Source organism: Blautia sp. JLR.GB0024 (assembly GCF_037000545.1).
GTDB lineage: Bacteria > Bacillota > Clostridia > Lachnospirales > Lachnospiraceae > Blautia > Blautia celeris.
This window is the reverse complement of the sequence record NZ_JBANBF010000023.1, coordinates 1-47,726: the sequence shown is the minus strand read 5'-3', so window position 1 is coordinate 47,726 and position 47,726 is coordinate 1. Positions and strand designations below refer to the sequence as shown.

The 47,726-nt window shown below is 47.8% G+C and carries 48 protein-coding genes and 1 tRNA gene; 35 read left to right on the top strand and 14 right to left on the bottom strand.

Annotation, left to right across the window (positions count from 1 at the left end):
• From V8Q34_RS25725 to V8Q34_RS25695, 7 genes are all read left to right on the top strand, one after another.
• Positions 1-652 (top strand): Rpn family recombination-promoting nuclease/putative transposase (locus V8Q34_RS25725; RefSeq protein ID WP_335836572.1); only part of this gene is annotated, 652 nt, incomplete at its 5' end.
• A gap of 417 nt (positions 653-1,069) precedes the next feature.
• Complete coding sequence (locus V8Q34_RS25720; RefSeq protein ID WP_033140236.1) at positions 1,070-1,453, top strand: VOC family protein; 384 nt, start codon at positions 1,070-1,072, stop codon at positions 1,451-1,453.
• A gap of 12 nt (positions 1,454-1,465) precedes the next feature.
• Positions 1,466-2,542 carry a Gfo/Idh/MocA family protein gene (locus tag V8Q34_RS25715; protein WP_335836571.1) on the top strand — a complete coding sequence of 359 codons (1,077 nt, stop codon included), beginning with the start codon at positions 1,466-1,468 and terminating at the stop codon, positions 2,540-2,542.
• 70 nt (positions 2,543-2,612) lie between these two features.
• The gene (gene rsmH / locus V8Q34_RS25710) at positions 2,613-3,662 is read left to right on the top strand and encodes a 16S rRNA (cytosine(1402)-N(4))-methyltransferase RsmH (RefSeq protein ID WP_033140234.1); all 1,050 of its coding nucleotides are present in this window, start codon (positions 2,613-2,615) and stop codon (positions 3,660-3,662) included.
• Positions 3,663-3,819: 157 nt separating this feature from the next.
• On the top strand, positions 3,820-4,671 hold the full coding sequence (locus tag V8Q34_RS25705; protein ID WP_335836570.1) for a metallophosphoesterase: 852 nt from the start codon (positions 3,820-3,822) through the stop codon (positions 4,669-4,671).
• Positions 4,672-4,691: 20 nt separating this feature from the next.
• Positions 4,692-5,342, top strand: a complete 651-nt coding sequence (locus tag V8Q34_RS25700) for a response regulator transcription factor (protein ID WP_227210229.1) — start codon at positions 4,692-4,694, stop codon at positions 5,340-5,342.
• Positions 5,335-6,714, top strand: a complete 1,380-nt coding sequence (locus V8Q34_RS25695; protein ID WP_227210230.1) for a sensor histidine kinase — start codon at positions 5,335-5,337, stop codon at positions 6,712-6,714. The genes V8Q34_RS25700 and V8Q34_RS25695 overlap by 8 nt, the downstream gene beginning before the upstream one ends.
• Before the next feature lie 87 nt (positions 6,715-6,801).
• Here the strand turns inward: V8Q34_RS25695 and V8Q34_RS25690 are convergent, their stop codons facing one another.
• The 4 genes from V8Q34_RS25690 to V8Q34_RS25675 all read right to left on the bottom strand — a co-directional run bounded on the left by V8Q34_RS25690 (position 6,802) and on the right by V8Q34_RS25675 (position 11,789).
• Positions 6,802-7,419 carry a sugar O-acetyltransferase gene (locus V8Q34_RS25690; protein WP_033140230.1) on the bottom strand — a complete coding sequence of 206 codons (618 nt, stop codon included), beginning with the start codon at positions 7,417-7,419 and terminating at the stop codon, positions 6,802-6,804.
• Positions 7,420-7,425: 6 nt separating this feature from the next.
• Complete coding sequence (gene malQ, locus V8Q34_RS25685) at positions 7,426-8,913, bottom strand: 4-alpha-glucanotransferase (protein ID WP_033140229.1); 1,488 nt, start codon at positions 8,911-8,913, stop codon at positions 7,426-7,428.
• Between the two features lie 149 nt (positions 8,914-9,062).
• Positions 9,063-10,736, bottom strand: coding sequence for an alpha-glucosidase (locus V8Q34_RS25680; RefSeq protein WP_227210231.1), 1,674 nt, complete (start codon positions 10,734-10,736; stop codon positions 9,063-9,065).
• A gap of 123 nt (positions 10,737-10,859) precedes the next feature.
• Entirely contained in the window at positions 10,860-11,789 is a 930-nt protein-coding gene (locus tag V8Q34_RS25675; RefSeq protein ID WP_148393395.1) for a helix-turn-helix domain-containing protein, read from the bottom strand.
• Positions 11,790-12,440: 651 nt separating this feature from the next.
• On the opposite strand from V8Q34_RS25675, the gene V8Q34_RS25670 reads away from it, so the two are divergent.
• The 3 genes from V8Q34_RS25670 to V8Q34_RS25660 all read left to right on the top strand — a co-directional run bounded on the left by V8Q34_RS25670 (position 12,441) and on the right by V8Q34_RS25660 (position 16,019).
• Complete coding sequence (locus tag V8Q34_RS25670) at positions 12,441-12,977, top strand: MerR family transcriptional regulator (RefSeq protein ID WP_335836569.1); 537 nt, start codon at positions 12,441-12,443, stop codon at positions 12,975-12,977.
• Complete coding sequence (locus V8Q34_RS25665) at positions 12,866-13,096, top strand: TipAS antibiotic-recognition domain-containing protein (protein ID WP_335836573.1); 231 nt, start codon at positions 12,866-12,868, stop codon at positions 13,094-13,096. Before V8Q34_RS25670 ends, V8Q34_RS25665 begins: the two co-directional genes overlap by 112 nt.
• A 160-nt stretch (positions 13,097-13,256) precedes the next feature.
• Entirely contained in the window at positions 13,257-16,019 is a 2,763-nt protein-coding gene (locus V8Q34_RS25660; RefSeq protein WP_335836568.1) for a glycoside hydrolase family 3 protein, read from the top strand.
• A 215-nt stretch (positions 16,020-16,234) separates the two neighbouring features.
• Here V8Q34_RS25660 and V8Q34_RS25655 read toward each other — a convergent pair.
• A tRNA-Met gene (locus V8Q34_RS25655) sits at positions 16,235-16,308 on the bottom strand.
• 224 nt (positions 16,309-16,532) lie between these two features.
• Here V8Q34_RS25655 and V8Q34_RS25650 point away from each other — a divergent pair.
• The 14 genes from V8Q34_RS25650 (at position 16,533) to V8Q34_RS25585 (ending at position 28,600) form a co-directional block, all read left to right on the top strand.
• The gene (locus V8Q34_RS25650) at positions 16,533-17,756 is read left to right on the top strand and encodes a hypothetical protein (RefSeq protein ID WP_335836567.1); all 1,224 of its coding nucleotides are present in this window, start codon (positions 16,533-16,535) and stop codon (positions 17,754-17,756) included.
• A gap of 12 nt (positions 17,757-17,768) precedes the next feature.
• A complete protein-coding gene (gene srtB, locus V8Q34_RS25645) occupies positions 17,769-18,575 on the top strand; it encodes a class B sortase (RefSeq protein WP_335836566.1) in 807 nt (268 codons plus the stop codon).
• Positions 18,575-19,300, top strand: a complete 726-nt coding sequence (locus tag V8Q34_RS25640) for an NAD-dependent protein deacylase (RefSeq protein ID WP_033140222.1) — start codon at positions 18,575-18,577, stop codon at positions 19,298-19,300. The genes srtB and V8Q34_RS25640 overlap by 1 nt, the downstream gene beginning before the upstream one ends.
• Before the next feature lie 32 nt (positions 19,301-19,332).
• On the top strand, positions 19,333-19,521 hold the full coding sequence (locus tag V8Q34_RS25635; protein WP_033140221.1) for a DUF951 domain-containing protein: 189 nt from the start codon (positions 19,333-19,335) through the stop codon (positions 19,519-19,521).
• Positions 19,522-19,623: 102 nt separating this feature from the next.
• On the top strand, positions 19,624-19,911 hold the full coding sequence (rpsF, locus tag V8Q34_RS25630) for a 30S ribosomal protein S6 (RefSeq protein WP_033140220.1): 288 nt from the start codon (positions 19,624-19,626) through the stop codon (positions 19,909-19,911).
• Between the two features lie 100 nt (positions 19,912-20,011).
• A complete protein-coding gene (locus V8Q34_RS25625) occupies positions 20,012-20,476 on the top strand; it encodes a single-stranded DNA-binding protein (protein WP_033140219.1) in 465 nt (154 codons plus the stop codon).
• A gap of 34 nt (positions 20,477-20,510) precedes the next feature.
• Complete coding sequence (gene rpsR / locus V8Q34_RS25620; RefSeq protein WP_033140218.1) at positions 20,511-20,774, top strand: 30S ribosomal protein S18; 264 nt, start codon at positions 20,511-20,513, stop codon at positions 20,772-20,774.
• 178 nt (positions 20,775-20,952) lie between these two features.
• On the top strand, positions 20,953-21,654 hold the full coding sequence (locus V8Q34_RS25615) for a response regulator transcription factor (RefSeq protein WP_335836565.1): 702 nt from the start codon (positions 20,953-20,955) through the stop codon (positions 21,652-21,654).
• Positions 21,641-23,263 (top strand): sensor histidine kinase, encoded by a 1,623-nt coding sequence (locus V8Q34_RS25610; RefSeq protein ID WP_103731754.1) that lies wholly within the window; start codon positions 21,641-21,643, stop codon positions 23,261-23,263. The genes V8Q34_RS25615 and V8Q34_RS25610 overlap by 14 nt, the downstream gene beginning before the upstream one ends.
• Positions 23,264-23,438: 175 nt before the next feature.
• Positions 23,439-25,484 (top strand): DHH family phosphoesterase, encoded by a 2,046-nt coding sequence (locus tag V8Q34_RS25605; RefSeq protein ID WP_033140215.1) that lies wholly within the window; start codon positions 23,439-23,441, stop codon positions 25,482-25,484.
• On the top strand, positions 25,481-25,927 hold the full coding sequence (rplI, locus tag V8Q34_RS25600) for a 50S ribosomal protein L9 (protein WP_033140214.1): 447 nt from the start codon (positions 25,481-25,483) through the stop codon (positions 25,925-25,927). The genes V8Q34_RS25605 and rplI overlap by 4 nt, the downstream gene beginning before the upstream one ends.
• A 30-nt stretch (positions 25,928-25,957) precedes the next feature.
• Positions 25,958-27,286 carry a replicative DNA helicase gene (dnaB, locus tag V8Q34_RS25595; RefSeq protein ID WP_033140213.1) on the top strand — a complete coding sequence of 443 codons (1,329 nt, stop codon included), beginning with the start codon at positions 25,958-25,960 and terminating at the stop codon, positions 27,284-27,286.
• A 461-nt stretch (positions 27,287-27,747) separates the two neighbouring features.
• Positions 27,748-28,389, top strand: a complete 642-nt coding sequence (locus V8Q34_RS25590; protein ID WP_227210236.1) for a DUF3796 domain-containing protein — start codon at positions 27,748-27,750, stop codon at positions 28,387-28,389.
• A 1-nt stretch (position 28,390) separates the two neighbouring features.
• Positions 28,391-28,600 (top strand): helix-turn-helix transcriptional regulator, encoded by a 210-nt coding sequence (locus V8Q34_RS25585; RefSeq protein ID WP_103731755.1) that lies wholly within the window; start codon positions 28,391-28,393, stop codon positions 28,598-28,600.
• Positions 28,601-28,939: 339 nt separating this feature from the next.
• On the opposite strand, the gene V8Q34_RS25580 is transcribed toward V8Q34_RS25585, so the two are convergent.
• Positions 28,940-29,764 (bottom strand): choloylglycine hydrolase, encoded by an 825-nt coding sequence (locus tag V8Q34_RS25580; RefSeq protein WP_227246926.1) that lies wholly within the window; start codon positions 29,762-29,764, stop codon positions 28,940-28,942.
• Between the two features lie 262 nt (positions 29,765-30,026).
• Here V8Q34_RS25580 and V8Q34_RS25575 point away from each other — a divergent pair, with 262 nt between their 5' ends.
• Together V8Q34_RS25575 and V8Q34_RS25570 are read left to right on the top strand one after the other, a co-directional pair.
• Positions 30,027-30,347, top strand: a complete 321-nt coding sequence (locus V8Q34_RS25575) for a hypothetical protein (RefSeq protein ID WP_227246924.1) — start codon at positions 30,027-30,029, stop codon at positions 30,345-30,347.
• 24 nt (positions 30,348-30,371) lie between these two features.
• A complete protein-coding gene (locus tag V8Q34_RS25570; RefSeq protein WP_018598522.1) occupies positions 30,372-30,563 on the top strand; it encodes a helix-turn-helix transcriptional regulator in 192 nt (63 codons plus the stop codon).
• 21 nt (positions 30,564-30,584) lie between these two features.
• Here V8Q34_RS25570 and V8Q34_RS25565 read toward each other — a convergent pair whose 3' ends face one another.
• Genes V8Q34_RS25565 through V8Q34_RS25535 form a run of 7 tightly spaced genes read right to left on the bottom strand, consistent with a single transcriptional unit; the run spans position 30,585 to position 35,511 of the window.
• Complete coding sequence (locus V8Q34_RS25565; protein ID WP_033140208.1) at positions 30,585-31,640, bottom strand: type IV pilus twitching motility protein PilT; 1,056 nt, start codon at positions 31,638-31,640, stop codon at positions 30,585-30,587.
• A gap of 56 nt (positions 31,641-31,696) precedes the next feature.
• Positions 31,697-32,182 (bottom strand): hypothetical protein, encoded by a 486-nt coding sequence (locus V8Q34_RS25560; protein WP_148393388.1) that lies wholly within the window; start codon positions 32,180-32,182, stop codon positions 31,697-31,699.
• A 15-nt stretch (positions 32,183-32,197) separates the two neighbouring features.
• Positions 32,198-32,641 carry a hypothetical protein gene (locus V8Q34_RS25555; protein WP_148393387.1) on the bottom strand — a complete coding sequence of 148 codons (444 nt, stop codon included), beginning with the start codon at positions 32,639-32,641 and terminating at the stop codon, positions 32,198-32,200.
• Positions 32,642-32,662: 21 nt separating this feature from the next.
• Positions 32,663-33,145 (bottom strand): DUF4860 domain-containing protein, encoded by a 483-nt coding sequence (locus V8Q34_RS25550; protein ID WP_148393386.1) that lies wholly within the window; start codon positions 33,143-33,145, stop codon positions 32,663-32,665.
• Positions 33,142-33,483 carry a hypothetical protein gene (locus tag V8Q34_RS25545; RefSeq protein WP_052099169.1) on the bottom strand — a complete coding sequence of 114 codons (342 nt, stop codon included), beginning with the start codon at positions 33,481-33,483 and terminating at the stop codon, positions 33,142-33,144. The genes V8Q34_RS25550 and V8Q34_RS25545 overlap by 4 nt, the downstream gene beginning before the upstream one ends.
• A gap of 13 nt (positions 33,484-33,496) precedes the next feature.
• Entirely contained in the window at positions 33,497-34,534 is a 1,038-nt protein-coding gene (locus V8Q34_RS25540) for a type II secretion system F family protein (protein ID WP_148393385.1), read from the bottom strand.
• A gap of 11 nt (positions 34,535-34,545) precedes the next feature.
• Entirely contained in the window at positions 34,546-35,511 is a 966-nt protein-coding gene (locus tag V8Q34_RS25535) for a transglutaminase-like domain-containing protein (protein ID WP_033140204.1), read from the bottom strand.
• A 196-nt stretch (positions 35,512-35,707) separates the two neighbouring features.
• On the opposite strand from V8Q34_RS25535, the gene V8Q34_RS25530 reads away from it, so the two are divergent.
• The 6 genes from V8Q34_RS25530 to holA all read left to right on the top strand — a co-directional run bounded on the left by V8Q34_RS25530 (position 35,708) and on the right by holA (position 42,828).
• Positions 35,708-36,385, top strand: a complete 678-nt coding sequence (locus tag V8Q34_RS25530) for a ComEA family DNA-binding protein (protein WP_148393384.1) — start codon at positions 35,708-35,710, stop codon at positions 36,383-36,385.
• Between the two features lie 48 nt (positions 36,386-36,433).
• Positions 36,434-37,123, top strand: coding sequence for a response regulator transcription factor (locus tag V8Q34_RS25525; RefSeq protein ID WP_033140202.1), 690 nt, complete (start codon positions 36,434-36,436; stop codon positions 37,121-37,123).
• A 21-nt stretch (positions 37,124-37,144) separates the two neighbouring features.
• Positions 37,145-38,578 carry a sensor histidine kinase gene (locus V8Q34_RS25520; protein WP_033140201.1) on the top strand — a complete coding sequence of 478 codons (1,434 nt, stop codon included), beginning with the start codon at positions 37,145-37,147 and terminating at the stop codon, positions 38,576-38,578.
• A gap of 15 nt (positions 38,579-38,593) precedes the next feature.
• Positions 38,594-39,535, top strand: a complete 942-nt coding sequence (locus V8Q34_RS25515; RefSeq protein ID WP_181014499.1) for a GerMN domain-containing protein — start codon at positions 38,594-38,596, stop codon at positions 39,533-39,535.
• Positions 39,528-41,744, top strand: a complete 2,217-nt coding sequence (locus tag V8Q34_RS25510) for a DNA internalization-related competence protein ComEC/Rec2 (protein ID WP_148393383.1) — start codon at positions 39,528-39,530, stop codon at positions 41,742-41,744. Before V8Q34_RS25515 ends, V8Q34_RS25510 begins: the two co-directional genes overlap by 8 nt.
• A gap of 103 nt (positions 41,745-41,847) precedes the next feature.
• The gene (gene holA, locus V8Q34_RS25505) at positions 41,848-42,828 is read left to right on the top strand and encodes a DNA polymerase III subunit delta (protein WP_227210240.1); all 981 of its coding nucleotides are present in this window, start codon (positions 41,848-41,850) and stop codon (positions 42,826-42,828) included.
• Between the two features lie 130 nt (positions 42,829-42,958).
• Here the strand turns inward: holA and rpsT are convergent, their stop codons facing one another.
• Positions 42,959-43,219, bottom strand: coding sequence for a 30S ribosomal protein S20 (gene rpsT / locus V8Q34_RS25500; protein ID WP_018598507.1), 261 nt, complete (start codon positions 43,217-43,219; stop codon positions 42,959-42,961).
• A 225-nt stretch (positions 43,220-43,444) separates the two neighbouring features.
• On the opposite strand from rpsT, the gene gpr reads away from it, so the two are divergent.
• From gpr to lepA, 3 genes are all read left to right on the top strand, one after another.
• On the top strand, positions 43,445-44,350 hold the full coding sequence (gpr, locus tag V8Q34_RS25495) for a GPR endopeptidase (protein ID WP_033140199.1): 906 nt from the start codon (positions 43,445-43,447) through the stop codon (positions 44,348-44,350).
• A 90-nt stretch (positions 44,351-44,440) separates the two neighbouring features.
• Entirely contained in the window at positions 44,441-45,742 is a 1,302-nt protein-coding gene (locus tag V8Q34_RS25490; protein WP_207727925.1) for a stage II sporulation protein P, read from the top strand.
• Between the two features lie 157 nt (positions 45,743-45,899).
• The gene (gene lepA, locus V8Q34_RS25485) at positions 45,900-47,714 is read left to right on the top strand and encodes a translation elongation factor 4 (protein WP_033140197.1); all 1,815 of its coding nucleotides are present in this window, start codon (positions 45,900-45,902) and stop codon (positions 47,712-47,714) included.
• The last annotated feature ends 12 nt before the right edge of the window (positions 47,715-47,726 follow it).

Here is a 47,726-nt window from a genome sequence, read left to right as displayed (position 1 = left end):
TGAAATGCAGGTAGCAAAAAAATCCCATCTGGGAAAAAGAGCCCGATATTATCACAGCCAAATGGATATGGAACTGCTGCTGACGGGAGAAGACTACAGGGAACTTCCTGCGGCCTATGTGATTTTTATCTGCGATTTTGATCCATTCGGGCAGAAAAAGTACCGCTATACTTTCCAAAACATCTGCACGGAGACAGGCTTATCCATTGCAGACGGAAGCACTACTATTTTTTTGAGCACATGCGGAAACAATACGGCAGAGGTGCCTGAAAAACTTGTTAAATTTCTTGAATTTGTCAGAGCCGGCGAGGCAGACAGTACCCGGGACTACCAGGACAGCTTTATCAGAAAGATTCAGAAGTCCATGGAGGATATCAGAAGCAGCCGGGAAATGGAGGAGAAGTTTATGCTGCTGGAAGAGTTATTGAAGGATGAACGTGCAGAAGGCAGAGTGGAGGGCAGAGCAGAAGGCAAAGCGCTGGGCAAAGCGGAATCTATCCTGCTTTTGCTGCAGGATTCAGGTATGATACCGGATGAACTCAGAAGTAAAATCCTGGAGGAACAGGATACGGATATCCTTTCAAAATATCTGAAGCTGGCGGCACGCGCGGAGTCAGTTGCAGAGTTTATGAAAGAAATGGATAAAATCTAAACGGCGTTTTAAAATTATCATATAAGGATGCTGCGGCCATTTGCCTGCAGCATCCCTGTCTTACAATTCTATGCCATATCCGGCATATGACAAACCCTATCATCAATTATATTTGTAACCATCCGGCCGTCAGAAGCATTCGCGGCATTTGCCTATGAAAAAACGCTTTGCCACGGGGCAGATATCTGCTTCCGTTATTCTTATGTACGGTCAGTACACAAAATGCGCAGGACCCGACCGGACAGTTACATATATTTTTATATGACGGGCAGAGGAATTCTGATAGCCAGTTTCCCCGAATTATGATAGTATAAAACTACACGATTGCCCCACAGCAGAATGCCGGGCATGATCGGTTGTGCCAGAAAATAGTATAAGAAAACAGTACAGGCATCACATAAGAAAAGGAGAATGCATATGATGAAAAATTATGTTACAGGACTGCAGCATATTGGAATTCCCACAAATGATATAAAGAAAAGTCTTGAGTTTTATGAAAAACTGGGATTTGAAAATATTTATCAGGTAAAAAACGGGGCAGAGACTGTGGCCTTCCTGAGATATGAAAATTTAACACTGGAAATATATGAAAATGGTGCCGCGTCGGAGCGTGACGGCAGTGTGGATCATTTTGCGCTTGACACAAAACATGTGGAAGAGCTGTATGAGAAAATGAAACAGGAGGGATATACCATGCTGACCCCGGGAATCAACAGTCTTCCTTTTTGGGAAAAAGGAATCAAATTTTTTATCATTGAAGGGCCGAACAGAGAAAGAATCGAGTTCTGTGAGATTCTGTAGGAGGAGATGGGTATGAAAAGAGCAGTATTTGGTATTGTGGGCGCCGGATGGAGGGCTGAATTTTTCCTGAGGGCGGCAAAAGAGCTTCCGGAATTTTTTCATGTGAGCATTGTGGTGGAGCGGAATCCGGAAAAAGCAAAACGGCTGGAGCGTCAATGGGGCGTTAAGGTTCTGCCTGACCTGGATGCGCTTGCCAAGTGCAGGGAAGAGGTGGAATTTGTGGTCATGTGCCTCTCCCCGGATGTGATGCCGGCGATGCTTAATAAGGCTTCTGATCTGGGCTTTTATGTGCTCAGCGAGACATTTGCGCTGAACTGCGCAGATGCCATTGAGGAGTATTATCACGGGATTAAGGATCCATCCAGAGTGCAGTTCGCAGAGCAGTATTGGCTGCGGCCCGCCCATATGGCGAGGATGGCTGTCATTGAGTCGGGAAGGATCGGCCGTGTGACACAGGCACAGATTTCCGTGGGCCATGGATATCACGGTGTCAGCCTGCTCAGAAAATATCTGGATGTGGGATTTGAAAACTGTGTGATTCGGGCATGGGAATTTACCAATCCCATTGTGGAAGGCCCGGGACGCGCCGGATATCCCGAGAAAGAGCAGATCATACAGGACAGACAGCAGTTTGCAGTGCTTGATTTTGGCAGCAAATGGGGCGTGTTTGATTTTACGGAAGAACAGTATTTTTCAAAAATCCGGGGCAGCAGAGTGCTGATCCGAGGTGACAGAGGGGAAATAGAAAACAATACCGTCCGCTGTCTGAAAGATTACAAAACACCGGTGGAATACAATATGACAAGAAGCGGTTCCGGTATAGACGAGGGACTTGGCGCTCCGGTCATAGAGGGAATCCAGGCAGCCGGAGAATGGCTGTACCTTAATCCATTCGGAAGGCCGAGACTCAGTGACGAGGAAATTGCCATAGCAGATACTGTCTGGAAAATGCATCAGTATGTATGCGGTGGTGAGAGTTTCTATTCCCTGGAGGAAGCCTGTCAGGACCAGTATCTTGACTGTATGATAAAAAGCGCAGTCAAGTCAGGGGAGAGCGTAAAGACCCGGAGCCATAGCTGGACAAAATAAGGAAAAGACAGGTTCAGCAGCCGGGAGAACGGAACCGTTCCCCATTTTGTATATAAAAGGAGCAGCAGCAATGGAAAAGAAAGAACAGCAGCACAAGCGCCGTGTCCGCTATAAAGGCACCCATCCAAGAAATTATAAAGAAAAATATAAAGAACTGCAGCCGGAGAAATACGCGGATACCATCCAAAAGGTCATTGAAAAAGGCAGTACACCTGCCGGAATGCACATTTCCATTATGGTAAAGGAAATCCTGGATTTTCTGCAGATACAGCCGGGGCAGACAGGTCTGGATGCAACCCTCGGGTACGGCGGACACACGTCGGAAATGCTGAAATGCCTGCAGGCAGAAGGCCATATTTATGCCCTGGATGTGGACCCCATTGAGATGGAAAAGACGAGAGAGCGGCTGCAGAAAAAAGGATACGGCCCTGAGATACTTACCATCATACAGAAAAATTTCGCTGATATTGACCAGGTGGCAGAACAGGCCGGAAAGTTTGATTTTGTTCTGGCGGATTTGGGTGTTTCCTCCATGCAGATAGACAATCCGGACAGAGGATTTTCCTACAAAACGGACGGGCCTCTGGATCTGAGGCTGAACCCCCAAAAGGGTGTCTCCGCTGCGCAGCGCCTTAAGGAAGTGACCCAGGAAGAACTGGAGGGAATGCTGGTAGAAAATTCAGACGAGCCTTTTGCAGAGGAGATCGCCAGGGCTGTTATGCAGGAATTAAAAAAAGGAAATGAGGTGTCCACCACCACACAGCTTCGCAGAATCATCGAGAAAGCACTCTGCCGTGTACCGGAAAAGGAGCGGGAGGAGGCTGTGAAAAAATCCTGCCAGAGAACCTTCCAGGCACTCAGGATTGATGTGAACAGCGAGTTTGAGGTGCTGGAAGCCTTTCTGGAGAAGCTGCCCGATGTTCTGGCAGAGGGCGGCCGCGCGGCTATTCTGACCTTTCATTCAGGGGAGGACAGGCTTGTGAAAAAATCCTTCAAGCAGCTTTGCAAAGCAGGTGTATACAGGGAAGTATCCACAGAAGTGATCCGGCCGTCCGCAGAGGAATGCAGAAGAAATCCACGTGCAAGGTCTACAAAAATGCGCTGGGCCGTCAAAGCATAACAAGAAGCTTAAAGACCACGGCATGGAGATTCATAAGCAATTATGGCCTCCATGCCGTTTTTTGTAACATGGCTGTCACAACTCTTTTTTATCCTTTAACAGGATGGATGAAGAAAACAATTTGATTCCATACTGAGAAAGGGAGTAAAAATGAATTATGAAAATATTAAAGAAACTGATTTTCGCCGTTTGTCTGTTATTTCTTCTGGCCGCAGGCTGTATCTTCTATGCATTTCGGATCGAACCGTTCCGGATCAGCGTCAATACCTTTGCCATGGGGGCAGAAGAAAGCAGTGCAGAACCTGTAAAGATCGTTCAGATCTCAGATATTCATATAAAGGAGGACTTCACATACAAAAATCTGGAGAAAATAGTGGAGAGATGCAATCGCCTGTCACCGGATTTTGTTGTCTTTACAGGAGATTTATATGATAATTATGCAAAATACAGCGATGACAGCCGCATTATCTCCGAATTGAAAAAGCTGCATGCGGAATATGGAAAGATCGCCATATGGGGAAACAGGGACTACGGCGGCGGTGCGGTGCGAAAATATCAGGAGATCATGGAACTTTCGGGGTTTACATTACTTAAAAATGAGAGTATGTTCATTACAACGAAGAACGGGAAAAAAATACAGTTTACAGGTCTGGATGATGCTCTTCTGGGGCAGCCGTCCATGCCGGATATGACCGGAACGGACGCGGCGGATTTTAAGATCCTCCTGACCCATGAGCCGGACAGCGTCCTGACGTTTCCGGACAGCGGTCATCCACTGATCTTAAGCGGGCACAGCCATGGAGGGCAGGTCAGGATTCCGTTTCTTCCCTTTGTAAACGAAAGGGCCGTGGCAGCGACCTCCCTCTCCTCCAAATACAGCGGAGGGATGTACCGGGTGGGAGAGGAGGGGAAACAGAAGCTGTATGTAAATACCGGACTTGGGACTACCCATATTTCCGCCCGCTTTGGTGTGGTTCCGGAAATCACAGTGTTTGAAATTTATATCTGAATATTGGGGAGAGAAAACATATGAAGGTTTTGATCGCAGAAGATGATGAAAATATGAGCCGTATTTTAAAGCTGTATCTGGAGAGAGAGGGGTACACCGTGCAGACTGTTTTTAACGGGGAGGACGCGCTTGATTATTTTGAAACGGATGGGGCGGACCTGATGATCTTAGACTGGATGATGCCCGGAAGAGACGGACTTTCTGTGTGCAGGGAGATCCGCCGTATGAAAATTCCGGTGAAGATCATCATGCTCACCGCAAAGTCAGCAGCAGCCAGTGAATTACAGGGCCTTGTCACAGGGGCAGACGATTATATCAGGAAACCTTTTGATATGGAGATCCTGCTGGTGCGCATAAAAAAACTGTGCAATATGGAATCCATCCTGCGCTGCGGAGCGGTTTCCCTGAATCCCCAGACTCATGAGGTGCGGATGGACCAAAAGAAGGTGAATCTGACGAAAAAGGAATACGATCTGCTTCATTATTTTCTCGTGAATAAGAACATGATCCTGTCCAGGGAACAGATTCTGGACAGCGTCTGGGGGATGGATTACGCAGGGGATGTGCGGACCGTGGATACGCATATCCGGCGTCTGAGAAAAAAAATCGGTGATTCCTGCATCAAAACCAGTTTTGGCTCAGGCTATAGGATGGAGGAAGCTTATGAATAAGCTATCACAAAAATTCATGGCAGGCATTCTTGTCATACTGTCCGTTTCCACCTGTGCATCAGCCCTGTTAAACGCCGGTTTTGTGGATAAATATTATCTGCACCAGAAAAAAAAGAGTCTCTCTGAGATCTGCGGCAGGCTCATGGAAGCAGTGGATGACGGCGTACCCTATGAAGAGGCAATTCGGGAAATTGAGGCGGAAAATAAAGTGATAGCCGTATCCGCAGACAGCCGCAGCTCGGACAATGACATGATCAATTATGAAATAAGAGATGCTTTTCAGGTAAAAGGTGTTGGGTTTCAGAAGTTCTGGCTGTGGGAAGAAGATTACAAAGAGGTGATGCGTGGGAAGAACAGAATCCGCCTCTACAGCCAGGAAAAATTAAATTACAGTCTGCTTGTGGAATACGCTGCCGGGGACTCCAGACTGTTTTCAGTTGCCATGATCCTTCCGGATATAAAAGATGCGGTCCGGATCATGAACGCATGTACGGTATCCATTAGTTTCCTTACCATTTTACTGTCTCTTCTGTTTATTTTTATTCTGGTGAGAAGGGTGACCGCGCCGCTGAAACAATTCGATGCCTTTGCTGCCTCCATGGGAAGAAACGAATTTCATCCGCTGGAGATCCAGACGAATGATGAACTGGAGAGGGCAGCCGCCAATCTCAATGCCATGGGAAACCAGATCACGGCCTACCAGAAATCCCTGCAGAATAAAAATGAACAGATGGAACAGCTTCTGGACAATGTCGCCCACGATCTGAAAACGCCGGTTTCCCTGATCAGGCTCTATGCAGACGGGATAAAAGACGGTCTGGATGACGGCACCTTTCTGGACACGATCATGCAGCAGAGCAGTCAGATGGACCGGATGATAAACAGGCTGCTGTTTTTGACCCGCATTGAGAAAAAAGAGCCATCCCTTGAACCATATGATCTCAGTGACATGCTGCAGGATATCCTGGAATCCTGCACGCCGCTTTCGAAAGAGCAGAATCTGGAATTTGTCCCGGATATCCAAGCGCAGACTGTGGTGACAACAAACGGAGAGTGGATGGAATCTGTTTTTTCCAACCTGATCACAAACGCCGTAAAATACGCTTCCGGTCATAAGATATGGATCACCCTGCAGAAAAACGCCGAACAGGTGGTTTTCATCATAAAAAATGAGTGCCGGAAGGAACACCTGAATCTGGAGAAAATATGGGATCCATACTATGTGGGAGAGCAGTCACGCAATAAACATCTTTCCGGGACAGGACTGGGCCTTACGATGGTGAAGAAAATGGTGCAGAAGCTAAACTGCGAGATAACCTGTACCTTAGAAGACGAAATGCTCTCTTTTATCCTGAAGATACCCCTGGATTGATCCAAAGAGACATCGGATCTTCCGGAACGATAAAACCCGTACCAAAAGACTGCCGTAATGCAGCCTTATGATACGGGCTTTTTATGCTTATTCTGTAATCTCTCCGCCGGTCTCAAAGAGGCGGTCTTTGAAATAATATTTCTTATCCTCATCCGTGATCTCTTTGATGACCCTGGCCGGATTTCCCACGGCCACGCTGTTGTCCGGGATATCCTTTGTGACAACACTGCCGGAGCCGATCACCACATTGTTTCCAATATGCACGCCCGGATTGATCACCACATTGCCGCCTACCCATACATTGTCACCGATGGATATTCCGATACCATATTCCCAGCCGGAATTTCTGGTTTCCGGGTGCAGGGGATGGCCGGCAGTGTAGATGGAGACATTGGGGGCAAACATAACATTTTTTCCGATGGTCACTTTAGCGACATCTAAAATCACACAGTTGGCATTGGCGAAGAAGTTTTCACCCACTTCCGTGTTGCTGCCGTAATCAAAATAGATGGGCTGTTCCATCCAGACATTCTCTCCGGTCTTTCCCAGCAGTTCCTTTAAGATGGCAACTCTTTTTTCTCCCTGGGAAGGGCGGCACTGGTTAAAGTCATAGCAAAGCTCTTTTGCTTTTGCACGCTCTTCGGTAAGCACGGTATCTGCCGGGTAGTAGAGCATTTCTTTCAGCATGCGTTCTTTTTGCGTCATAATCTGTTACCTTTCATAAATTCTTGTGATTTTCCGTATCCGGTTCTGTAAATCCTGCGAAAATTCACCGGGCAGGAGCCGCCACTTCCAGTTTTCACCCAGAGTGGACGGGGTGTTCATGCGGCAGTCATTGCCAAGGCCCAGGTAATCCTGCATGGGGATGATGCACAGGCGTGCGCAGCTTCCCATGACCCGGCAGATGACCTCCCAGTACAGACTTCTGTCTGCAGTAGTGTAGTCGTGCAGGTAATCACGCAGCATTTCCTTTTCCTTCGCTGAAATATCCTGGTACCAACCATTTAATGTGGCATTGTCATGGGTGCCTGTATAGACCACGGAATTCTCAGGATAATTGTGGGGCAGGTAGTCACTGGCACATCCCGTATCCCTGGTGTCAAAGGCAAATTCAAACACTTTCATGCCGGGAAATCCGCTTTCCCAGACCATATGGCGCACAGAATCGGTCACATATCCCAGATCTTCGGCAATGACATCTCTCCAGCCAAGGACTTCCTTCATTTTGTTGAAAATCTCCATGCCGGGGCCTTTTTCCCAGTGCCCGTTCCAGGCGGTGGTGTCTCCGTAGGGAATGGAAAAATATTCGTCAAATCCCCGGAAATGGTCGATTCTCACCACGTCATAGAGCCGGAAGGTGTAGGAGAGACGTTCCATCCACCAGGCAAATCCGGTGTTTCTATGGTAATCCCAGCGGTAAAGAGGATTGCCCCAGAGCTGGCCGTCTGCGGCGAATCCATCGGGCGGACAGCCGGCTACAGCCACGGGCACATTATCTTCGTCAAGCTGGAACAGCTCCGGATGTGCCCAGGTATCAGCACTATCGTAGGCAACATAGATGGGGATATCCCCGATGATCCGGATGCCCTTTTGGTTTGCATAGGATTTCAGCTTCTGCCACTGGCAGGTGAACTGAAACTGCATATATTTGTAAAATTCGATATCAAAATACAGTTTTTCCCTGTAGTAGTCCAGGGCATATCCATAGCGTTTTCTGATATCCTCCGGCCATTGGTCCCAGCATTCATCCCCGAAGAAATTCTTCACTGCCATGAAGAGCGCATAGTCCTCAAGCCACCAGGAATTATCGGAACAAAAAGTCAGAAAATCCTGATTCTGTGATACATTGCTCCGCTCGTATGCTGTGCGGAGCAGTTTAAAACGCGCTTTGTATATCTTTCCGTAGTCCACAGACCTGGGATCGCTGCCGAAGTCAGCATCGTCGCATTCTTCCTGCGAGAGTACACCCTCGCTGATCAGAACCTCCAGGTCAATAAAGTAAGGATTGCCTGCATAGGTGGAGAATGACTGGTAAGGTGAATCTCCGTAGCTAGTGGGACCCAGAGGCAGAATCTGCCAGTATTTCTGCCCGGCAGATGCGAGCTGGTCCGCAAATGTATAGGCTTCTTTTGAAAAACAGCCGATTCCGTAGCCTGACGGAAGGCTGGATATGGGAAGTAAAATTCCGCTTTCTCTCATAGGTAAAACCCCCTGATCGTATTCAGAGCCGGCGGATGTACCGCTTGGGCTTATGGGGTTATTTTATCATAGATGCAGCGGAAATGGAAACCTATTTGTAACGAATCAGCAGGTCTGCCCGTAACTGTGAGGGTACCCAACCGTTACAGTTATTTCTCCAGTTCCAGCACCAATACCTGGTAGCTGTGTAAGGTTATGGAATGATCTGTAAGGTTCATATCAGGATAGTTGTTGATCAGGACCTTTTTGCAGGCAGCAGGCAGTTCTATGGTCTGCTCCTCCTTCTGGTAATTGCCGATCACAAGCAGGTCCTTGTCACCTCTGCGGAAATAGGACATAAGGTTGTGGCGCTCCTCGAGATAGGGAACCAGCTCCCCGTACACTACGGTTTCCTGATATTCCGGATCTTTTCTCAGGGCGATCAGTGCCTTATAGAAAGCGTACACGGAATTTTCATCATGGATCTGGGATTCCACATTGATCTCTGTGTAGTTGGGATTGAGGATAAGCCATGGTTTACCTGTAGTGAAGCCGGCGTTCTCCCGACTGTTCCACTGCATGGGAGATCTGGCGTTGTCACGGTTGTAGGTTGCCATGATCTTCAGCGCCTCTTCCTCAGAATATCCGGCCTCCCGTGCTACGTGGTACTGGTCAAGAGCGCTGATATCGTCAACCTCCTCCAGTGGGATCACACCCAGGTTTTCCATGCCGATCTCCTGTCCCTGATAGATGAAAGGAAGGCCTTTCAGCATGAAATACAGAGCAGCCAGCATTTTTTTGCTGGTATCGCAGCAGTCACCTTCCGGAATATAGTAGCTGACACCCCGGGGCTCGTCATGGTTTTCAATGATGTTGGATAAAAATCCGATGTCACCTACGCGCTTTTGGGAGTGGAAGCAGCATTTCTTGTAGTCATCCGGTGTGATGTGTTTACAGTCATACCATCCCTTTTCACTCTTGCCGAAAGAGGTTTCAGCAAAGTCAAACATGGAGGAGAAGTAGCCGTTGTCTCCGATGAAATCAGGGATCTCCTCTTCTTTTTCATTGAAGACTTCACCTACCGTAAACGCGTCGTGGGGCTTGAAGGTGCGGTCACGCATTTCGCCCAGAAATTCACCAACCCCTGTGGCATCCTCCAGCATATTGTCAATGAGGCTCAATCCGTCTTCGCGGTCAACCGGATAATTTTTATAAGGAAGCTTTTTCTTGATATTGATGATCGCGTCAATGCGGAACCCGCCAAGGCCCTTGTCCAGCCACCAGTTGATGTTTTTGTAAACCTCTTCCCTGACGGCTTCGTTTTCCCAGTTCAGGTCCGGCTGTTTTTTGTGGAACACGTGCATGTACTGCTTGTCCGGGCGTCCGGGAAGGGGTTCCCACACAGAGCCGCCGAAGTAGCTTCTCCAGTTGCAGGGCAGTTCGCCTTCTTTTCTGTCCTCTATGTAGAAGAAGTTGCCGTATTCCCCGTCCGGGTCCGCGCAGGCCTTTTGGAACCATTCATGTTCATCGGAACAGTGGTTTACCACCAGGTCCATGAGAATGTACATACCGCGTTTTTCTGCCTCTTTCAGCAGGTGGTCCATATCCTCCATGGTGCCGAAGGAGGGGTCGATTTTATAGTAATCCGAGATATCATAACCCTGGTCTGCAAAAGGAGATGCATAGATGGGGGAAATCCAGATGATGTCCACACCCAAATCCTTTAAATAGTCCAGCTTGCTGATGATGCCCGGCAGATCACCGATGCCGTCTCCGTTGGAATCATAAAAACTTTTTGGATAAATCTGATATGCCACTTTGCCGTGCCACCATTTTCTTTGCATGTTCAATATACCTCCGTATGATCGATCTGATTTTTGGCGGCTTTCTTCTGCCGCCTGACGAGGATTATTATACTGACATTTGACACGGTTTGTCTTACGAATATTTGATTAAAAACTACGAAATTATGACTTTTCGCTGCGGAAAGTTTTTCTGTACTGCAGAGGCGTGGAGCCGGTCTTCTTACGGAACTCCCGAAGAAAATTCCCAAGATTGTTGAAACCGCAGTCCAGACAGATGTCCATGACCGGCAGCTCCGTGTCCTGGAGCAGGGTGATGGCGCGGCCGATGCGGTATTCATTGATATAGGTGACAGGCGTCCTGCCGATGGCCTTTTTAAAAAAGCGGCAGAAATACTGATCGTTCATGCCTGCCTGCCGGGCCAGGTCGTGGATATAGAATTTTTCCTGATAATGCTCATGGATGTATGCCAGGGAATTTTTGATGATTTCCACTCTGTAATCATCGGTTTTCTCCTGTGTGGTCAGCAGTCCCTCACCTGCCAGAATACCCAGTATTTTCAGGAGGCCGGCCCGGATAAAGAGCTGGGAGGGCAGGTCTTCCGTCACCGTCTGCCCTTCCTTGGAGAGGTAGGAACCACTCTGGTAAAATACGTTTACAATATCCAGATATTCTTTTTTGACTGCAGAAAAGGCGGGGTCCTTAGGACTCAGACACAGGGGGAAAAAGAGTTTTTTCTTTAACAGGGGCTGGAGGATACGGCTCTGGGCGATATCATAATTGTCAAAACTTAAAATGCGAGGGTGAAAGAGCACGGCAGATTCCAGGCAGGCGGACTTTGGATGGATGGAATGCAGATCCCCGGCATTGATGAAATAAAAACACTCCTCCTGTATGTGATAAGTCTCCATATTGACATCCAGTTCGAAGTCGCCCTTCATAAAATACAGGATTTCTACCTCGTCATGCCAGTGATGTTTTACCCCTTCCCAGTCTGTGACCTCGAAGATTTCATAGAGGCCGCAGGGGAAAGAGGCTGTGCCGTGGTCTTTCTGCTCCTTCAGATCCATATCAGAGTTGTCTGGTAATTTCATATGCTCCCCGCCTTTCCAGGGGCGTGTTTGTAACTATTTTAACGATTTGCGCCCCGTACTAAATCATTCTGATAAAAAGCATAGCACAGAATATTGGGAGCAACAAGGAAAATATGTGGGTATATGGCTGAACCGGACGTCATGGGGGCATGGGTATCTCTCACGCAGACACCCGCAATGCTCAGTCAAGCTAACCGTTAACTGCAACTAAGAGCACTCGGGAGAGCCCTCGTGTCTAAGTTTCCGTAAACGGTGGATCTTGCCATCGCTAAAAGCGCGGGAATGTCTGCATGAGAGATACCCATGCCCCCATGACTGTGCGTTGGAAGCGAGAATTTTAAAATATTATGTTTTTGAAATCTTCCGTTATCCAATATACAGTCACCCGGGCCCTGGCATCTCTTACGCAAACATTTGCCCGCGTATTTAGGGAGGACGAGATCCACCGTTTACGGAAACTTAGGCGCGAGGGCTTTCCCGAGCGTCTTAGTTGCAGTTAACGGTTAGCTCGGCCGAGCGTTGCGGGTGTTTGCGTAAGAGATGCCAGGGGCCGGGTGACGTCCGGTTAGGAAAAAACTTAAATATCCTCTTGACTCTGACGGAGCGTCATAGTGTAATCTGTAAATCAGGAAAGACAGGAGGAAGAAATATATGAGGACTGTAAAACAGGTTTCTGAAATGACAGGTATCAGCGTGCGCGCGCTTCATTATTATGATCAGATTGGTCTGTTAAGACCCACGGTATGTAATGAGGCGGGATACAGGTTTTATGACGATAAAGCCCTGGAGATTCTGCGGCAGATTCTATTCTTTCGGGAGTTTGATATGCCTCTGAAAGAAATAAAGGCCATTCTGGACAGTCCTGATTATGACCGGGAGCAGGTTTTGAGAAGCCAGAAAAGACTTCTGGAACTGAAAATGAAGCGCCTGGAACGCCTGATTTCCAACATGAATGACATTTTGAAAGGAGAAGACAAGATGGATTTTGATGTGTTCAGCAAAGCGGAAATTGAAGAGTTGCCGGTGCTGAGGTTGTGCAGGCATACCAGAACCGGCTTAATGATATCTGCAGCAGACTGGCAGCAAAAAGAGAGATGCCGCAGGATTCTTTTGAGGTCAAATCCCCTATCGGCGAGTATGAATTTGTTTCAAAACAGCTTTACCAGATATCCGACGCAGAGAAAATAATGCTGGAGCTGGCAGATCTTTACCGGGAAAACCAGGCAGCAAAAGAGGCATTTGACGGACAGTACGGGGAAGGTATGGCACAGTATTTTGCAGGGGCCATACGGGAATATTTTGAGTGATCGGAAGACAGCAGGCTGTCGGACGGAGTCCTTTCCGTCCGGCAGGCCTGTTTTTTCAGGTCAAAATCAGCCTAATATGTGTCAAAAACGTCATATTGTCTTTTACTCCGCGCGAAGGTAAAATGAAGAAAGAATAAATCACGCGGATAGGAGAAACAAAGTGGAAAATAAATATGTGATCAACTGGGAAAAATACGCCTCCCTTGCCCGTCAGGCAGCAGCAGAGGGAGCGGTATTGCTTAAAAATGACCATCAGGCCCTGCCCTTAAAAAAGGAGACGATTTCCGTATTCGGCAGGATCCAGTTCCATTATTATAAGAGCGGAACCGGTTCAGGAGGCCTTGTAAATGCAAAATATGTAGTGGGTATAACCGATGCCCTGCTGGAGGAAGAAAATCTGTCCGTCAATGAGGAACTGGCAGAGGTTTACCGTTCCTGGATCGCAGAGCATCCTTTTGACCAGGGAAGCGGCTGGGCGCAGGAGCCCTGGTGCCAGGAGGAAATGCCTCTGGAAGAAAAACTGGTGGAGGAGGCAGCGGCTAAATCCGACGCGGCAGTCATTGTGATCGGCCGTACTGCAGGGGAGGACAGGGACGCTTCGGCAGAGAAGGGAAGCTATCTTCTGACGGATTTGGAAGAGGATATGCTTTCTAAGGTGTGCCGTGCCTTTGAGAGAGTCATTGTTGTCCTGAATGTAGGAAATATCATTGACATGAAGTGGGTGGATAAATACAGACCATCCGCTGTTCTTTACACCTGGCAGGGAGGCCAGGAAGGCGGCCACAGTGTTGCAGATGTGCTGACAGGACGGGTAAATCCCTGCGGAAAACTGGCTGATACCATCGCACATGATATCTCTGACTACCCCTCCACAGAGAATTTCGGTGGAGATACCTTTGATCTCTACACAGAGGATATCTATGTGGGGTACCGTTATTTTGAGACGTTTGCCAGGGACAAAGTGCTGTATCCCTTTGGATTTGGTCTGTCTTATACCGGCTTTGGAATCACGTGCAGCCCGGCAGAACACCGGGATGGGGAGACAATAGTCCGTGTAAAGGTCACCAACATAGGCGCCCTTCCGGGAAAAGAAGTGGTGCAGGTATATGTAAATCCTCCCCAGGGAAAATTAGGGAAACCCCTTAGAAATCTCGCTGCGTTTGCCAAGACAAAATGCCTTGTTCCGGGAGAAGAACAGGAACTTACCTTAAAGTTTTCGGATTATGATATCGCCTCCTATGACGACAGCGGCGTGACAGGACACAAGTCCTGTTATGTTCTGGAGAAGGGCAGTTATGAAGTCTATGCAGGTACAGATGTGCGAAGCGCCGAAGCTGCCGGAAGCTTTGAGATTCCGGAGACAGAGGTGATTTCTGTCTGTACGGAAGCTGCCGGCCCGGTCAGGAAATTTGAGAGAATGCGCGTCGGAAAAGGTGGTGTTTTGGCGTGGGAAGAGGTGCCTGTACGCACTCATAAAATGCAGGAACGTGTGCAGACGGAAACGCTTCCGGACATTACTTACACAGGGGATAAAGGATACACACTGGGAGAAGTTTTTGACGGGGAACTGTCCCTGGATGAATTTCTGGCACAGCTTTCAGAGGAGGATCTGTGCTGCATCGTCAGAGGGGAAGGCATGTGTTCTCCAAAGGTAACGCCCGGAACTGCAGCGGCTTTCGGCGGTGTCACGGAATCCCTGCAGAGGTACGGCATTCCCTGCGGCTGCTGTGCGGATGGCCCTTCCGGTATCCGTATGGACTGCGGAACACCTGCATTTTCCATGCCGAACGGTACTTGTCTGGCCTGCACATTTGACACAGAGCTGTCAGAGGCCTTATACGAAATGGAAGGCGCCGAGCTCAGGAAAAATCGCATTGATACGCTTCTCGGCCCCGGAATCAATATCCACAGAAATCCCTTAAATGGACGTAACTTTGAATATTTCTCAGAGGACCCGTATCTGACCGGTATGATGGCATCCGCCCAGTTAAAGGGTATGGCACGCTATGGTGTAACAGGAACCGTGAAACATTTTGCGGCCAATAACCAGGAATACCACAGAAGACTTCTGGACTCCGTCATGTCAGAGCGGGCACTGAGGGAAATCTATCTCCGGGGCTTTGAGATTGCAGTAAAAGAGGGAAAAGCCTATTCCATCATGACCACCTACGGTGCAATAAACGGTCTGTGGACAGCCAGCAATTACGACCTTCTGACCACCATCCTGAGGAAAGAATGGAATTTTGACGGTATGGTTATGACTGACTGGTGGGCTGACTTAAACGACGAGGGAGGCCCTGCCTCCACGGATAATCTGGCCGCTATGGTACGGAGTCAGAATGATGTCTATATGGTGACACAGGATTCGCTCACAAATAAAGATAACCTGATGAAGAGCCTGAAAGAGGGAACTCTGAAACGCGGCGCTCTTCTGCGGAGTGCGGGAAATATCTGCCGCATGCTCATGAAATCTCCGGTGATGGAACGGTCCCTCGGCAGAATGTCCGAGGAGGAAAAAAAGGCCGGTGAAGTTATGGCCGGAGAGGACAAGGTGGATTTTGATATTACCTATCACAAGGTGGACGGAAAGCTGGTTCTGGACGGTACAGAGATAGATACGTCAAAAGGAAAAAGCGTGGTGTACGGGATTTTACTGGATACTTTCGGATCTTATACCGTGCGCCTGAAAGTAAAGGCAGACGGCAGTGAGCTGGCGCAGATTCCTGTCTCCGTATTTGCAAACGGGCACCTGGAGGGGACGATTACCATCAACGGAACGAATGGGGAGTGGATAGAGATAGAAAAAAACATTGGTCCGTTGTTCGGCCCTCATAACTATATAAGGCTGTATTTTGCACAGGGAGGAATGAAGATTCAGACCGTGACGGTGGAACTGCAGGAAGAGATAAGCAGAGGCTTTTAATAGGAAAAGGATGACACCGCATGCAGGCTGTTCCCACGTTTGGGGCGCGTGATACAGGCGGAAATATAGAACGCGGTATGATATATACGGCATGACGTTCAGAAGAGTGTAGAACCTTTGGAAGAGAAGGTTCTGCACTCTTTTTTTGCGGTACACAACCTGTAAGTTGTACACAAAAAAAGCCGGGAGACATTTCTCCTGGCCTTTTTTCAGAGTAGCGGGAGTAGGATTTGAACCTACGACCTTCGGGTTATGAGCCCGACGAGCTTCCAGACTGCTCCATCCCGCGTTATATATTTAAGTATATTCAGTATAGTCCCTTTTTATACTAATGTCAAGAAAATAAATCGAAGGCAAAAAGCCTTACTTCCCATGTCCTTTGGACGACGTTTCCCGGGGTGTCCAAAAGCTCTGCCGCCACTTTTCAAAAAAACCATTCAGTTTCCCCCGCAACTATGGTACAATAAAACAAAAACCAACCAACACACCAACAGCAGAAAGGCAGGAGAACAGATGGCGGGAAAATGTATCCTATGCGGTGGAAAATTAAGAAACGGAATCTGCACAGAATGTGGTATGGACAACAATAAATCGGATGCCGCATACCGTTCCCAGGTGAATCGCAGCCAGTGCGAGGATGTCCCCCTAACGCATGTGCACGGGGAGGAGAGCACAGAACTTTACAGGAAGCCGGCTCTGAACCATCCCCGTCAGCAGCAGTACAGCCCTTCGGGCCAGGGCGGGAACGCAGCGAAAAAAAACCAGGGAGCCGGAAAAGCTCCGGGAAAATATACTTTGAACGGCGGAAATACCAAAAACACAGTGGATTTCAACCGTTTACGTGATATGTCAAAAAGACCGGGAAGTTCCGGCATGTATTCGCCGGGCAGAGGACGGGGCAGCAACAAAGCGGGGATCACTGTGGTTGTGGTGGCAGTCCTGGCAGGCATGATCCTGGTGTCCATTGGCTATGCCAACAAGTCAGAGACCACTGTGACAACAGAAAAGATCATTAACGACCCGGATTACCAGGAACCGTTTGATTACCAGCAGCCCTACGATTATCCGGAATACACCTTCGATCCCTACCAGTACACTACAAAAGAACTGGCGCCGGATGGGGAGAACTGGGACACAGAACTGTCTGCGGGGGCGTACATGGTGGGATATGACATCCCGGAGGGCCGGTACGTTGCAGAGGGCGGCGAAGGCATGCGTCTGGAAGTGGCTGATATGGACAGTAATGTGTGGTTCAGCGAATATTTCGGTGAGGATGAGAACCAGGTACAGCAGTTAGATGACGTGAGATTGTTTACCGGTGCCATTGTCATGGTAAACGGCGGCGGAAATATACATATCACATCCGAAAACGCACAGACAGAAGCCGTTGTGACACCTTCCGCAAATCCACTGACAGAGGAGATCACACTGACGGACACCATGGTGGCAGGGGAAGATTTCCCGGAAGGGACCTACGATATTGTCATAGCTGCGGATGATTTTGGAATCGTGACCTATGAACTTCCAAAGGAACAGGGGCAGGAGTATGGACTGAACTTCAGTTTTCTGATGGATTCCAGTCCCAGCGGAGAGTATCCGGATTATACAAGAGAATATAAAAATGCGGTACTGCCCAAAGGCACCACAGTGACAGCGGATGAGCTGACCATAAAACTGGTCCCCAGCTCCAGGATTATTTCTGAGGACTACAATGCGTTTTACGATAACTACAGTTGATAGGAGACACCCATGAGTAGGAAGAATAAAAAGAAGACAACATTCGGAGGCATACTGCGGAATATCATTCTCATTGCAGCTATCTGTGTATTCCTTTTTTCCGCGTACCAGCTTGTTAATATTTATCTGGAGTACAAAAAAGGAACCGATGAATACGACAAGATAAGGGAATATGTAAAAGAACCCGAAGCCGGGAAAGAGGACAAAAAGGACGAACCCAAAGCCAAGGAGGAGGAGAAGAAGGAGGAGCTGATAGGCCCCCAGATCGACTTTGCCGGCCTCAAAGAGATCAATCCTGACATTGTGGGATGGATTCAGATGGAAGCCCTTGATGTGAGCTATCCTATCGTGAAGGGGACGGACAATGACCATTACCTCCATTATACTTTTGAGGGACAGCAGAATGCCGCAGGCGCCATTTTTATGGAACACACCAACAACAGCAATTTTGAAGACTGCAACACCATCATTTACGGGCATAATATGAAAAACGGTTCCATGTTCGGCACCTTCAGGACACTTCACGAGCCGGAAAACCTGACCAGTCCGTATCTGTGGATCTGTCTGCCGGATAAGAGCTACCGCTACGAGATATTTACGGTGCACACAACATCCGCCACGGGCGATACCTACACGCTTTTCAGCGCCCCGGATGACCAGTTCGCGCAGTATCTGAAGAAAATGCGGGATGCCTCAGAATTTGAGGTGGGCACTGAGCCCACCAAGGACGATAAGATCGTAACACTCTCAACCTGCACCGGAAATGATGCAACCAGATTTGTGATACAGGCCAGACGCCTGCCGGAGGTATATAAATAATGGAAGGGACGAAGAAGCTTCAGCAGATTATTTCAGAGAGCAGCAATATTGTATTTTTCGGAGGGGCCGGGGTCTCCACAGAGAGCGGTATCCCTGATTTCAGAAGTGTGGACGGCCTTTATCACCAGCAGTGGGAGTATCCGCCGGAGACCATTTTAAGCCATACCTTTTTCATGAGGAAACCGGAAGAATTTTATCGTTTTTATAAAGCCAAAATGCTCTGTGATACGGCGAAGCCAAATGCCGCGCACTTAAAACTGGCAGAGCTTGAAAAAGCAGGAAAGTTAAAAGCTGTCATTACCCAGAATATTGACAATCTTCATCAGATGGCCGGCAGCAGAAACGTGCTGGAGCTGCACGGAAGTGTATACCGCAACTACTGCATGAAATGCTGCACATCCTACGATTTTGCCTATATGAAGGCAGCAAAAGGCGTGCCGAAATGTGAAAAATGCGGCGGCATCATCAAGCCGGATGTGGTTCTCTATGAGGAGAGCCTGGACAACGGGACGATCACCAGAGCCGTGCAGGCCATCGCCGAGGCAGAGGTCCTGATCATCGGGGGAACTTCCCTGGCTGTCTATCCGGCAGCGTCCCTGATCGATTATTTCACCGGGAAGCACCTGGTAGTCATCAACCGGGATGCCACGCCCAGGGACCGGATGGCAGACCTTGTGATCAATGCGCCCATCGGGCAGGTATTCTCACAGATCCACGTGGAATAAAACAGAAAAGGCAGACAGAAAGGAAACCGGACATGGGTTACAGTTATGAAGTTGGAGATATTGTAAAACTGAAGAAACAGCACCCCTGTGGCAGCCAGGAATGGGAAATCCTCCGGGTAGGTGCTGATTTTCGACTGAAATGCACAGGATGTGGTCATCAGATCATGCTGGCGAGGAGAATTGTGGAGAAAAATACCAAAGATTTGAAAAAAAAGGCTTGAATATCCAGGAATGATGTGTTAGAATAAATCCTCGTGATATATTATTTATCCTTGTTCTCTGCATATCAGAGGGCCAGAAGACCATAAGGAGGTAAAAACAGCATGAACAAATATGAATTAGCATTAGTCGTTAATGCGAAGATCGAAGATGAAGCTCGTGCAGCAGTTGTGGAAAAAGCGAAAGGCTACATTACCCGTTACAACGGAGTTATTTCCGAAGTAGAAGAGTGGGGCAAAAAAAGATTAGCTTACGAAATCCAGAAAATGCGCGAAGGATATTACTACTTCATCCAGTTTGAAGCTGATGCAGCTTGCCCTGCAGAAGTAGAACGCCACATTCGCATCATGGACAATGTATTAAGATATTTAGTTGTTAGAAAAGACGCTTAATTCTTTCTGATGGCACAAAACGCGGATCCATTTAGAATTATGAAAGTAGATTTCTGATTCCCGATACTATGTGCAAGGTAAGAAATGATGAGGTAGAGATATGAACAAAGTAATTTTAATGGGTCGTTTAACCAGAGATCCTGAGGTGAGATACTCCGCAGGAGAAAACTCTATGGCAATTGCCAGATATACAATAGCCGTTGACCGCCGTTTCAAGAGAGACGGAGAAGCTACCGCAGACTTTATCGGATGTGTGGCTTTTGGAAGACAGGCTGAATTTGCAGAAAAATACTTCCGTCAGGGTATCAAGATCGCCATCAGCGGCAGAATCCAGACAGGCAGCTATGTGAACAAAGACGGCGTAAAAGTCTACACCACAGATGTTGTGGTTGAGGACCAGGAGTTCGCCGAGAGCAAAGCAGTCAGCGACAGCCATGTGGGACAGGCTGGCGGACAGGGAATGCAGGGCATGGGAATGCCTTCACCGACACCTGGTGCAGCATCCTCTGCAGACGGATTCATGAACATTCCGGACGGAATTGACGAAGAGTTACCGTTCAACTGATAAAGGACGGAATTTGATTAGGAGGTAAAAAATCATGGCTTACGAAAAAGGTAACAGACCGGATTCTCCGATGAAGAGAAGAGGCGGACGCAGAAGAAAAAAAGTTTGCGTGTTCTGTGGAAAAGAAAATAACGAAATCAACTACAAAGATGCAAATAAATTAAAAAGATATGTCTCTGAGAGAGGAAAAATCCTTCCGAGAAGAATCACAGGAAACTGTGCAAAACATCAGAGAGCTTTAACTGTAGAGATTAAGAGAGCAAGACATCTGGCAATTATGCCTTATGTTCAGGACTAATCTGCATACAGAAGCATTGTAGATAGGGCGCCGCTGCGTTGTGCAGCGGCGCTTTTTATATTTCTGAAGAAGTCCGGCAGACGCGGAAAGCACTCTTTTGGTTTCATCACACCAAAAAACGTGTTATAATGGGCACATCGGATGCGTTCGGTTATACAAAGGAAAGTGAGGCAGGTACATGAATTACAAAATTTTAATTGCTGAGGACGAACAGGACATTGCGGAGCTTTTAAAACTATATCTTGAGAATGAAGGCTACTGCGTCTTTGGGGCCGGCAATGGAGTGGAGGCGCTGAAGATTCTGGAGAGGGAGGATATCAGTCTGGCAGTGCTTGATATTATGATGCCCCGGATGGACGGATATGAGCTCACCCGGCGTATCCGGGAGACCAGCAATATCCCCATTCTGATTCTCTCCGCCAGGGATAAGAGCAATGATAAGATCCTTGGTCTGAATCTGGGAGCTGACGATTACATGGCGAAGCCTTTTGACCCGCTTGAGATTGTGGCAAGGGTGAATTCCAACCTCCGCCGTTTTTACCAGTTAAATACAGAGAAACCGAAACGGGAGGAATCCTATATTCTGAAGGTGGGGGATCTGAGCCTGGATACACAGACGCTTGTCCTGAAGAAAAAGGGCGAGGAGGTTCTGCTCACACCAATGGAGTACAAGATTCTGGCCCTGCTTATGAAAAAGCCGGGCACTATCTATACAAAGGTGCAGATTTACGAGAGCACCAGCGGGGAGTATTTTGAGAGCGATGACAACACGATCATGGTCCATATTTCCAATCTCAGGGATAAAATAGAAGATAACCCGAAAAATCCACGCTACATAAAAACCATAAGAGGAGTGGGTTACAAGATTGAAGACAGATAAGAGAAAAACAGGAAGCTTTCTGGCTCTTCTTATACAGAATTATGTGGGATTTACGCTGACCATACTCTGCATTTTGGCATTGATTTCCACTGTCATCAACAAAGGTTTTGAAAGGCGTCTGGACCTGCCCAGCACCAGTGTCCTGGAAGAAAATGAGGGGCTTTTAGAGGCAGGCAGTTATGATAAATTTCCTTATAAAAAGGTGCTTGGCAAAAGAGGAGACTTTGCAGTTCTGGATGAGGACTGTAAGGTGGTGTATAAGAGCAGTGACGAGATGGAGACGTCCTTCACTGCTGCGGAGCTGTACTGTATACCGGAAATGACACTCTGGGAGTTCACGGAGACGACAACCTTTACGAATCAGGAGGGAAAGAAACAGATCCTGGTGAAACGGTACGGGCAAATTCCCAGTCAGGATGGCGAAATGTATGAGGAGACAGAGAGTTTCATGATCCTGGATGAAAATTATAAGGTGCTGACCAATACCATGGACTTTCCTGCAAAGCGTCTCGGGGAGAGGGAACTGCAGTATATGACAGATTCGGTCTCAAAAAAATACGGATACCAGAAACATGTGTTTACCGGGGAGGACGGCAGAAAGTACACGGCAGTCTTCAAATATAAGAAGATAGATGACCCCAGTTACCGCCAAATTGTCTCTGCCCTGGAACGGCTCTGGCTGCTGACAATCCCGCTGTATATTATCGTTGTGGCCGTTTTTGTGCTCAAACTGAACCGGAAGGTAAAGGTGCCGCTTACTTCTCTGAGCCGCACCATCACCCAGTACCAGCAGGGGGAGAAGCCCAGCAATGAGTACAGAGGGCCAAATGAGTTCGTGGAGATAGGTGATGATTTTGTCAGACTTGCCAACCGGCTCAACGAGAGTGAGGAGAGGCGTCTGAAGGCAGACAGGGATAAGCAGAAGATGCTGGCTGACATTTCCCATGATTTAAAGACTCCTATCACGGTGATCCAGGGATATGCCAGGGCTATCTGTGACGGTATGATACCTGAGGAGCGGCGGGAACAGTATCTCAGGACCATTTATCTGAAATCCTCAGCTCTCAATGAACTGATCAACACCTTTTATGAGTACAGCAAACTGGAGCATCCTGATTTCAGCCCTACACTGAAAAGGGAAAATATCTGTGAGTTTGCCAGGGAATATTTGGCAGCCAAATACAATGAGATTGCTCTGGCCGGATTCGACCTGGAGGTGGACATTCCGGAGGAGCCTCTCTTTTGTGACATTGACGCACAGCAGTTCAGGCGCGTGTTTGAAAATATCATTGCCAATGCGCTGCGGCATAATCAGGAGGGAACCATACTGCGCTTTAAGATCGCGGCTGAGGGAAACAGCATCAAGATCACCATTTCGGACAACGGAAAGGGAATCCCTCCGGAGATTGCGGATGTTATCTTTGAACCCTTCACTGTGGGGGATGAGTCCCGCAACAGCAAGCAGGGAACCGGTCTGGGGCTTGCCATTGCCAAAAAGATCGTGAAATCCCATAAGGGATATATCAGCCTTTCCAAAAAACCGGAAAAGGGAATGTCCACAGAGTTTATCATATGGATGAAAATGGGAGAAACGCTGTCTGAGACATGACGGCGTTTTTCTGCTTTTGATCCCGGCACAAGGGTTCGTCATTTTGCACGAAAATGGGAACTGCAATTTAAAGTTGTGCATCACCGTATTTGATGGTATAATATTAAAGTACATTTTCATCCGGCAACGCATAATGAAGACCGGACAAAGTAGAGAAATTGGCAGGTAAGAGGATATGAATGGGAAAATTAAGATTAAAGGTCAGTTGAAGCTGTACATGCAGTGGCCGGTAATTCTGGCAGTCCTTCTGATTCTCATGGATATTTGTGTGTTCCGCATCAACAGGCGTGCTGGTGCTATTGCAAGCGGATTTTTGGCTGTTTATTTGCTGATAGTTATTTTCTTATACCATCACAGCCGTGCCATCATCATGAATGAGCTGATTTCTTTTGCGACCCAGTACGGGCAGGTGCAGAGAAGCCTGCTGAAGGAATTTATCGTTCCTTACGCGCTGCTGGACAGCAAGGGAAAGCTGATGTGGATGAATGATGCATTTTCCGCCTTGTGTGAAAAACCGCGGAAATATAGAAAATCAATAACCACCCTGTTTCCGGAGATCACTGTGGACACGCTGCCGAAGGAGGATGCTTCTGAGGTTGTATTCCAGTTCAGTGAGAGGGATTATCGTGCGTCCATGCGCAGGATTTCCATCCAGAAGCTTTTGGAGGATTCAGGTCTGGTGGAGGCAGAGGAAGAGAATTTCCTCACAGCGCTGTATCTCTTTGACGAGACAGAGATTAACCGCTACATCCGCAGGACAGAGGACGAGAAGCTGGTTACAGGGCTTTTGTATCTGGACAATTACGACGAGGCACTCAACAGTGTGGAGGAAGTGCGCCGTTCACTTTTAGTTGCTCTGATAGAAAGAAAGCTGAACAAGTATTTCAGCGAGGTAGACTGTCTTGTGAAGAAGCTGGAAAAAGACAAGTTTATACTTGTGATGCGCCAGCGCTCTCTGGAGGAACTGAAGAAGAAACGTTTCAATATTCTGGAAGACGTAAAAACCGTCAACATCGGAAACGACATGGCAGTGACCATCAGTATCGGTATCGGTATCAATGCGCCCAGCTATGCCCAGAATTATGAGTACTCCAGAATCGCCATTGACCTTGCCCTTGGCCGCGGCGGTGACCAGGTGGTGATCAAGGACAAAGAGAGCATGACATATTTTGGCGGGAAATCCCAGCAGATGGGCAAGAATACCCGTGTGAAGGCACGTGTGAAGGCACATGCCCTGAAAGAATTTATGGTTGCCAAGGATAAAGTGGTGGTCATGGGACACAAGATTTCCGATGTGGACTCTATCGGTGCCGGTATCGGTATCTACAGGGCAGCAAAATCCCTGAATAAGAAGGCCCATATTGTTGTAAATAATCCAACCATGTCTGTGCGCCCTATCATTGAGAATTTTATGAACAATCCGGATTATGATGAGCATATGTTTGTGGACAGCGCGGAGGCAAAGGATATTGTGGACAACAATACCGTTGTGGTCGTGGTGGATACCAATAAACCAAGCTACACGGAGTGTGAGGAGCTTCTTTCTAAGACAAAGACCATTGTGGTGCTGGATCATCACCGCCAGGGTGCGGAAGTGATTTCCAATGCAGTGCTCTCTTATATAGAGCCTTTTGCTTCCTCAGCTTGTGAGATGGTGGCAGAGATCCTGCAGTATTTCTCTGATGATATCAGGATTTACAATATAGAGGCTGATGCCCTTTACTCCGGCATCATCATTGACACTAACAATTTTACAGCCAAGACGGGTGTGAGAACATTTGAAGCTGCTGCTTTTCTGCGCCGGTGTGGTGCGGATGTAACCCGCGTGCGTAAAATGTTCCGGGACGATGTGGCGTCCTACCGGGCGAAAGCTGAGGCAATCCGTCATGTGGAGACTTATCGGAATTATTTCGCCATTGCAGTCTGCCCCAGTGAGGGTCTGGACAGCCCTACCATTGTGGCGTCTCAGGCAGCCAATGAGCTTCTGAATATCAGCAGTGTGCGGGCATCCTTTGTGCTCACAGACTATAATCACACCATTTATTTCAGCGCCCGGGCCATTGATGAGGTGAATGTGCAGCTTATCATGGAACGTCTGGGAGGAGGCGGCCACATCAATATGGCCGGAGCACAGCTCAAGGATGAGACGATGGAAATCGCTGTTATCAAACTGAAAGAGACCATTGACCAGATGATTAAGGAAGGAGATATAGAGATATGAAAGTAATTTTAATGGAAGACGTAAAATCCCTGGGTAAAAAGGGTGACATTGTAAATGTAAGCGACGGATATGCCAGAAACATGCTGTTTCCAAAGAAACTTGGCCTGGAGGCCACATCCAAAAACATCAATGATTTAAAGCTCCAGAAAGCTCACGAGGATAAGGTGGCACAGGAGCTGCTTGATGCAGCCCAGGCTTTCAAGGCAGAGCTGGAGACAAAAGAAGTGACCGTATCCATCAAGGTGGGAGAAAACGGCCGTACATTTGGTTCTGTCTCCTCAAAAGAGCTGGCTGAAGCAGCAAAAGACCAGCTGGGATATGATATTGACAAAAAGAAAATGCAGCTTTCCTCCCCGATCAAAGAACTGGGGACCACAAAGGTGCCGATTCGTCTGCATCCGAAAGTGACAGCAGAGCTGAAAGTCATTGTGAAGGAAGCATAACGCTTCCGGGGGAAAGGAGCCATAGCTGTCATGGAAGAAGCACTCATAAAGAGAATCCTGCCCCACAGCATTGAGGCGGAGCAGTCGGTTATCGGTTCCATGATCATGAACAAAGATGCCATCGTGACCGCATCGGAGATTATTACAGGTGATGATTTTTATCAGCAGCAGTATGGCATTGTCTTTGAAGCCATGGTGGGGCTTTACAATGAGAACAAGCCTGTGGATCTGGTGACACTGCAGAACAGGCTGAAAGAGCTGGATGTGCCGCCTGAGATCTCCAGCATGGAGTTTGTGGGAGAGCTGGTGGCAGCAGTGCCTACCTCTGTCAATGTAAAGTATTACGCGGAGATTGTGTCTGAAAAGGCGATGCTGCGCAAACTGATCAAGACCACAGAGGAGATTGCCAACACCTGTTATCTTGGCAATGAGCGGACGCAGGATATTCTTGAGATTACGGAAAAGAAGATTTTTGACCTGGTACAGAGAAAAAGCAGTGATGAATTTGTACCGATAAAGGATGTGGTCCTGAATGCCATTGAGAAGATTGAGAAGGCATCCAGGACAAAAGGAAGTGTTACCGGTATCCCTACAGGCTTTATAGACCTGGATTACAAGATGTCCGGTTTCCAGCCGTCTGACCTGATTCTGGTAGCTGCAAGGCCGTCCATGGGTAAAACGGCATTCGTACTGAATATTGCCCAGTATATGGCGTTTAAGAGTGGTGTCACCACAGCAATTTTCAGTCTGGAGATGTCAAAGGAGCAGCTGGTAAACCGTCTGCTGTCTTTGGAGTCAAAGGTGGATTCCCAGAGTATCCGTACAGGTAATCTGGAGGATGAGGACTGGGCAAAGCTGATCGAGGGCGCCAATATCATCGGGTCATCCAATATGATCATTGACGATACGCCGGGTATCTCCATTTCAGAACTGCGGTCAAAGTGCAGGAAGTATAAGCTGGAGCAGAATCTGGGCGTTATCTTTATTGACTACCTGCAGCTTATGTCAGGAAGCGGCAGAAGCGAATCGCGCCAGCAGGAGATTTCCGATATTTCCAGGTCTCTGAAAGCACTGGCAAGGGAACTGAGCGTGCCGGTAGTGGCGCTGTCCCAGTTGAGCCGTGCCGTGGAACAGAGGCCGGATCACAGGCCCATGCTTTCTGACCTGCGAGAGTCAGGGGCAATTGAGCAGGATGCCGATGTTGTTATGTTTATTTACAGAGATGATTATTATAATAAGGACTCTGAGAATAAGAATATTGCGGAGATTATTATTGCGAAACAGAGGAATGGTCCGATTGGGACGGTGAATCTGGTTTGGCTGCCTAATTATACGAAGTTTGTGAATATGAAAAAATAGTAATTACAAGGTTCTGCAGCGGGAGTGCTGTGGGGCCTTTTTTTTGAGGGCGGACGGGAAAGCAGAAGCGTGCCGGGAGAGGCGGAGGTGGATGGGGCGTGAGCGAAGCGTTCCGCTGCCACGGAGCTAACCTGCTCCCATTTACTAAATTCATCGGCAATGGCCTCTTCATTAAGTAACTGGGGCAGGTGGATCTCCGCGGCGCTCCACTAAGACATCGCTCACGCCCCATCCACCTCCGCCCCTCCCGGCACGCTTCTGCTTTCCCTGACGTTCATAGAGCCTCAGGATTGTGGAAGAGGGAGAGGGTGGCAGCGGAAGGTTTTTAGCGTTTCGGACAACGATAACAGATAGTGTAGGTGGAGTGAGAGAAAAATTGGGGAGAGTGATTGACAGGGAATGGTAAAAGTGATATATTTATCTTATTAAGAGATAAATATATCACTTTGGAGGATGGGATTATGAAGAGAGACTGGAGAGGGATTGGGTTGATTGGGGTTATTTTGGTGGAGTTTTTAGCGGTGGGGTTTGATGTGATCTTTAATGGGAGCAGGATCGTGAAGCCGATAGATATGGAGACTTATGTGTTCAGGGGGACGGATTTGCCTTTGATAGCGGCTACGGCGGGGCTTGTCTGTTATGTGTTTTATCTGGTGATCCGGGCAGTAGTAGTGAACTTCAGGAAGGGAGAAACGGCGGCTAAGGGAGTGACCAGGAAGCTGAATCCTAAGTTTGGGTGGTTTGGATTTTTTGGATTTGTGGGATTTATGGGGATTCCGGTTTATATGGTGCAGGGGCAGGTCTGGCCGTTTTTCTTTTTTGTATTTTTCGGGTTTTTTGGATTTTTCTATGAGGCGAAGATGAGCTGTACTTTGATGGATGAAAGATTTAAGGAGGAACAGGCAAGGGCACAGCTGGTCTCTTACAGAACAGGCTTTGGGCTTCTGTGGGTGGTGGCCTGGTTTATGGGAATCACAGGAGGACATATAGATATACGTTATGTGGCTCTTATCTTTACCGTTGCCTCTTCCCTGATCATTGCGCTGGTACTTTTTTTAAACAGCTATCTTCTGTACAAATATGATACGGAGGAAGCAGAGTGATATGGGGGTAGATGGATTTACATGCAACCTGAAAAAATACCGCCAGCTAAAAGATATGACCCAGGAACAACTGGCCAATGCTGTAGGCGTCCGCCGCGAAACCATTATGCGCCTGGAAAAAGCCCAGTATAATCCTTCACTGAAACTGGCAATTGATATTTCAAGGGTTGTGGAGGCTCCTATAGAAGAAATCTTTATTTTTGATGAGTAGACAAAAATGCAGCCATCACTTTCCGAATGGCTGCATTTTTATTACGCTTTCTGTCGGTTCCGAATCTCCCTCTCTGCGAGGAAGAGCGAAAGTGGATACATCCTGTCCTGGTGCCGAATGGAAGGCCGGGAGATGAATCGGAAGAACTATTCCCTTTTCGGCGTGTGCCCGGTGAGACAGTCTGGCACGTATCCCCATGAGCACGCTCGAAATGTAAAAAAGTTTTCCAGGTCATGGAACATCCGCTGCTATTCAAAAATATCATGAAAGGCAATTTTCTGCGCTTTCCTGAACACCCTAAAAAGCCTGTCTTATCAATTGATTTTTTCTAAATGGTTTTCACTTATATAAACCAAGAAGATCATTTACAAATATTTCATCATTGGTAAATTGAATTTTATTATTGTTTAAAAATCCATCCAATGATTGGATCGTTTTTTCAACAACAGAAATTTTCCATCTTTTGCTTAAATCTTTTTTAAAACTAATATAAATTTCATTTTTTAACGGTTCATATACGATTGAACTCAGAGTATTATCCTGACTGGTTTTGCTTAAAATTTCAAAGGCTTCATTTATTCCAAAGCTGTCCATATGATCGGAAATATATTCATAAGCACAAATATATCTGTCAGCACCTATACCACATACTTTATCATAATTTACATCCTCAAAATTTCCATTCGGAAAATTAGTCATAATAATAAAATCATTATGAATGGGACTTATTATATTTCTATCCTTTCCCTCTTCCAGAATAAATGCACCACCGGTTTTATCGGCAATCATAGTATGCAGTCCTAAATCCGGAAATAATGGATTCCTGGGATACGAGATCACTCTTTTATCAGGAAGTTCAAAAAATTCAGAGGATTTTCCTGTTTTCCTTAAGGCCTCGTCAAAAATCTCAAAAGCAAACCAATCGTTTTCGTCACAACTTGCTCTAAAACCCGGACCATATTCTACTGCCTGAGTACAGACAAAAAGCCCCTCACTATTAAAACCGGCGATATCCCTGTATCTGTTATCTAATAAAGCTGAAAAGTAAAATAAGTTCTTATCATTATAACTTTTGACTTTCAATCTTAAGTCAATATCATCAGTGTCGAAATTCATACCATAAATAGCTTTTTCCTGATGATATACTGCAAAACTTGTACACATTTTGAAGCCTCCTTTTAATATAATCTGTTTAGAGTATTGAAAGAATCATCTGGATATTTTATCATTGGCTTCACCACTTTTTTACACTTCTGTTCATATGATACCACAGACATCCTGACGGTTCAATCCACAACATTTTTGTCTGTATAACCCCTGTCCCCTATATTATCAAAAATATAAAGTAAAGAACTCTTTACATTTTGGCGGAATATGTTATAATACAAATGTAAAGAACTTTTGACATTTAAAGGAGGTATAGATTATGAAAAAAATGGATGAGATGGACAGGAATATCAGGCTGCGTTCTGAAGAATTAGGGTTTAAAGCTGCGGTTTTTGTTCTGGCAGTCTGGGTATTGATTGAATGCTGCCGTAATTTTTCCGGTGATGGTATATCGAATCCGATTCCCATGCTGGTGCTGGCAGCAGTTTTATGTGTTCAGGGATTTTCAGAGATGCTGATGAAAAGAAAAATGATTTCCGGTGATGAAGAGTACAGAGAACCAAACAAACTTTTATGGAGCATAATCTCAGCCATTGCCATAATAGCCATTATAATAACCATTGGTTTCTATCTATTATAATTCCGCAGAAAAGCAGGAGTCCAAATGAAAAACAACATCAAACAACTCAGAAAACAAGCCGGCCTCCGCCAGGAAGACATGGCCAATCAACTGGGTGTCACCCGCCAGACCATCATAGCCATAGAAAACGACAAATACAACCCCACCCTGGAACTGGCCATGAAAATAGCTCGTCTTCTAAACAAAAATGTAGAGGATATCTTCTTTCTGGATTAAAGATATCCTCTGTAAAAACAATCATATCCTCTTCCCCAACATCTCCGGATTAGAAGCATGCCCCAACGCCTCATGCCTGCTGATCCTTCCCTCCTTCACCAGCCTCTGCAGACTCGCATCCATAGAAACCATATCCCCTCCAGCCGAAGAATAAATAATCCCATCAATCTGATGCACCTTATTCTCCCGAATCATATTCTTAATAGCCGGCGTAGTCTTCATGATCTCAAAGGCAGGAGTCAGCCCCTCATTTACATCAGGCACAAGCTGCTGTGACACCACAGCCCTCAGCACAGAAGACAACTGCACAGCAATCTGCCTTTGCTGGTTCGGCGGAAAGACATCAATAATGCGGTCTATGGTATTAGCCGCACCCAGCGTATGCAGAGTAGACAACACCAGATGTCCCGTCTCAGCCGCTGTCATAGCTACTGCCATCGTCTCATAATCCCTCATCTCGCCCAGAAGGATCACATCAGGACTCTGCCGAAGAGAAGCCCTGAGCGCCATAATATAACTCTCCGTATCCGTATTGATCTCACGCTGGCTCACAATACTCTTCTTATGGCTGTGCAAAAACTCCAGAGGGTCCTCCAGTGTGATAATATGCTTTTCCTGCGTTCTGTTAATGGCGTCTATGATACAGGCCAGCGTAGTGGATTTCCCGCTTCCCGCCGGACCTGTCACAAGTACAAGGCCCTTATTTGTATTTCCGAGTTCAATGATAGAATCAGGAATCCCCAGATCCGATGGATTGGGGAGCTGGAAAGTGATGACACGGATGACAGCGGCCATGGACCCCCTTTGCTTGTAAGTGCTCACCCGATAACGGGAAAGCCCTCTGACGGCAAAGGAAAAGTCATCATCCCCTGTCTCCAGAAAACGGTTGATATCCCGGTTGTCTGCAAGCTGGTAAATTTCACGTATCATGGATTCTGACTGGGCAGGCATGATCTTGTCCGTATCCATGGTGACCAGTGAGCCGTTCTTTTTGTAGGAGAGCGGCAGACCTGCAACGATAAAGAGGTCTGACGCACCGGTATTGGTGGTTTCTGTTAAAAATGTAAGTGCATCCATTGCGGTTTCCTTTCTGTATCGGTTCAGCTTGTCTGAACGGTTGCTTCTTTCCTGCGTTATGTGTCGCTTCCGTAGACCGGCAGCGTTTCCTCGGGCTGCCATGTCTCAGTATTTATAAGCTTCCAGCTTTTGATCTGATAATAACTGTCCCCTGTCTTTAAGTCTTCGGGGAGAAGAAGGGCCACATGCAGTGCCTGCTTTTCTCCTGCGGGGACCTGATATTCCATGACCCGCTCTGAAGAAAAGAGGATTCCCTCTGTGTTTTCCAGCGCGGATTTTACGTGCTGCAGATATTCTTCTGTATTTCCATAGAGCGTATACTGCTCCTCCAGACACTGGTCAATGGTCAGGAGAATGTCATTTGCCTTGTTTTCCGCTTCGTAGTAATCCCTGGTATGCTCCGCATTTTTCTGGCTCAGACGGTAATCAGAGCGGGCGCTGACCAGAGAGAGTACGGCAAAGGTTATCATGCAGAGCAGGACAAAGATCAGCAGGATTGAGGATGTGCCGACACCCAGTATGGGTTTTCTGCTTTTTTCCAATTGGCGGACTCCTTTCTATTCAGACAACCCTGCTTTGCGGGCTATCGGGATTTTTGTGGTGAGCCGGTAGAGGCTGCCACCCTCAGAATCAGTAAAATCTATCTGGGCGGTCCTGCAGCTGCCGGAAACTGTCTGTTCTATATTGAGATAGTATACAGCCTCCTTTTGGGGGCAGGATTCCCCGTCTCTGTCATAGCAGAAGAAAATAGTTCCATCCTTTTTAAGTGCCTCAGGAAGAAGTTCTTTCACTGCCTCGTAGGAGCCGTCCGTGTGGGCCAGTACCTCAGCGGCACTGGAGGCATAGCCGGAGCCAAGAGTCAGTTCTCTTGCAGACTGGCTCATAAAATGCGCTTTTACAAAGACCTGGATACACACAGCGCTGGCCAGGGAAAAGAATAATATTGCAAGTATCAGTTCAATCAAAAACAGACTGGACCGTGTATTTTGCCGTTCTCTCACTGGAATCTCCTTTCTGACAGATTACTCACTTTGTACGTGGATCAGCAGGGACAGAGAATGTTTTTTGCTGTCCGCGGCTGTAAAACGGAAGAAGCCCCGGGATGTCTCCTGGATCGTAAAATCCGTAACCTCCAGTATGGACTCCCCCTGGGATTTCTTTGGTGTATTTTCTTTTTGGGTAAAAAGTTCTTTTATATATCCCTCATCTTCATAAATATAGGTGGCGTATTCTTTATCCTCTATGGTCTCTAAAAGGATCAGGGCATCCCTGTCCTCTATTTTTCCCATGGAAACGCTGCCGGACACATCGTGCTGGCGTATTTTTTCCGCCATGTAGGAGAGGGAAGTGCGGGTCGTATAGTTGGCATCCATATCTTCCGCCGTGGACTGATACACATGGGCGCCTATGAGCACCACAGCCAGGGCCGAAGCGGTGAAGACGCAAAGAAGGCCAAGGGTGAACAGGACATCTATAAAATGGTTCTGATGCTGTCTGGGATTCATGGCGTCACCTCCCCGCCCTTTAGTGGTATGACATCAACATCTGGCATCAGATTGGAGCCTACCACTTCGTAGGTGACCAGATATTTGTCGTGGTCATAGGTTATGCCGTAATGGTCCTCCAGATAGGCAAGACTTGCCGGATAGCTGCCCTCCACGGCATAACAGTGTACGGCACTTTTGATGACAGCCTGCTTCAGGCTCCGTTCCTCCTCCTTCTGTGTGGCAGAGGACACAGAGGACATGCCGTAAAACAGAAAGCACATAAGGCACAGGAACACAAGCGCGGGCAGAAGCAGTCTGTGAAGGGGACGGCGCTTTTCAATTTGAAATCGGTTCATATGACAGCCCCCTTTATCCGATGCTGGACATGATTCCCATGAGCGGCAGCATGACAGACAAAAGGATCATGCCCACCACCACTGACAGGACTGCGACCAGGGTCGGTTCCAGTTTTGATACAATACCGGTGATCCGTTCATTTACTTCCTCATCGTACTGGACCGCGATCTGCCGCATCACATCATCCATGGCACCGGTGCGGAACCCGATATTGATCATGCGCACATAAAGCCCGGAGAAAATATTTGCCTGTGAGAGTGCTTCGGAGAAGCCTGTGCCCTCAGCGATAAGGTCCCGGGCGGTTTTTATCTTTTCCTGCATGACAGGATGGTCAGTCAGACGTGATACCATCTCAAGACTCTGGTCTGTGTCCAGACCGCTGCTCAGGGCCAGGGACATGCCGCTTGCAAAGCGAGCAGCAGCTATTTTCTCCGAAAGACCTTTCGTCAGGAAAAAACGTCCGGCAAGATTTTTCAGGGATTCCCGCCCTTTCTCTGTGCAGGAAAAGTAAAAAAACAGGACAATGATAAAAACAGCAATCACAATAAACACCAGGGCATACCGGTTCAGGACCTGTCCGAAACCCATCACGCTTCTGGAAATACCGGTGAGACCTGTTCCGAGCTGTTCAAACACCTGCTCAAATATAGGCATGACCTTTGTGATCAGTACCAGCACCACAGCCAGCATCATGACGATCATGACCAGAGGGTAAGTGACAGCGCTTTTGATATTTTTGGATATGGCATCCTCCCGCTCATAATGCGCTGCCAGAGCTGACATGACATCATCGAGGCGGCCTGCCTGCTCCCCGATCTCCACCATATCGCACAGATATTTGGGGAAAACACGGGCTTCCTCCAGAGAGGTCCAGAGGCAGCCTGTCTGCTCGATCTGTTCCAGGACTGTTTTGAGAATCTGCTGCCCTTCCTCCTGGGGGGCATCCTCCAGCATAATGGAAAGCCCCTCCGTGGAGGAGATGCCGGAGCGGAGAATGAGAGCCATCTGGCTGCAGAAGGTTGAGAGTTCCTTATTGGATAAAACTTTCATGCTGCTCCTTTCTAACGGGTATACCGTACGGTATAATTGCTTCCGTCACCAATGTATTTTAAGATCTTTTTGCTGTTTTTATTGCTGGAGGCAAAGGTGGGATCCATGCGTTTCCAGCTTTTGCCGTCAAATTCAATGATATTGTCGATCCACCCAACATCCTTGATATACACGCTGATCCACGCGTGGTATACCTTTCCGGAATATCCGATCTCCAGCTTCGCGGGGATATCCTGGGAGCGGAGCATGGCAGCCATCAGGGAGGCATAGTCAAAGCAGATGCCTTTGCAGGAAGTAAGCGTCTCGTCCAGATCCGGCAGATATCCGGTGGGGACGGTTTTGGCCTTCTCCTCATCATAGGATATGGTTTCTGTAACATAGTAATAAATGTCAGCCACAGCATCCAGATCTGAGGTGGCTGTCTTTACCTGTTCCTGCGCTGTCTTCACCGCCTTGCTTTCAGGGGTAAAATCCACATACTGGTTCGGGTACAGATAGGGAATAAAGTCGCTCTCCAGCTTTACATCAATGGTTTCACTGTAGAGCGTTGCGTATTTGTCGCCGGTTATATTTTCATATGTGCTTATGGTGTATGAGCCGTCCCCGGATGTAAGGGGCATGGTCACATAGGGACCGGAGGTTATGAAATACTTGTAATTTATGCCGTCAGGCCCGTCAATCTGTATATTGGCCTTATCTGCATCACCTGTATACTGAGCCATAATATAGCCCTGGTCTGTGTGGGAGACGTCGACGATCAGGGGCTCTGCTCCCAGTACGGCGGTTCCTGAGGCCTCGGGCATATGGACATTTGGCGTATTGGGACGTACCGTTTCTTTTTTCTCTGCTTGGGAAGTGCTGGATTTTTTTGTGGAGCCGGACGATGCGCTGGCGGAAGAACAGGAGGCCAGAATCAGTACGGGACACAGAACAGCTAAAATACCGCATAGCAGATGGAATATACGGTTGTGAGTCATACTGGACCCTCCTCGTGTCTGCTGCTTCTTACGTTCTGAATAATTGTTTTTATCATATCATTTTTTGCCTCATAAAGCAATAAGAGGGAAAACTTATAGAATTTGATATTGTAATATGTCAGTAAATTCGATAAAATAGAAATAGTTATGCATACTGGGAACCTTTTAGCCTATTGCTGAAAGGAGATATGCTGTAATGAATAAAAAGTTATGGATCGGACTGCTTCTGCTGTCCGTGCTGTCTGTTTCATCCTGCCAGAGACAGGAGGAAACCCTTTTGCTGTCGGAAGATAAGACAAAGCAGGAGGAAAGAGTACAGGAACCTGAAAAAAAGGAAGATTCGGGGAAAGAACCGGATGTTCCGGAGGAGGACGCCGCCCCGCAGCAGATCTGCGTCTTCCTGTGCGGTGCCGTAAACCAGCCGGGTGTGTATTATCTGAAGGAAGGGGCGCGGCTCTATGAAGGGATTGCGGCTGCGGGAGGATTTTCAGAGGATGCGGATGAGGACTGGTGGAATCAGGCGGCTGTTCTGTCTGATGGAAGCCGGATCCAGATCTATACCAGGGAAGAGACAGAGGTTTTTCGGGAAGCCGGACAGAACCCGGGAAGTGCCGGGGAGGATACGGCTTTGGCATCAGGAAACGGTGCGGAGTCAAAAGCGGATGAAGCAGCAGGAGAACCGGGCCGGGTAAATATCAACACAGCATCCCAGGAGGAACTGCAGACAGTTCCCGGCATTGGGGAGGTAAAGGCAAAAGCGATCCTTTCCTACCGGGAAGAACACGGGGAGTTTTCATCTGCGGAGGATATAAAGCAGGTGCCCGGCATCAAAGGCAAGACATACGAAAAAATAAAAAACTATATTTCTTACTGAGATATAGTCCTGTATAACGGGTAAACTTAAGGATGAGGAGATAATTAAATGAGTAAAAGAGTTTTGGTTGTTGATGATGAGAAATTGATCGTAAAGGGAATCCGTTTCAGCCTGGAGCAGGATAATATGGAAGTGGACTGCGCGTACGATGGGGAGGAAGCGCTGGAGAAGGCCAGGGAGAACAGCTATGATATGATCCTTCTGGATATTATGCTTCCAAAAATGACGGGACTGGAGGTCTGCCAGCAGATCCGTGAATTTTCCCAGGTACCCATCATTATGCTGACTGCAAAAGGTGAGGATATGGACAAGATTCTGGGGCTTGAATACGGTGCGGATGACTATATCACCAAGCCGTTTAATATTTTAGAGGTAAAGGCCCGCATCAAGGCAATTATGCGCCGGACCAAGAAGGATGATAAGCAGGCGGAGCGTTCCGGCTCCATCACAGTGGGAGATCTGCGTCTGGACTGCGAGAGCCGCAGAGTCTTTATAAATGATAAGGAAGTCAACCTGACAGCAAAAGAGTTTGACGTCCTGGAACTTCTGGTTAAGAACCCCAACAAGGTTTACAGCAGGGAGAATCTGCTGAATCTGGTATGGGGATATGAATATCCGGGAGATGTGCGTACCGTTGACGTACATATCCGGCGTCTGCGAGAGAAAATCGAGGAGACTCCCAGCGAGCCAAAGTATGTACATACCAAATGGGGTGTGGGATACTATTTTCAGGTATAAGGAAAAAGGGAGTCAGTGAAGTTGTTTGGAAAAAAAATAAAACATACATTTTTTAAGAGTCTGCGGTTTCGGATTCTGCTGATCCTCATAGTCATCGGCATTGTCCCCAGTATTATCGTGGAAAATGTCATTGTGAACAGTTACGAGAACCGGGCTGTGGATATCCGGACAGTCAATGTGAAGAATCAGTGTGATATTCTGGGCAACCAGCTTATGAAGGAGGATTATCTGAATCATCCGGAATCTGATGTGATCAATAACGAGCTTTCCATGCTCTCTGCCATTTACAACGGAAGAATCCTGATCATCAATGAGGACTTCCGGGTCATTAAGGATACGTTTGACATTGATGTGGGAAGATATGTGCTCTCTGAAGAGGTGATCCGGTGCTTTGAGGGGGAGAAAAATACGCCCCATTACGATAAGAAGAACTCCTATATAGAGCTGACAAGCCCTCTGACCATTCCGGGTAAGAAAAAGGTGAAGGGTGTCATGCTAATCAGCATTTCCACCAGCGAGATCGCGGACAGTATTGACATGCTGGAACAGAGGGGAAATCTTCTTCTCATTGCCATCTGTCTGCTTGTGGTGGTGCTGGGATATTTCTTGGCCGGTATATTGGTGAAGCCGTTTTCCAGGGTCACCAAGTCCATTGAGGATCTGACGGACGGGTATCTGGATGAGGAGATATCGGTGCCGGATTACACAGAGACGGAGCTTATCACCAACGCCTTTAATAAGATGCTGAGCCGAATGAAGGTTCTGGATGAATCCAGACAGGAGTTTGTATCCAATGTGTCCCATGAGCTGAAGACCCCTATGACATCCATGAAGGTTCTGGCAGATTCCCTGGTGGGTCAGGAGAATGTGCCGGTCGAGCTGTATCAGGAGTTTATGCAGGACATTGCTGTGGAGATCGACAGGGAGAATAAGATCATCACAGATCTTCTCTCTCTTGTAAAGATGGATAAAAAGGCATCCGACCTGAATATTGCGGAAATCAATATCAATCAGCTTCTGGAGAACATCCTGAAGCGGCTAAAGCCAATCGCCGAGGCAAAGCAGGTGGAACTGATCCTGGAGAGCTACCGGCCTGTGGTGGCGGAGGTGGATGAGGTGAAATTAAGTCTTGCCCTGTCCAATCTGGTGGAGAACGGTATAAAATACAATTCGGAGGACGGATGGGTGCGTGTCACGCTGAATGCGGACCACAAGTATTTTTATGTGTCAGTGGCGGATTCCGGCATTGGTATTCCGGAGGAGAGTATTGACAGGATCTTTGAGAGATTTTACCGGGTGGACAAATCCCACTCCAGAGAGATCGGCGGTACCGGTCTTGGCCTTGCCATCACCAGAAATGCCATTGTTATGCACAGAGGCGCCATAAAAGTAAAAAGTGAAGAGCATAAAGGAACCACCTTCTCTGTGAGAATTCCTTTGACCTATATCGCGTAAAAGGAGGTGGCAGCGTTGAAGAAAATAGGACTTATGGGGATTCTTCTGCTGGCAGTGTGCGCTCTTGCAGGCTGCGGGGAGCAGGAAGGACAGGAAAATACAGAGAAAGCAGAATACAGTATGTATTATCTCTCACCCACGGAGGAATCGCTGGTGGAGGATGATTATGTACCGGAAGAGCGGGTGACTGCCAGTATGGTCAGCGAGATGGCGAAAAAACTGACAGAGCCTGTGGACAGTGATGATTATATGAAACTGCTTCCCGATGATGTGAAGATTCTGGAATATGAATTTGACGGGCGCGGTGTTGTGCTGAATTTTAACGATGCCTATGCAAAGATGAAAAATACAAGAGAGATTCTTGTCCGCGCGGGAATCGTGAAATCCTTTACCCAGATTCCGGGGGTCATCAATGTGACATTTCTGATGGGCGGGGAGCCGCTTACGGATTCAAACGGCAATGTCTACGGCACGATGGACAAGGAAACCTTTGTGGAAAATGAGGGGGAGAACCCCAATTCCTATGTCTATGCAGATGTCAATCTGTATTTTGCCAACGAGGCCGGTGACAAGCTGGTGAAAGTGACAAACGGAGGCGGGTATTACAGCATTAATGTCCCGCTGGAGAAAAAAATCGTGGAGCTGCTCATAAAGGGGCCGCCCGGTGATTCGGATGCCAAGCCCACAATTTCCAAGGAGACCAAGATCTTAGGGGTGTCCATTGTGGAAGGTGTCTGTTATGTGAATCTGGACAAGACCTTTATGAACCAGAGTATGAATGTACAGCAGGAACTGCCTGTGTATTCCATTGTCAATTCCCTGATGGACGCCTGTAAAATCCACGGTGTGCAGATATCTGTGGAGGGAGAGACAAAGGTGACTTTCCGGGAGAGCATGAGCCTGGATAAGCTTTATAAGGCAGATTACAGTTTAGTGGAGGACGCGTCAGATGAGTAAACGGCCGCTTTGTGCCTTTGCCCTGCTTTTTATGGCAGTTATCTGGTGCCTGAGCCTGGCGGGAGTTCCCTTTTTCGGGAACGCTCCCCCGGTTCTGCCGGAGGGCTGCAGTCCGGACGGAGCAGTGCTGGAGGGCAGGGTTTATGAGACAAAAAACAATTCTTTTTATACCATTCTATATCTCAGACAAGTAAAAATTCTAAGTGATTCCAACCAATATTCCATGGAACAGGTAAAAGTAAATATAAAAAATGAACTGGCAAAAAGTACAGTGATGCCGGGTATGAAAGTGCGCCTTACCGGGGACCTGCAGCAGATTCCCCTGCCATCCAACCCGGGACAGTTCAATGAACGAAGCTATTATTACGCAAGAAAAGTTAAATGGTATCTGGAGGGCAGAAGTCTTGAGACTGTTGGGGCGGATGCACGGTCTTTCGACGCGCTGCGCTGTGAGGCAAAGGCTTTTCTGAAAGAGAAGATACTGCAGCTTGCGCCCGGACGCACCGGGGGGATTTTCTGTGCTATGATGCTGGGGGAAAAGCAGGAGATCGGCCGGGAGAACCAGATGCTGCTGAGGCTGGACGGAGTTCTTCATATTGCTGCCATCAGCGGAACACACCTTTCTTTTCTGGGATGGGGGCTGTACCGGATACTGCGGAAACTGCGTCTGCCGGTTCCCGGGGCGGGAGGAATCTCTGTTTTTCTCATGATACAGTACGGAATCTTCACAGGCAGCAGCGCTTCTGCCATGCGGGCAGTGATCATGTTTTCCCTGGCAGTTGGGGCAATGGCAGTGGGCAGGACATACGATCTGCTTTCCGCCCTGTCCCTCTCGGCAGTGCTGCTTCTTCTGGAAAGTCCTGGTTATCTGTATGACAGTGGATTTTTGCTGTCATTTGGAGCAATTCTGGGTTTGGCTGTGATCTATCCGGCTTTTGTGGAAAAGAAAGAAGAAAGCAGGCTGGTTTTGGGAGTTAAATCAGGTCTTGCCCTGCAGCTTGCCACCATTCCCATACAGATGTATTTTTTTTATGAACTGCCTGTTTTCGGGATTCTGGTTAACCTGCTGGTGCTGCCCACTGTGGGAATCGTGCTGGCGTCAGGGCTCTTTGGCTGTCTGTCCGGCCTGGCAGTTCCTCTTTTGGGGAGAATGCTGATGCTTCCCGGTGCCTTTCTTCTGGAAGTTTATCTTAAGATTGGTGAGTGGCTGCAGGGAATCCCCTTTGCGTCGGTGATCACGGGAAGGCCGCATATGTGGAAAATCATTGTGTATTATATTTTACTGGCTGTGTGGGTTCGGTATTGCCGGGGAAAGGAGTGGGGGAAAAAGTATAGAAAGTTGCGGTATCTTCCCGTGCTCCTGGGATGTTTCCTGCTGTTTGTAAAAATTCCGGATGAAAAACTGCGGATCACATTTCTGGATGTGGGGCAGGGAGACTGTTCTGTCGTCAGGTTTGAAGGAAAGACATATGTAATAGACGGCGGCAGCAGCAGTGTATCCGGTGTGGGAAATTACAGGATTCTGCCGTTTTTAAAGTGTATGGGAATCAGAAAGGTGGATGGGATCTTTCTGTCGCATATGGATGATGACCATATAAACGGAATCGCGGAGCTGCTGGAAGCTGTCAAAAACCGGGAGACCTCTCTGCGGATAGATAAGATTTTTTTATCAGAGTGCGGGGAGAAACAGGAGAAGCTGGCGGAAATGAAGCAGGCGGGAGAAAAAGCAGGCTGCCGTATTTTTTATCTGTACAGCGGGGACAGGATCAGAAAGGGAGAGATGGAACTGCGCTGTCTCTATCCCTACATAGATACAAAAGGGGAGAGCAACGAGAACTCCCAGGTTCTCAGATTGACCTGCGGGAAGTTCGGCGCGCTTTTCACCGGTGATACGGAAGGAAGCGGGGAGACGGCTGTCACCGGGATTCTGGAACAGGAACAGACAGCGTGCCAGTTTTTAAAGGTGGCGCACCACGGCTCCAAAAACTCCACATCCATCCGTTTTCTGGAGGCTGTGAAGCCTGTGGCAGGCATTATCTCCTGCGGGGAGGGCAATCGATACGGGCATCCGCACAGAGAGCTGATGGAACGGCTGGAGGAGGAAAAGGTGGAGGTGTTTCAGACAAAGGATTGGGGGGCAGTATTTGTTGTGACGGACGGAAAAAGAACAGAAGTGTCTTTTCAGCATAAAAAATCCATGGTAAACTAGAATGTGATTGAAAATGCCGTCGGCAAGCTGTGCGTCATAATTTGTGGGGAATTTAACTTTGATGAGGGAGATGCAGCTTGTCGGAATAAAAAGGAGCATCTAAATGAAAAGTTTACAGGAAGACATAAAAAACCAGGATTTCAAGAAGGTTTATCTCTTCTGCGGAGAGGAGGCCTATCTGAAACAGCAGTATAAACATAGAATGAAGGCAGCGCTGCTGCCGGAAGACGACAGCATGAATTTTTCCATGTTCGAGGGAAAGAAGACAGAGCCGAAGAGTGTGATCGATTTGGCGGAGACCATGCCTTTTTTCGCTGACCGAAGAGTGATCATGCTGGAGGATACAGGATTTTTTAAAAACCAATGCACAGATCTGCCGGAGTATATGGCGGAACTGCCGGATTACCTCTGCATGATCTTTGTGGAGGACGAAGTGGACAAGCGGAGCCGGATGTTCAAGGCTGTGAAGAAATACGGCAGAATCGTGGAGTTTGCAAAGCAGGATTCCCAGACCCTGATGCGCTGGGTCTTAGGCATGATGAAACGGGAAGGAAAGAAGATAACCCAGGGGGATATGGAACTGTTTCTGACAAAGACGGGAACAGATATGGGAAACATAGAAAAAGAGCTGGAAAAGCTTCTCTGCTATACCATGGGCAGGGACGTCATTACAGCCGGGGATATTGAGGCGGTATGCACCACCCAGATCACAAACCATATTTTCGACATGATCAAGGCTGTGACGGAGAAGAAGCAGAAGCGGGCACTGGATCTGTACTATGACCTGCTCTCCTTAAAAGAGCCGCCCATGAGGATCCTCTTTCTCCTTGCCCGGCAGTTTAACCTGATCATGCAGGTGAAAGAGCTTTCCCGGGAGGGATATGACCAGCCTGCCATTGCCAAGAGGACCGGGCTTCAGCCTTTTGTGGTCAGAAATTATGCAGGGTATGCCCACAGGTACAGCACAGAGGAGCTGCGCGCCGCTGTGGAGGAATGTGTGCAGACGGAGGCAAAGGTAAAGACAGGATATATGAATGATGTGATGAGTGTGGAACTTCTGCTGGTGAAATTCAGCAGCAGCTAAGCAGCCTGAACCGCTGCCGGCATCCGGCCATGAAAAGACGCTGCCATGGTCCGGATGCCGGTATTTTGCGGGATAAAAAAATCCCGGCTGATGACGGGCAGCCGGGATTTTAAATGTTCTGTCTATATGATTAGAGTGCGTTTACAGCTTTGGATAATCTGGAAACTTTTCTTGCTGCATTGTTTTTGTGGTAAACACCTTTGGATGCAGCTTTGTCGATAGTAGAGATAGCGTTCTGCAGAGCTGCTGCTGCTGCCTCTTTATCTTTTGCTGTAACTGCTGCTTCTACCTTTTTGATAGAAGTTTTCACTGCTGATTTGATAGATTTATTTCTGTCAGCTTTTGTTTTGTTTACTAAAATTCTTTTCTTTGCGGATTTAATATTTGCCAAACCGTACACCTCCAAAATTGTTTTCAATATTATTTTTTATTCGTGACAATAGGAAGACGCAGAACGCACTTTCTATCGTTTGTTATGGTTTTGTACCGGTTAGACACGGACACGCCGGTACCACATGCTTTTTTATTCTAGTTGATTTAATTGTAAATGTCAATACATAAAATCCCCCAAAATGCAAAAAATAGGAACAAATACCCCTGGAAAGGAAGGTTGGATATGGCTTTAGGAAGAATACGCACGGACCTGGCACTGGAAACAAAAGAGAAATTCGAGGAGGACAATGTGGAAATCCGAGGTGTGATCATCGAGGAGGACTACAATGAGGAGAAAGATATCCGCACCACAACCGTAAAAATTGAGACAGAGAACGGGGCAAAAGCCATGGGACGTCCTCAGGGTGTTTATATAACGCTGGAGGCTCCGAATATGTCTGTGCCGGATGAGGATTATCACAGGGAGATCTCAAAAGAGCTGGCAAAACATATCAGAAAGCTGGTTCCTATGGAAAAAGAGCTGACCGCCCTGGTGGTGGGCCTTGGAAACCGGGAGGTGACACCGGATGCTCTGGGGCCTGATGTGGTCTCCAATCTGCGCATTACCCGTCACGTGATACAGGAGTACGGAGTGCAGAGCATGGGCAGGGAATATGCCAACAGTATCAGCGGCCTGGTACCCGGTGTTATGGCCCAGACAGGCATGGAAACTCTGGAGATCATCAAGGGTGTGGTGGATGAGACGAAGCCGGATGTGGTGTTCGCCGTGGATGCCCTGGCAGCCCGCAGCACAAAACGCCTGAATCGGACGATTCAGATCACGGATACAGGCATCAATCCCGGCTCCGGTGTGGGAAACCACAGAAACGGGCTGAGTGAGGAAACTCTGGGCGTAAAGGTGATCGGCATCGGCGTGCCGACTGTGGTGGATGCAGCCACCATCGTGCAGGATTCCATGGCTCACCTGCTGGATACCCTGGAAGAGTCTGAGAAAAAAGAATTTCTGGAAGAAATGATCGCACCATCCCTCCACAGCATGTTTGTAACTCCAAAAGATGTGGATGAGACCGTGAAACGCCTGTCCTACACCATTTCCGAGGGACTGAACATGGCATTTGAGCAGGCATAAGGAAAAAGACACGTCCCTGTTTTTTCTCCGCAGACGCATAATTCATGTAAGTTGTCTCATATATAGATATGAGGTGATAGGGTGAAGAAGATGGATGATGGAAAGCTTCTGCGGATTGTGTTGTGGCTGCTCTTATGTGCTGTTGGAGCATATATTCTCATAAAAGGAATGTCTTTAGATAAAAAAACGCTGGTGAACATGTGCAGGGATGCCCAGGAGAAAGCCATAGAGGCATACCTGCCGGGAATCCTGGAGACGGAAGGGGTCAAGACCCAGACGCCTGTGGAGTGGCTCTGCAGCAAAGTGGAGGAACAGCTTCCGTTTCTGGGGACCATCCAGGCAAAGGAGATGGAAGAGACAGAGAAGGACCGGGAGACAGACAAAAAGATCATGGAGGAAAATTCCGATTTTCTTGAGGCAAAACTTCTGGAAGAAAACCAGGAGGCAGGTCCTGTGGGGTCCGGCGAGGAAAACACAGGGGGCGTGGATGCTCAGAGTGAAAACCAACAAAGCGCGGAAAATACGGAAGCTCTGCAGGATGCAGCCAAAGAGAATGCACAGACAGCAGACGCGGGTGATGGCGGGCAGGCAGAGGCTTCTGCGGCCAATGCCATAGTAAATCCCATTTCCCTTGATATGTTCCAGGATTTTGACTATGTGATCAGCAATTTTTACACCATTGACAAGACCACCAGCATCAACAGCGACCAGTTAAACGCCCCGGCCCTTGTGTCGGAGGATCTGAAAATGACAACAGGAAATGATCAGCCGCAGATACTGGTGTATCACAGCCATTCCCAGGAAGAATTCATTGATTCCAACCCGGGAGACCCCAGTACCAGCATTGTGGGGGTGGGAGAATATCTGGTTCGTCTTTTAAGAGATACATACGGCTATAATGTGCTCCATGTGACAGATACCTTTGACATTGTGGACGGAAAACTGGACAGAAATAAAGCCTACAACTACGCCCAGGATAAAATCAGCCAGGTGCTGGAGGAAAATCCCAGTGTGGAAGTGGTCATTGACCTGCACAGAGACGGTGTGCCGGACGACAAACATCTGGTTACGGACGTGAACGGGAAGCCAACGGCCAAAATTATGTTTTTCAACGGATTGAGCCGCACCAACCAGAACGGGGATATTGAATATCTGCCGAATCCCTACATTCAGGATAATCTGGCATTCTCCCTGCAGCTTGCGCTTCAGGCAAAGCAGTATTACCCGGATTGGCTGCGCACCATCTATCTGAGAGGCTACCGCTATAATCTCCATCTGCGGCCAAAAGCCCTTCTTGTGGAATGCGGTGCACAGACCAATACCGTGGAGGAAGAAATGAATGCCATGGAACCTTTGGCGGACGTGCTGAATAAAGTCTTAAAAGGGGAATGAACGGCGAAGAAATGCTTGATTCCCCCTAAACCTTCGTGCTATACTAACATGGGCTTGCTGTGAAATGCAGGAAGCCCATTTAAAGTGTAAGAATAAGAAAGTAACCATATTCGTATTTTGAGAAGAGATAGAGAAAAACAATAGGAGGAATCAAGCAGTGGCAGGAGTTGACCAGAGTAAAATCCGTAATTTTTGTATCATCGCACATATAGACCATGGAAAATCCACCCTGGCGGACCGGATTATTGAAAAGACAGGACTTTTGACAGAGAGGGAAATGCAGTCCCAGGTTCTGGATAACATGGATCTGGAGAGGGAGAGGGGCATAACCATCAAGTCCCAGGCAGTCCGCATTGTCTACCAGGCAAAAGACGGAGAGGAATATATTTTCAATCTGATCGACACGCCGGGCCACGTGGACTTCAACTATGAGGTGTCCAGAAGTCTGGCAGCCTGTGACGGCGCCATTCTGGTGGTGGATGCCGCCCAGGGCATTGAAGCCCAGACTCTTGCAAATGTCTATCTGGCGCTGGATCATGACCTGGATGTATTTCCGGTCATCAATAAAATAGATCTTCCCAGTGCGGAACCGGACAGAGTGAAAAATGAGATTGAGGATGTCATCGGTATAGAAGCCCAGGATGCGCCTCTGATCTCCGCCAAGATGGGACTGAACATTGAGGAAGTTCTGGAGAAGATCGTGGAGAAGATACCGGCACCCGCCGGAGATGCCCAGGCACCTCTGCAGGCTCTTATTTTCGATTCTGTTTACGATTCCTACAAGGGTGTCATTGTGTTCTGCAGGATCAAAGAAGGAAGCGTAAAAAAAGGTACGAAAATCCGTATGATGGCAACCGGCGCTGTGGAGGAAGTAGTGGAAGTGGGCTACTTCGGAGCGGGACAGTTTCTTCCCTGTGACGAACTGTCTGCCGGCATGGTAGGTTATATCACTGCCAGTATTAAGAATGTAAAAGATACCCGCGTGGGTGATACCATAACAGACGACGAAAACCCCTGTGCAGAGCCTCTTCCGGGTTACAAGAAAGTAAACCCCATGGTGTACTGCGGTGTATATCCCGCGGACGGCTCCAAGTACCAGGATTTGAGGGATGCCCTGGACAAGCTTCAGTTAAATGATGCCTCCCTGCAGTTTGAGCCGGAGACCTCTGTAGCGCTGGGCTTTGGTTTCCGCTGCGGTTTTCTGGGACTGCTCCATCTGGAGATCATCCAGGAGCGTCTGGAAAGGGAATATAACCTGGACCTGGTAACAACTGCCCCGGGCGTTGTTTACAAAGTGCACAAGACCAACGGTGAGATGATGGATCTGACCAACCCATCCAATCTGCCTGACCCCTCTGAGATCGAATACATGGAAGAACCTATGGTAAAAGCAGAAATCATGGTGACTACAGATTTCATCGGCCCTATTATGGATCTCTGCCAGGAGCGCCGCGGGCAGTATCAGGGCATGGAATATATGGAAACCACTCGTGCTCTTTTGAAATACCATCTGCCTCTCAATGAAATTATTTATGATTTCTTTGATGCCCTGAAATCACGTTCCAGAGGATATGCGTCCTTTGACTACGAGATGCTGGGATATGAGCGCAGTGACCTTGTCAAGCTGGATATTCTGGTGAACAAGGAGGAAGTGGATGCCCTCTCCTTTATCGTGTTTGAAGGCTCTGCCTATGAGCGCGGCAGGAAGATGTGCGAGAAGCTGAAGGAGGAGATTCCCAGACAGCTTTTTGAAATCCCCATTCAGGCAGCCATCGGCAGCAAGATCATTGCCCGTGAGACCGTGAAGGCCATGAGAAAAGACGTGCTGGCGAAATGTTACGGCGGCGATATTTCCCGAAAGAGAAAGCTTCTGGAGAAGCAGAAGGAAGGAAAGAAACGTATGCGCCAGGTAGGAAATGTAGAGATTCCGCAGAAGGCATTTATGAGCGTTCTGAAGCTGGACGATAAATAGGATTTTGTAACG

Excerpts from the sequence above, each read along its gene's own strand:
- V8Q34_RS25570 (WP_018598522.1), top strand. The coding sequence starts at position 30,372 with ATGAAAAACAACATCAAACAACTCAGAAAACAAGCCGGCCTCCGCCAG.
- V8Q34_RS25525 (WP_033140202.1), top strand. The coding sequence starts at position 36,434 with ATGAGTAAAAGAGTTTTGGTTGTTGATGATGAGAAATTGATCGTAAAG.
- V8Q34_RS25590 (WP_227210236.1), top strand. The coding sequence starts at position 27,748 with ATGAAGAGAGACTGGAGAGGGATTGGGTTGATTGGGGTTATTTTGGTG.
- V8Q34_RS25550 (WP_148393386.1), bottom strand. The coding sequence starts at position 33,145 with ATGAATCCCAGACAGCATCAGAACCATTTTATAGATGTCCTGTTCACC.
- V8Q34_RS25680 (WP_227210231.1), bottom strand. The coding sequence starts at position 10,736 with ATGCAAAGAAAATGGTGGCACGGCAAAGTGGCATATCAGATTTATCCA.
- V8Q34_RS25715 (WP_335836571.1), top strand. The coding sequence starts at position 1,466 with ATGAAAAGAGCAGTATTTGGTATTGTGGGCGCCGGATGGAGGGCTGAA.
- dnaB (WP_033140213.1), top strand. The coding sequence starts at position 25,958 with ATGGAAGAAGCACTCATAAAGAGAATCCTGCCCCACAGCATTGAGGCG.
- V8Q34_RS25585 (WP_103731755.1), top strand. The coding sequence starts at position 28,391 with ATGGGGGTAGATGGATTTACATGCAACCTGAAAAAATACCGCCAGCTA.
- V8Q34_RS25540 (WP_148393385.1), bottom strand. The coding sequence starts at position 34,534 with ATGAAAGTTTTATCCAATAAGGAACTCTCAACCTTCTGCAGCCAGATG.
- srtB (WP_335836566.1), top strand. The coding sequence starts at position 17,769 with ATGAGTAGGAAGAATAAAAAGAAGACAACATTCGGAGGCATACTGCGG.
- V8Q34_RS25720 (WP_033140236.1), top strand. The coding sequence starts at position 1,070 with ATGATGAAAAATTATGTTACAGGACTGCAGCATATTGGAATTCCCACA.
- V8Q34_RS25530 (WP_148393384.1), top strand. The coding sequence starts at position 35,708 with ATGAATAAAAAGTTATGGATCGGACTGCTTCTGCTGTCCGTGCTGTCT.
- V8Q34_RS25695 (WP_227210230.1), top strand. The coding sequence starts at position 5,335 with ATGAATAAGCTATCACAAAAATTCATGGCAGGCATTCTTGTCATACTG.
- gpr (WP_033140199.1), top strand. The coding sequence starts at position 43,445 with ATGGCTTTAGGAAGAATACGCACGGACCTGGCACTGGAAACAAAAGAG.
- rsmH (WP_033140234.1), top strand. The coding sequence starts at position 2,613 with ATGGAAAAGAAAGAACAGCAGCACAAGCGCCGTGTCCGCTATAAAGGC.
- V8Q34_RS25615 (WP_335836565.1), top strand. The coding sequence starts at position 20,953 with ATGAATTACAAAATTTTAATTGCTGAGGACGAACAGGACATTGCGGAG.
- V8Q34_RS25670 (WP_335836569.1), top strand. The coding sequence starts at position 12,441 with ATGAGGACTGTAAAACAGGTTTCTGAAATGACAGGTATCAGCGTGCGC.
- rpsF (WP_033140220.1), top strand. The coding sequence starts at position 19,624 with ATGAACAAATATGAATTAGCATTAGTCGTTAATGCGAAGATCGAAGAT.
- V8Q34_RS25580 (WP_227246926.1), bottom strand. The coding sequence starts at position 29,764 with ATGTGTACAAGTTTTGCAGTATATCATCAGGAAAAAGCTATTTATGGT.
- malQ (WP_033140229.1), bottom strand. The coding sequence starts at position 8,913 with ATGAGAGAAAGCGGAATTTTACTTCCCATATCCAGCCTTCCGTCAGGC.
- V8Q34_RS25565 (WP_033140208.1), bottom strand. The coding sequence starts at position 31,640 with ATGGATGCACTTACATTTTTAACAGAAACCACCAATACCGGTGCGTCA.
- V8Q34_RS25675 (WP_148393395.1), bottom strand. The coding sequence starts at position 11,789 with ATGAAATTACCAGACAACTCTGATATGGATCTGAAGGAGCAGAAAGAC.
- V8Q34_RS25575 (WP_227246924.1), top strand. The coding sequence starts at position 30,027 with ATGAAAAAAATGGATGAGATGGACAGGAATATCAGGCTGCGTTCTGAA.
- V8Q34_RS25510 (WP_148393383.1), top strand. The coding sequence starts at position 39,528 with ATGAGTAAACGGCCGCTTTGTGCCTTTGCCCTGCTTTTTATGGCAGTT.
- V8Q34_RS25535 (WP_033140204.1), bottom strand. The coding sequence starts at position 35,511 with ATGACTCACAACCGTATATTCCATCTGCTATGCGGTATTTTAGCTGTT.
- V8Q34_RS25635 (WP_033140221.1), top strand. The coding sequence starts at position 19,333 with ATGGGTTACAGTTATGAAGTTGGAGATATTGTAAAACTGAAGAAACAG.
- V8Q34_RS25640 (WP_033140222.1), top strand. The coding sequence starts at position 18,575 with ATGGAAGGGACGAAGAAGCTTCAGCAGATTATTTCAGAGAGCAGCAAT.
- V8Q34_RS25705 (WP_335836570.1), top strand. The coding sequence starts at position 3,820 with ATGAAAATATTAAAGAAACTGATTTTCGCCGTTTGTCTGTTATTTCTT.
- holA (WP_227210240.1), top strand. The coding sequence starts at position 41,848 with ATGAAAAGTTTACAGGAAGACATAAAAAACCAGGATTTCAAGAAGGTT.
- V8Q34_RS25490 (WP_207727925.1), top strand. The coding sequence starts at position 44,441 with ATGGATGATGGAAAGCTTCTGCGGATTGTGTTGTGGCTGCTCTTATGT.
- rpsR (WP_033140218.1), top strand. The coding sequence starts at position 20,511 with ATGGCTTACGAAAAAGGTAACAGACCGGATTCTCCGATGAAGAGAAGA.
- V8Q34_RS25650 (WP_335836567.1), top strand. The coding sequence starts at position 16,533 with ATGGCGGGAAAATGTATCCTATGCGGTGGAAAATTAAGAAACGGAATC.
- V8Q34_RS25690 (WP_033140230.1), bottom strand. The coding sequence starts at position 7,419 with ATGACGCAAAAAGAACGCATGCTGAAAGAAATGCTCTACTACCCGGCA.
- V8Q34_RS25700 (WP_227210229.1), top strand. The coding sequence starts at position 4,692 with ATGAAGGTTTTGATCGCAGAAGATGATGAAAATATGAGCCGTATTTTA.
- rplI (WP_033140214.1), top strand. The coding sequence starts at position 25,481 with ATGAAAGTAATTTTAATGGAAGACGTAAAATCCCTGGGTAAAAAGGGT.
- V8Q34_RS25625 (WP_033140219.1), top strand. The coding sequence starts at position 20,012 with ATGAACAAAGTAATTTTAATGGGTCGTTTAACCAGAGATCCTGAGGTG.
- V8Q34_RS25545 (WP_052099169.1), bottom strand. The coding sequence starts at position 33,483 with ATGAACCGATTTCAAATTGAAAAGCGCCGTCCCCTTCACAGACTGCTT.
- V8Q34_RS25605 (WP_033140215.1), top strand. The coding sequence starts at position 23,439 with ATGAATGGGAAAATTAAGATTAAAGGTCAGTTGAAGCTGTACATGCAG.